The following is a 57,671-nucleotide window of genomic DNA, read 5'->3' on the forward strand; positions in this document are numbered from 1 at the left end:
AAAAAAGATGGAAGAACTACTACAGAAAACAAATAAATTTGGAGTTATAACCTGTAAACTTTTTTTAGGACGAGTCAGTTTGGAGGGGTAGAATCAAAGTCGATCATAAATTATAAGTTTCTTTTAAAATAATATGGCTTTTTGGACAGCCTATTTCTTATGGATTTTGGTTATCACCCTATTTCACAACAGGAAAACTACTTCCAGGCAACTCTGGTGTTCGAACAAGCGGCTTCGGAGTTCATCCAATCAATCCCGTTTATGTTCCAAGCGCTTCGGTAGTTAAATCTGCTATCTCTGCCTTACAAAAATCGAATCTTGATGATCATTCTGCAATCTACAGATTACAAACAATGAACTTCGGAGTAGAAAAATGAATCTTCCGTCATCAAAAATCAACCTTGCGTGATCGAAAATCAAACCCGCGCGTAAAAAAATGAAGTGTGCGTATGCGAAAACCAAATCTTGTTCTGCCCACAACCACAATTATCCTCCGTAAACCGGGCTCAGCCATTTTTCCCTGGGCTGGTATTTGCTTTCGGCCGCCCAAAGAATACCCCGCTGCATAATCTCCAGCGCTTCGGGAACTTCAAAGTCTTTCATTACATGTCCCAGCGAAGAATAAAAAACACGGCCATCACCGTAATATTTTTTCCACACTACAGGAATGACACTGCCCTCGATCCAGGCCGAATGTTCTCCCGAAAATTTCGTGGTGGCCAGTACTTTCACATTTGGATCAACGTGCATGTAATACTGCTCCGAGTGCATGGCAAAATCGTTCAACCCTTTTGTCACCGGGTCGGTTTGATCGCTAACGTGAACAGTATAATCAATCACTCCGCCGGGGTGAGCCACCCATTGCCCGCCCACCATAAACTGGTACTCCACGTTGTTTCTGAACGAATCACCAATTCCGCCGTGCCACCCGGCCAGTCCTGCACCTTTTTTAACCGCTGCCAGCAGGCCTTTTTCCTGTTCCCCGCTAATGGTTCCCATGGTCCAGATCTGAACGATCAAATCCACCGAATCCATCAATTCCTCATCCAGGTACGCATCCAGAGAATCGGAAACCTTTACATCGGCCCCCTGCGAACGCAACCACGGCACAAATAAATCTACCGACTGCTTGGGCTCATGGCCTTCCCAGCCACCGTAAACATACAGCACTTTCTTACCCGCCAAAGCAGATTCTGACCTGCTGCTTACACTTGCCGACACAATGTCCGGAACCAGAAGTACTCCGGCACCAGCCACCACACTGGTTTTTATGAAATTTCTTCTTGCCTGTGATTTCATTCTCTTGATGTTTTTGTTGATTTAGTGGTACTAAAAGTAGCGGAAAAAACGCATTAATAAAACCTCTGCTCTACGGTTTCACAACACATAATCGACTGATCTTCCTTACCGTTTATTAATTTTTAGAACAATACGTATCATATTTTCATAATCAATAATACAGGTGAATAGGACTGTAAAAGGGCACTATAAATCGCACCGGATGCGCTACTGCTATTAAATCAAGCTTTCAGACTAAACATAACGAACTGACTTACAGCAATTATTAAATAACATAAAAGTCATTTCGTTCCAACTTTTTTGTAACTTGAATATACCTGCCCATATAAGATTCCGGATAGAACCAGCAGCAATCGTATTTATTAATTAAAAATTACCACTATGAAGAATTTTGCGTTTTTACTGATTCTAACCCTCGCCTTTACCACCACCTTCGCCCAAAAGAAAAACGGAACGGTGTACAACGAACACCCTGACATTGAAAAAACCCGCGAATTATGGAAGGCTTTTTCAAACGGCGATGTAGACACTTACAAGAGCTTTTTTGCCGACAGTATCGGGCTGATGCGAAACGGGCAATACCGGAAAATTGCCAAAGCGAATTTTGGCAACAACATTACCTGGTGGAAGAATAACATTGAAAACCTGAGTGTAAAGGATGATACCCCGGCCTATCCGGATGCATTAGAATATGCCGACGGTGGAATATGGGTGCAGGATTGGTTACTGATTACGGGAACGCACAAAACCTCCGCAATAAACCTGGAGCTTCGCCTCCACAATCTATATGCGTTTAACAAGGAAGGCAAAATTGCCATGTTGATTCAGTATTTCGACGACAGTGTGTTTGAAGAAATCGACAACAGCAACCTGGAAAAAGAAAACGGGAAAGTATTTATCAGCCACCCGTACATTGTTACAGTACGCAAACTGATGAATGCCTATGCGGCCAAAGACATGGAAACACTGCTGAGCTTTTATACCGACAATGCCCGTTTTGGAAGTATTGAATACCAATGGAACAAAACCATCGATTTAGCCACCCGAAAAGAAGGGATAAAAACCACGTTCGAAAAGATAAAAGACATCCACTTTAAGCAAAACGGTTATCCGGATTGTATCTACTACGCCAAAAATAACCGCTACGAAGTTTATTCCTGGTGGGAATATTCTTTTACCTACGTTGAAAGCGGGAAAAAAGTGGTAATGCCTCTCATGCTGTCTCATTCGTTTAACGACGAAGGGAAAATTGTAGGCGAGCAGGCCTATTACAGCACCAACCATTTCGACAGGTAAACAAAAATTCAGGTATAAAAAAAGGAGTTCGAAAGTACCGGACTCCTTTTTGTGAGGCATACTGGATTCGAACCAGTGACCCCTACCCTGTCAAGGTAATGCTCTAAACCAACTGAGCTAATGCCTCTTTATTGGCAGCAAAAATAACAAAAAAAGAGACACTTTTAGATGTCTCTTTTTTTATCGTGAAAATATAATTGCTTATATAAAAAACTTGAGTATAAACAGTACTGAAAGCACCACCATCACCACAGAAATGTCTTTCACTTTTCCGGTGAGAACTTTCAACAGAACATATGACAACATACCAAACACAATACCTTCGGCAATACTATAAGTAAGCGGCATTACAATAATGGTAACAAATGCCGGAATAGATTCGGTAAAATTATCAAAATCGATTTTGAGGATTGGCGACATCATAAAGAAACCTACCAAAATAAGAGCAGGAGCAGTGGCTGCTGCAGGTACCATGGTAAACAATGGTGCAAAGAACAAAGCGATCAGAAACAGAGCCGCAGTAGCTAATGATGTTAACCCTGTTTTACCACCTTCGGCAACACCCGATGCACTTTCAACATAAGTTGTTACAGTACTTGTTCCGACAATAGCACCAAAGAAAGTACCGATTGAATCGGCGAACAGTGCTTGTTTTACACGTGGCACCCGGCCTTCTTTGTCAAGCATTCCCGCTTTCGACGAAACACCCACCAGTGTACCTACTGTATCGAACATATCCACAAAAAGGAAGGTAAACAATACAATCAACATGTCCCAGGTAAAGATGTTGTGAAACTCAAACTTCATAAAGATGGGCGACAACGACGGCGGAACATCCACCAGGTGACCTTCGGGCATATGAGTTACGCCAAAAGGAATACCAGCAACAGTGGCAACAAAAATACCAATCAGCAAGGCACCTTTAACTCTGCGTGCCAGCAAAACGGCGGTAAGAATAACTCCACCCAAAGCAATCAGTACGGCAGGAGAGCTCATATCGCCAAGTCCAACCAATACTGCATCGTTGTTCACAATAACACCGGCATTCTGAAGCCCGATAAATGCAATAAACAATCCAATACCTGCAGAAACAGCATGTTTTAGCGGCAGCGGAATTGCATTCACAATCAGTTCGCGAATGTTAAAAGCGGTAAGCAGGATAAAAATGATCCCTTCCAGAAAAACAGCCGTTAATGCAAATTGCCACGAGTGCCCCATTCCGAGCACAACCGTAAAGGCAAAAAAAGCATTTAACCCCATTCCGGGAGCCAGTGCAAAAGGCAAACGAGCTACCAACGCCATTACAGCAGTAGCAACAAATGCAGACAAAGCCGTTGCTGTAAACAAGGCATTTTTATCCATTCCGGTAGCACTCAGAATATCCGGGTTTACCGCCAGAATGTAGGCCATTGTCATAAAGGTCGTAATCCCCGCAAGAATTTCGGTCTTTACTGTTGTTTTGTTTTCGTCGAGTTTGAAAAACTTGTTTAGCATTTTTAGTTGGATTTAGTTTTAGAAAGTATATTTTACTGCCAGCGTAGGCTTAACAGTGAATTCATCACCAACAAAATTGTTACTCAGTTCAATTTCGGTACCAGCCGAAAAGTTTTTGCAGAAGTTATACCACAACTGTGGTTCAGACAGGAAGCGGAAATCAGTTCCCCAGAACATTTCTTCTTTCCAGAAGTCAGCAAAACCAAGGAATGACATTTTTCCATCCAGAAAGTTTACGGTCCAAACCGCTGTCACCTGGAACGATGCATCTTCTTTGTCTTTGATGTATTTATAGTTAGCCTGCAAGGTTAAAATTTTTGAAAAATCGGCTGATGCCCAAGTGCGCTCCAACCCTGCCAGGAAACAGTTTTCAATCGGAATAAAGGGTGTTTCGTCACCGTCCAGTTTCAATACACCGCCGTTGTATTCCACACGTGGCATAAATTTCTGTGTTTCGTTCCATTTAAAAGCACGGGCAATCTCCCAGTAAGCCAAAGAAACTCCGTTATCTACGTTGCGGGCATCTGAGCTGTAGTCCATGTCAATAAAAAAGAAAGTTGAACCGTACTTGTCAGGACGAAACATCTCAACGGTAGAAGTAAACAACTTCCGGTCCTTCCCCATGTCGTAATGAAGCTGGATGTTTTGGGCATAAGTTGATGCTGCGAAAGCAAACAATGAAAATAAAAGTAGAATTCTTTTCATAATTAGAATGATAATAAATGATACTAAATGATTAAACAGGCCCTAAAAATACTTATTTCTTTAACTCATCTTCAGTTCACTGAAACAATTTGTTAATAATATATAAACAGTAAAAATACGGGCGCATTCCAGGTCGGATTAACATACTTTTTCATCCTTAATTAGGGGCTAAAAAAACCACAAAAAAGAACCCCGGAAGGGAACTCCGGGGCATTTTGTTGAAATCGGGAAGATAAAAAATAAGGGTCTATATAATTATATTCTGTTTCAGCAGAAAAAGTAACCCTCATTATGATAACTAAAATCACAAACGTTCAAAAACATTTCATTGGGCAAGTGCCTCGTAAAGAAAGCGGTTTACAGGATACAATGTCTCAAAACCTTCCACCATCGTTTCCACATATTTTTCATTGCTTACAAGCGAAGGAGCCATATCTTTTGAGTAAATAAACGATTTGTATTTCAGTAGATCGATGTGCTGATGGTCTTTCGGGAATCCCTTGGGAGCCGTTTTTAGCTGATCGTCGTACAGTGCCGGAAACTCTTTTTTAAAATCAGGGGCTTCGGTAATCTCCAGGAATTCTTCGGCGTGATCAGCCAGGTAAGTCCGGATGATTCGGAGCGGCTCAGCCGGAGGCATGTATATACCGCCCGCCATAAAACAACCCGTTGGCTCAATGTGAAAATAGTACCCGGGATTCATGCTTTTACGCCCGCCTTTACAGATAAAACTTCCAAAATTTGTTTTGTAAGGCCGCTTATCATGCGAAAAACGAACATCACGAAAAATCCTGAACATACAATCTTTGGGCTGCAGTCCTTTCACTTCATGATCAAACTGCCCTATTTCGTTGATCAACACATCCGTCAGAAACAATACTTTTTCGCGACTCTCTTCGTACCATTTTTTATTTGCCTGAAACCACTCCCGGTTGTTATTGGCAGCCAGTTCTTTTAAAAATTGCAATACACTATCCATCTGGTAATATTTTCTGTTTAAAATTGTTTTCCTGTTAAAATCCGTCAGCTCACGAACGGAACCCGCACAATCATGCTCCCGTATATTGGAAAGACTTTTTTCTTATGCTTGTTTCCTCTATTTTTACTCACTGAAAATACGACAAAAAACAGAAACATGCCTAAGATGTTTGCATTAATAGTGGCTGGCGGAAGTGGTTCCAGAATGAACAACCAGGTTCCCAAACAGTTTCTCGAACTGGCCGGAAAGCCTGTGCTCATGCATACTTTCGAAGCATTTTATTCCTTCGATCCCCACATTTCGTTTGTACTGGTTTTACCCCAAAGCGAGTTTTCCCGCTGGAAAGAACTATGCGAAAAACACCGCTTTACCATTCCTCATCAACTGGCTGCCGGAGGCTCAAACCGTTTTGAATCGGTCAAGAACGGCCTCCACCTGATCCATGAAGACGGCATTGTGTTTATTCACGACGGGGTTCGACCGCTGGTCTCCGGGCAAACCATCCAAAATTGCTTGGATACGGCACAAGAAAAAGGCAACGCCTTACCCGTGGTTCCCGTTTCGGAATCGGTTCGGTATGTCGATGGCTCCCGCAATTCGTCGCTCGACCGCTCGAAATACTACTTGGTGCAAACGCCGCAAACGTTCCGGGTTTCGCTCATAAAAAAAGCTTACGAACAAGCTTATTCCGAATTATTTACCGACGATGCTTCGGTTTTGGAGAGTACAGACCAGGCCATCAACACGGTGGAAGGAAACCGCACAAATATTAAAATTACCTATCCCGAAGATATTCAGATCGCCACATTTCTGCTACCAACAAAAGGCTAAAGAAACACCTCCGTTTTTCAGTTCACAACATCAAAAAAACCATTCGTAGATTAAATTTCGCCATTCACCGATAATTTCACCGGAAACTCCGGAGAATGATTTAGTTTTACGCTGCTTTTTTAGCTAACTACATGAAACTTAGAAAACAATTAAACAGTGCCGGAGTAAAATAAACTCTTAACACCTCAACAGTTTCCTTCGTACATTATAGCTAATTTTACATTCATGGAAGAAAGAAAAGAATACATTATAGAGCATGTTGCCTATCGTTTTCTCAAACAAGGCATCAGAAATGTAACCATGGATGACGTTGCATCCGAGTTCGGCATCTCAAAAAAGACGCTGTATCAATACTTTTCCGACAAGGAAGCCCTGGTTACCGAGGTGGTGGAGTTTTTGATTGCTTCCCAGGATTTTAAATTCAACAATCCTGCTGTCGGAAATGCAATTGACATGACCATCGCGCTACGGAAACGCATTTCCCCGGTATTAAAAATGTACCATCACAACATGGAAGCCGAGTTGAAAAAAACCTATCCGGCACTTTACCACCGGGTGTACGATTTCAAGAGAAAAAGAATCTTTGACAATACCATGGAAAATCTGAAACTGGGCATTTCGCAGGATTTATATCGCCCTGATATTGACCCCTTTTTTATTTCAAAATTAATTGTTGGGAGGATTCTTTATACAATGAATCCGGAATACAAAATATTTGAAGAATACGAAGTACATTCGACCGCCCTTTATGATCATATTTTAGATTATCATATGCATGCCATTTGCACCCCCGAAGGGTTGCACTACTACAAACAACTAACAAACAACATTCAGAATGAAACGAGTTCGTAAAACGCCAACACTTAAAACTAACATTACAGGCGAGTTACATCGAATACCTTTGAAAACAAACAATTATAATGAGATGAAACAAGCAACTAGAAAATTCCCCTTGTTACTGGGCCTCCTCCTGCTGCTATCCGTCTTTACAAGAGCACAGGAGCAGCCGCAATCGTTTACGCTCGACCAGGCAATTGGCTTTGCCATGGAACACTCGTATGTGCTGCACAATACCAACCAGGATATAAGCATTGCACAAAAAAAAGTATGGGAGACCATATCTACCGGGCTGCCACAGGTGTCGGGAAGTGCCAACTACAACAAATTTTTAAACCTGCCCGTATCGCTTATTCCGGGTGAGTTTTTTGGTGAAGACGCAGGCACTTACATTCCCGTAAAGTTTGGACAGGATTACAATTCCGATTTTGGATTGAATATTTCACAGCAAATTTTCGACGGATCGTGGATTGTAGGCGTTAGCTCGGCCACGCTTTACGTAAACTTAGCCAGGCAAGCCCACGAAAAAGCTGAGATCGATATCCGCGATGCAGTTTCGCAGGCTTATTACATGGTACTAATCAGTGAACGCTACAAACAGGTAATGCTTGATAACCTTGAGAATACCCAGCGGCTTTACGAAGAGACCAAGGTATATTTCGACAACGGATTTCGTGAGTCGCAGGACGTTGATCAGCTAAAGATTTTAATGCGAAATGCAGAAAACGAAGTACTCCGTTCGGAACGTGAATTATCGGTTTCCAAAATTGTATTGAAATATGCCATGGGCTACGACCTGAATAAGAACATCGACTTATCAGATCAGCTTGATCGGTTTGTACTGCCCCTGACCAATGAGCAAGCCCCGGTTCCGCTTGATCTGAACAGACACATCGACTATCGACTGGCAATCGCCAACTTTCAGGTATCCGATAAACTGCTGAAACTTGAAAAAGCAGCTTATTTGCCCAGCCTCAGCGGCTTTTACAACTACAGCAAAACCGCTTACAGCAACAGCGCCAATGTTTTCAGGGAAGACTGGTTTCCGTCGTCGCTGGTTGGTTTACAGGCAAAAATACAGCTCTTTAACTCGGGACAAAAACGTTCAAAAGTACAACAGGCTCAACTCGAAAAAGACAAGGCAGCTACCGATCAGAAGTTGGCAGAAGTCACCCTTCAGAAAGACTATCTGACAGCCTCAGCAGATTTGCAGACTGCCCGCGAACGCTTCCTGAACGACCGGGAAACCCGGGACCTGGCCCAAAGCATTCTAGACAAGACCCATATTAAGTTCAACAATGGCATGATCAGCAGTGCGGAGCTTTCGCAACAGGAAACACAATACATTAACGCGTTCCAGGCATTGGTAACATCCACTCTTCAATTGTTGCAGGCCGACTTAAAACTTAAAAAAGCGGCAGGCGCACTATAAACAAAAAATTAAGAAACAGAAACACCTTGAAATGGGCATACGAAGGAAATTCAACCAAAACAGATTTAATTCCATCTGATTGTCCCGGAAAATAAACAATTACAATCACATGAAAAAGATTCTATTCATCCTGACTACCGCATTGTTCGTTTATGCTTGCGGAAGCTCTTCAGTAGAAGATGACAATACCAAAAGAACCAAGCTTCAGGAACTGAAACAACAGGTACACACACTCGAGCAGCAAATCGACCAGCTGGAAAAAGAACTCTCTGCCAATCAAACAGAGGAAACCATAAAAATAAAGGCAGAAACACTGACCAACAAAAGGTTTGAACACTTTATCGAAGTAACAGGCCAGGTGGAAGCCGAGCACGACGTGGACGTAAGTCCGGAAACCTCCGGAGTTATTAAGGAAGTGTTGGTGAAAGAAGGACAGCAGGTTTTGAAAGGACAGATTATGGCTCGCCTTAACACCGACGTACTGGAGCGTTCGATTGAAGAATTGCAGGTACAGCTTGATTTGGCCACTACTAATTACGAGCGCCAGAAAAACCTTTGGGACCAAAACATCGGTTCCGAGATGCAGTTTTTACAGGCCAAAAACAACAAGGAAAGCCTCGAAACCCGCATCCTGGGTCTGAAAACCCAGACTGAACTGGCAGAAATAAAAGCTCCGTCTGACGGTGTGGTGGATATTGTTTACCAAAAGAAAGGCAACATCGGAAGTCCGCAGACCCCGTTTGCCAAAGTGGTGGATGTTACGCACCTGAAAATTTACGGCGACATCTCAGAATCATACATCACCAAAATCCACAAGGGAGATTCGGTTAAAATCAACTTCCCGGCCCTGAGTTCCAACATGTTTGCCACCATCGACCAAATCGGGAATACGATTGATCCGGCGAGTCGTACTTTCAGGGTACGTATCAACATCAACAACCCCCGGAAACAGATAAAACCCAACCTGGTAGCAGTTTTGAAGTTCCGCGATTACCTGAACGACAATGCCATTGTAGTTCCGACCCTGTTTATTAAAGAAGATTTTACGGGCCACTACACCTACATTGTTGACTCGAAAGATGGGAAAACAGTAGCTAAAAAAGTTTATGTTGAACCGGGTGTAACCGACAACAACCTCACCGAAGTAGTAAGCGGATTAAGCGCCGGCATGCAGGTTGTTTCAGAAGGCTACAACCAGATCGTGGACGGCACAACAGTCGCCATCAACTAATTACTCCAAAAACTCTGATGAAATGGAGAAAGAAAAACATGCATTAAAAGACGAAATAACGCGGAAGTTCAGACCAACTTACCTCGCGTTAAAAAATAAAACCACCATCTACATCTTCACTTTCCTGTTGGTGTTCTTTGGTATATTCTCGTACCAGCAAATGCCGCGCGAAGCGATGCCCGAGATTGTGGTTCCGTACATTTTTATACAGACTCTGTACCCGGGAAACTCGCCCGTTGACATTGAAAACCTTTGTACGCGACCCATTGAAAAAGAACTCAAAGGCTTGAAAGGTGTAAAAAAAGTGTCGTCGGCCTCTTTCCAGGATGTCAGCACCATTATGGTGGAGTTCAACACCAATGTTACCATTAAACAGGCATTGCAGGATACCAAAGACCGTGTTGACAAAGCAAAATCTGAACTGCCCGACGATCTTCCAAGTGATCCGTATGTAACCGACTTCGACCTTTCGGAATTCCCGATCATGAACGTAAACATCTCGGGTGAATTCAGCATGCGCGAGCTAAAAAAATACGCCGAGCTGCTTCAGGACGAGTTTGAAAGCTACCGCGAGATTTCGGAAGCCAACATCCGGGGCGTGGAGGAAAGGGAAATTCAGATCGACATCGACCCTTATAAACTCGATGCCACCGGGCTTACTTTCGAAGATGTATCGCTGGCCATTCAGCTCGAAAACGTTACCATGGGCGCGGGCCAGTTTACGGCCGATAAAATCAGGCGTACCATTCGTACCGAAGCCAACTACACGGATATGAACCAGATCAGGAACACCATCATAAAAGTAAACGATGGAAAACCTGTTTACATTCGCGACATAGCAACCGTAACCGATGGATACAAGGAACAAAGCACCATTGCCCGTCTGGACAATAAACCGGTGGTAACGCTTTCGATTACCAAAAAATCGGGCGAAAACATTCTGTCGGCTTCTGAGAATATTTTTAAAGGAATTGAGACCCTGAAAGAAAGTGGCAGAATACCCAAAAATCTGGATGTAATTGTCACCGACGACATGACCACCTACATCGAGGACACCATTTCCAACCTCGAAAACAGCATTATCCTGGGGATGATCCTCGTTACTTTTGTACTCTTCCTGTTTTTAGGTTTCAGAAATGCACTTTTTGCAGGGCTCGCCATCCCGCTGTCAATGTTTCTTTCGTTTGTAATCCTTGAGCAATCGGGAGTCACACTGAATTCGATGGTGTTGTATGCACTTATCCTGGCTTTGGGAATGTTGGTGGACAATGCCATTGTGGTGGTGGAGAACGTGTACCGGCTTTACAGCCAGGGCTACTCGCTGATGAGCGCCACCAAACGGGGTGTGAGTGAGATCGCGTTCCCCATTATTTCCTCCACATTAACTACGCTGGCTGCCTTCTTCCCGCTACTTGCCTGGGAAGGAATGATAGGCGAATTTATGTCCATCCTCCCGCGTACACTTATTGTGGTGCTGGCCTCGTCTCTCTTTGTAGCGCTGATTCTTAATCCGCCGTTTATCGCCTCCTACATGAAGATTGACGATATTATGAAAAAGGCCAACAAAAAGAAGATCCTGAAAAATGCAGCCATTTTTGCTGCGGTCTCGGCTGTTTTCTATGTGCTGAAAGTCTACTTACTCGGTAATTTACTACTTACCGTAGCTTTGATAATGGTTCTTAACATTGTTGCACTGCGGCCATTGGCCCGCTGGTTCCAAACCCGGTTTCTGGTATGGCTCGAGGGGGTTTACACCCGCCGCTTACGCCATGCGCTTACCGGTCCCTGGCCATATGTCTACTTTGGAGGAACTGTGTTGCTGATGATTTTTTCGATGCAGTTTTATTTCGGAGGAAGCCCCAAAACGGTCTTCTTCCCGAATACCGATCCCGCAACCATTTATGTTACCATGGAGCTTCCACTCGGAACATCGATTGAAAAGACCGACGAAGTATCCCGGCAGGTTGAAACCATCATTAAAAAAACAATCGATCCGTTCAAACACATTGTAAAATCGGTTACCACCAACGTAGGGGTCGGAAAAGGCGGCATGTTTGAAAGCGAATCAAGTCCCAACAAATCACTCACTTTGGTGTCGTTTACTGAATACAAAAACAGGGAAGGCATTAATACCAGCAAGATCATGCAGGACATAAGTAAAAATCTCGATGGTTTTGTGGGGGCAAAAATTTATGTTGAAAAGAACGATGAAGGCCCGCCAACCGGAGCGCCTGTTAACATTGATATTGCTGGCGACGAATTCAACCAGCTGATAAAAATTACAGACGACTTTATCCGGCTGATCGAGGCAGATAATATTCCGGGGATTGACGAGTTAAAGCTCAACATCAATGTAAACCAGCCCGAAATGCTGATTGAAGTCGACCGTGAGAAAGCCCGTTTGTACGAACTTTCCACGCAGGAAATTGCACTGGCATTCAGAAACGCCCTATACGGCTACGAGGCCAGCAAGTTTAAAGACGGTGAAGATGAGTACGACATATTTGTTCGCTTGGCCGAAGAATACCGCAACGACGTTTCCACTTTAATGAACCAGAAAATTAAGGTAGAAGAACACAGTATTCCCATCTCTTCGGTGGCCAGCTTTAAATATGCCACTACCTACGACAAAATCAGCCGGATTGATTTTAAACGCGAAATCACTATTTCGTCCGAAGTAGTTGAGGGATACAATCCCAACGAGATCAATGCACGTATCGCCCAGATTCTGGAAGATTATCAAATGCCCGAAGGATACACCTACGCATTCACCGGCGAACAGCAGGAACAGGCTGAAAGCATGGAATTTTTGTTCTTTGCCCTGCTGATTGCCATTGCGCTGATCATGATTATCATGGTAACACAGTTTAACTCCTTTATCCGGCCGGCAATCATCATTGCCACCGTAATTTTCAGCACCATTGGTGTTTTCCTTGGACTGGGAATTTTCCAGATGGAATTTGTGGTGATCATGACCGGAATCGGAATTATCTCGCTGGCAGGGATTGTAGTAAACAACGGTATTGTACTGATCGACTATATCGACCTTACGCGGAAACGGAAAAGAGAAGAACTTGGCTTGCCCGAAGATGCATTCTTACCCAAGGATGTACAACGCGAGGCGCTGGTTGAAGCCGGCCGCACCCGTTTGAGACCCGTGTTGTTAACGGCAGTTACCACAGTGCTTGGATTGCTGCCTTTAGCCGTTGGACTCAACTTCGACTTCTTTTCGCTGTACACGCATTTCGATCCGCAAATTTCAATCGGCGGCGAAAGTGTAGCGTTCTGGGGGCCAATGTCGTGGACCGTAATTTTTGGGTTGACTTTTGCCACCGTTCTTACCCTGGTTATTTCTCCGGTAATGTACATGATCACTATTCGCATCAATTACACCATCCGGAAATGGACCGGCAATCTTCCTCACCAACAAGTTGTAAACCAACAACAGATACTTGAATAGCAAAAAAGCGGAGATTAACTCTCCGCTTTTTTTATTTCTTTTTCTCAGACATCACAAGTCACAATCCGGTCACACTACTCTAAAAACAGCGTATAGTTTTCATAGCGGGCAAACACTTCTTTTACGTAAGTATAAGGCTCCACGCCGCGAACATAACCGTATTTCACCACCGACTTATTGTAGTTCTCGGGATAACTCAACTTTAAAATCGACTCTTCCACATTTTTATCCCAGGCATCCGGATCCAGTTTGTCCAGTTTTGCCAGGTTTCGTGCATCTTCCACATGCCCATACCCGCAGTTATAAGCTGCCATGGTAAACTTTATGCGCTGCACGGAATCCGGAATCTCCTCAAAACGACCCCAGAGAAGTTCCAGAATTTTGGTAGCAGCATCCATGCTTTGAACCGGGTCGGTCCGGTCCTTCACGCCAAATCGCTCCGCGGTTCCGGGCATCAGCTGCATCAGCCCTTTAGCTCCGGCCCACGATTCCAGCTCCGGGTTAAACTTCGACTCCTGAAAAACCATGGCGGCCATTAAACGCCAGTCCCAGCCAAGCGTATCGGCACTGGCCTGTATCAATTCGTCGTAAGCACTCACCCGGTTGTTGTTCAGGCTGTAAAAGTCGCTGTTTTCGCGCCGTCTGAAATCACGCTCGTTTTTAAAATATTTGTTGTAAATCACATAGTACTCCACCCCATCCTTCATCTCATTGATCCATTCGTTCAATGCTTTTTCCAACTCTTTGCTTTGAGGGCGCAATGCCCAGGCCATCCGTTGCGAAAAACTGATCGGGACCCGAATATCCAGCTCCGGATAGTACGAAGCATTGATGCTTGCAATGTTGTTATCGGCTACGGTGTATTTTATTTCGCCGTTGGCCACCATTTCAATAATCTTATCAGTCGATAAATCGCCGGGCAAAGTATCGATATGAATCTCCCCGCCAATTTCTTCGCTCAGGTTTGCCAGCCTCGAAAAATAAGAGGTATTCGCGCTTACCGAAACGGTATCGCCAATTAACTCAATGGCATCGTGAACAAGCGAAGCCTGCACTTCGCTCCACTTCATTTTCCGGTAGTTTTCGGGTTTTCGCTGCACCAATACCTGGTGGGTGAGATACAGATAATCGGAGAAAGTCACTTTTTTCTTTCGCTCATTGGTTATTGTGAGACCGTGAGCGATCAAATCCACGTTTCCCTCTCCCAACTGATAAAACATGGTATCGAGGTTGTTCGAAACAATAATATTTAACTCAACACCAAGATGCCGGGCAAAGCGTTTCAGAAGGTCGTACTCATACCCCATTGGCTGTCCTTTGTAAAGAAAATAGCTGGTACCGCTGTAGGACGTGATCACTTTCAGCACACCGTCGTCAAGAATCTGAGGTAAATCGTGCTTTAACTTTAATTCTTTTTCCTTCCCTGCCTTTCTATCGCGAAATAATCCGCAAGAAGTCAGGGCAAGAAGTAGGATAAAAAATAGATAGCGAAGCTGTTTTCCCATAAATATTTATTACAGTTTGCAATCTTTCTCTGACTACAAGGTAAAAAAAGTTACGTTTTTTAAGAACATACTAAAAGGATAATGCCTTTTATTCCTCAACAATCCAAATGGTTCAAATGCTCAAATAAATTTTTCCCATTCAAAACGCAAAAATAACAATGTTATGTTTTGTCGGTCTGCTTTTCTTTTATCTGACAGCAAAATGAATATCGTTTTGCCGATTTTGCTATATTTGGTCGGAATTGCCGACTAAATGAAAGTTCAATTTAGACACATATCAACCTACCTTATATTTTGTTTTGGTTTGCTGTTTAGTTCTTCGCTGTTTGCCATGGATCAGAAGATAGATTCCTTGAAAACTGCATGCCTCACCGAAACGGATTCCATCAAATTGGTGGACAATTATAATGCATTATCGGTCTATTTTACTTACTCCAATTCCGACAGCTCGCTTTTTTATGCGCAAAAAGCTTTCGATCTGGCAAAAAAGGCGGGCTATCGCAAAGGAGAAGGCACCGCACTGTTTCGCATCAGCTATTGCTACGATCAATCCGGGCAATGGAACGATGCCATCAACAACCTCCAAAATGCCATCTCTATTTTTGCAGAAATCAAGGACACTTCCAATATTATTGCCTGCCAGCTAAACCTTGGTCTTATATACTCCTATGGTGCCGACCTTGTAAAAGGACTCGAGTATACCATCCGCGCTAAAAATCTGGCAGAAAAACTCAATGATGACCACTTTGGATTAACCGAAGCCTACACCAACATTGGCTGGTACTACGAATACCTGAAAGAATACCGCGGTGCTTACCGCTATTACATGAAAGCCCTCGAAATAGCCGAGCAGACTAAGGAAGTGGATTACATAGCAGTGATTTCCACGGGTTTGTGTTTTGTAAACATCAAACTCAAAAAGCTTGATGAGGCTCTGGACAACCTAAAAAAAGCACAGGAACTTCTGCCTCAAATCGAAGACCTTCATTTCGAAACCCAGGTAACCATTTTGTTTGTGTATTATTATCTCGAAATCGATGACCTGTTGGCGGCCGAAAAAAACGTCCGAAAAGCCGAGCAAATGATCAACGAGCAAAACTTTGAGCGGATGAGAGCCGACCTGGCTTACCTCGAAGGGAAGCTTTTCTTAAAACAGAAGAAATCGTCTGATGCTTTGGCCTGTTTTAATAGCGCGCTTACGTTGTGCGAAAAGATGGACCGACACGATCTCGTCAAAGACATTTATAGTGCAAAAACAGAAGCTCTGGCCGAATTGGGACAATACAAAAGGGCTTACGAGATTCAGCAACTTGCCAACAAGTCGAATGCAATGCTGCAGCCCAATAAAATTGCACAGGTCCTTGGAGAATTTGAACACCAGGAACAGGCGCAGCTCCAGGCGAAACTAACCGAAGAAAAAATCAGGAACGATAAATTCAAAAGCCGGATTAAATTACAAATAGCAGCATTTGCAGCGATTATGCTGGTTATTGTTGTAATTATTCTTGGGTACTTCTTGTGGATAAAAAGAAAACATGCCGGAGTTTTAAAAGAAAACTACGAAACCATACATGAGCAAAAGGTATTACTCGAAAGAAACCTCCGGCGAATGGAAGAAGACGAGCGGAAACTAAAGGAACTAAATGCAACCAAAGACAAGTTTTTTTCGATCATTGCACACGACCTTAAAAATCCATTCAACGTACTGATCGGAATCTCGGACCTGCTTCGCACCAACAGCGATATCAAAAATTCCAAAGACTTTGAAACGCTGATAGAAGGGATGTTTCAAACCGCTACTTCGGGTTATAATTTGCTGGAAAACCTGCTTGAATGGTCGCGCACACAAACCGGAAACCTTCAGTACAAACCACAACCCTTCCACTTCAACAAGGTTCTGTCTTCCAACGAAATACTATTCAAAGAAGCCGCCAAATCAAAAAGCATTACCATTAACTGGCCTTCCATCCACGAAATGGTGGTGGCTGATTTCAATATGGTCAATTTCATTTTCCGCAATCTTCTGAACAATGCCATCAAGTTCTCTTATGAAGGAGATACCATCGATGTTTCGGTTTCAGCCAACGGAAAAATGGTAGAATGCAATATCCGGGACAACGGTATTGGCATGGACGAAGAAACCCTTCAAAAGTTGTTCAAAATTGAACATTCTGTTCAGAAAGATGGCACAGCCAAAGAAAAAGGTACAGGACTTGGCTTGATACTCTGCAAGGAATTTGTCGAAAAAAATGGTGGCAAAATCTGGGTCGATAGCAAACCGGGAAAAGGCAGCATTTTTGGCTTCAGCTTACCTCTTAAACGAGCGTAAATTAGGTTAAAGTAAGCATTTAGTCGACCAAGAGTGCGCACACATGCCGCATGAAATACCGGAGAAACGAAGAATATTAAAGTAAAACTCCCATCTTTGCAGAGAACCAGGACCGCAGCAACACGTTTTGAAATGCCGGGTCAGATTGAAATTCTTTGACAAGAGATCCCTCTCATTTTATTGAAACGATAAAAGCTAAACTACAATACAACTATTAACGATTCGCGCCGAATGAAACCGATATTTTACTTCTTTTTCATTGCCTGTCTTTTTACGGCCTGCTCTTCCGAACAAGTGCCCCGTCACGTATACACCCTTGAAGAAGGTTGGAAATTTATTAATCAGGATATCGAAAACGGACAGAAACCAGGAATAAACACGGATACATGGGAAACGGTAACCATTCCCCATGACTGGGCCATTAAAGGTCCGTTTGACAAGGAGATTGACAAACAAACCGTACGAATCGAGCAAAACCAGGAAAACACTGCCACCGAGAAAACCGGCCGTACCGGTGCTCTACCATACATTGGAGTAGGTTGGTACCGAAAAAGCTTTGAAGTACCTGAATTTCAAAAAGGCAAGAAAGTGTTGCTTGTTTTTGATGGGGCCATGAGTGAACCGCAGGTCTTTATCAACGGAGAAAAAGTTGGTGAGTGGAAATACGGATATGCTTACTTTTATTTCGACATCACCAAATATCTCAAGCCCGAAAAAGAAAACCTGTTGGCCGTACGCCTTGAAAACCTCGGAGAATCATCGCGCTGGTACCCCGGTGCCGGTTTGTACCGGAAGGTTCAGCTCGTTGTAAAAGACAACACCAGTTTCAAACAGTGGGGCACTTTTATAACTACACCTCATGTTTCTGAAACAAGTGCACAGGTCAACATCAAATCGGAAATCGATGGCGAAAACATAAAAGTGGTAACCGAGATCAGGGACGAAAAAGGAAAGGTGGTGGCATCCGGAACTACAGAACAACTTTTTGGCAGCAAAACAGAGCAAAATCTGGCCGTTCCAAACCCCCAACTGTGGGATACCGAAACGCCTCATTTGTACTTCGCCACCATGAAACTTTACTCGGGGAACAAGTTAAAAGATGAGCAAACCATCCGTTTTGGCATACGCGATGTAAAATACGAACGCGGGAAAGGCCTTGTTTTAAACGGCAAGGTAACCAAGTTCAAGGGAGTTTGCCTGCACCACGACCTGGGGCCATTGGGAGCCGCGGTAAATGTCACTGCTCTGAAACGCCAGCTTACCATTTTGAAAGACATGGGCTGCAACGCCATTCGTTCCTCACACAACATGCCGTCGCACGAACAACTGGAGCTTTGCGACGAGATGGGCTTTCTCTTTCTGGCGGAGAGCTTTGATGAGTGGAAACGCCCCAAGGTAAAAAACGGCTACAATCGTTTTTTTGATGAATACGCCGAAAAAGACATCGTCAACCTGGTTCGTGCAACGCGTAATCACCCTTGTATTGTAATGTGGAGTGCCGGAAACGAAGTCCCCGACCAATGGGGCAACGAAGGCATAAAACGCGGCAAGTGGTTACAGGACATTTTTCACCGAGAAGACCCAACCCGCCCGGTTACTGTGGGGATGGATCAGGTGGCCAACACACTCAAAAACGGCTTTGGTGCTATTTGGGATATTCCGGGATTAAACTATCGCCTGCCACTTTACAACGAAGCCTATGAACGGTTTCCCCAAGGTTTTATTCTCGGTTCTGAAACAGCCTCCACGGTTAGTTCCAGAGGAGTGTACAAATTTCCGGTAGAACAATTCAAACAAAAAACCTACCCCGACGGGCAATGTTCGTCGTACGACCTGGAGGCTTGCTCCTGGTCAAATGTTCCGGACGAAGACTTCTACTGGCAGGACAATTTTGACTGGGTGATCGGCGAATTTGTATGGACAGGTTTCGACTACCTGGGCGAGCCCACACCTTACGACGAATACTGGCCCTCCAGAAGCTCCTACTTCGGCATATGTGATTTGGCGGGGCTTCCAAAAGATCGCTACTATTTATATCGTAGCAAATGGAACACCCGAAAAGAAACGCTTCACCTACTCCCCCACTGGAATTGGGAAGGCCGCGAAGGCGAGACAATCCCCGTTTTTGCATACACCAGTTACGACAGTGCCGAGTTGTTTGTGAATGACAAAAGCATGGGCATTCAAAAGAAAAACAACGACTCTCTTCTGAACCGGAACCGCCTGATGTGGACAAACGTAAAATACGAACCCGGATCTATAAAAATAGTAGCTCTGGATGATTCCGGGAATCCGGCAGCAGAAAAGGAAATTCGGACAGCCGGAACACCTCATCACCTGCTATTGGAAGCGGACCGAAAAAACATTAACGCCGACGGGAAGGACTTGAGCTATGTTACCGTTTCGGTAGTGGACAAAGACGGAAATCTGTGCCCAAATGCAGATAATCAACTTCGTTTTAACGTGGATGGTGCCGGAAAATTTAAGGCAACTTGCAACGGCGATGCCACCTCGCTCGAAATGTTTCATCTTACCACGATGAAAGCATTTAACGGCCAACTCGTAGTTACGGTTGAATCAATCAAGGAAGCCGGAACCATCACGCTCGAAGTTACAGGCGAAGGCCTCGAAACCGCAAAAATTGAATTAGAATCCATATAATTTCAACCATTAATAATCCTGATCAAAATGCAAAAGACGATCCTGTTTATTTTCCTCCTTTCAGTTCTGCTGAATTCATGTAGCTCCTCATCGAAACAAGAAACGGCTGAAACCCGAAAGCCCAACATTGTTTACATTCTGGCCGATGATCTTGGCTGGGGAGATTTGAGTTGTTACGGGCAAACACATTTTGCAACGCCAAATATCGACAATCTGGCCCAATCGGGGATGCAGTTTACCCAACATTATGCGGGATGTACAGTTTGTGCGCCTTCCCGCTCTTCGTTAATGACGGGGCAAACCACCGGGCACACCTTCATTAGGGGGAATAAGGAGTGGAATCCGGAAGGACAATATCCACTGGAAGCAGATGCGGTTACAATGGCCGAAGCCTTAAAAAAAGAAGGATATGCTACCGGTGCGTTTGGAAAATGGGGCCTTGGCTATCCCGGCTCGGAAGGAGACCCGAACATGCAGGGTTTTGATGAATTTTTCGGGTACAACTGCCAAAGAATGGGGCATAACTATTATCCCTATCACCTCTGGCACAACCAGGAAAAAGTGATGCTCGAAGGAAATGCAGGACAACAAACCGGCGAATATGCTCCCGAAGTAATTCACAAACAGGCTCTGAAGTTTTTAGAGGACAACAAAGACAAGCCTTTCTTTATGTACTATCCTTCAATTATTCCGCATGCCGAGCTTTTTGCCCCGGAAGAATACATCGCAAAGTTCCGCGGCAAATTTGATCCGGAGAAAGTTTACAAAGGCGTTGACGAAGGAAAGAACTTTCGGGAAGGCCCTTACGGATCGCAACCCGAATCACATGCTGCGTTTGCTGCTATGGTTGATTATCTGGATATGCAGGTAGGTGAAATTATTGCCAAACTTAAAGATTTGGGCGTTTATGACAATACCCTGATCATATTCACCTCCGACAACGGCCCACACATGGAAGGAGGCGCTGATCCCGATTATTTTGATTCCAACGGGCCATTTAAAGGCTACAAACGTGATTTATACGAAGGTGGCATTCGCGTTCCGATGATCGCTGTTTGGGGTAACAAAATCCAAGCCGGAAGCAAAAGCGATCACATTTCGGCTTTCTGGGATGTGTTTCCAACCGTGGGCGAATTAACCGGCGCACAGGTTCCTGAAAATACAGATGGGATTTCTTTCTTACCAACGTTGCTTGGAGAACAACAAAAAGCACACGAGTACCTGTATTGGGAATTTCATGAAATGGGAGGCCGGAAAGCCATCCGAAAAGGCAACTGGAAGCTTGTTCATTACAAGGTAAACAAACCCGAAGAAACCACAACTGAACTTTACAATCTGGAAACCGATCCGGGAGAAGAAAACAATGTAGCTACCGATCACCCGAATGTGGTTCAGGAACTGGAAGCGCTTATGGAAAATGCAAGAACTCCCTCCGAAATATTTCCTTTTCAAAAATAAGACACAATGATTCATCAAAAAACATATTGCAAAACGGGTGTCTGGGTACTGATCATGACGCTCTCGCTATTTTCCTGCACAAGCAAAGCACCGGAAAAAGTAAAGCCCAACGTATTATTCATCCTTGCGGATGATTACGGCTATCACGATTTAAGCATAACAGGAAGTAAGTTTTACGAAACGCCCAACATCGACCGGATTGCCCAGGAAGGCATGATTTTTACCGACGGGTACGCCGCTTGCCAGGTTTGCAGTCCTTCGAGAGCCAGCATTATGACAGGAAAATTCCCGGCCCGCCACGGAATTACGGACTGGATTGGAGCACCAACCGGCGAAAACTGGCGAAAAGCGGGCCGGTCGAATCAACTTCTTCCTCCTGAATATGTGCATGCCCTTCCACAGGAATGCACCACTCTTCCGGAGGCGATGAAAGAAGCCGGATACCTCACTTTTTTTGCCGGGAAATGGCATTTGGGCGACAAAGGATCGTGGCCGGAAGACCACGGTTTTGACATCAACAAAGGAGGCTGGGACAAAGGAAGCCCGATTGGCGGCTATTTTGCCCCATGGACCAATCCCAACCTCGAAAACGGCCCCGACGGAGAAAACCTGACCATGCGACTGGCAAAAGAAACCGCCGACTTCATCAAAAACAACCGCGATACTTCCTTTTTTGCCTTCCTCTCGTTTTATGCCGTTCACGGACCGATTCAAACCACACAGGAAAAATGGGCAAAATACCGCCAGAAAGCGGAAGATATGGGCATTGCAGAAAGTGGGTTTGAAATGGGACACTTTCTGCCCATCCGCCAGGTTCAGGACAATCCCGTGTACGCCGGTTTGGTTGAATCGATGGACGATGCGGTGGGTTATGTACTGAATTCGCTGGAGGAACTGGGCCTTGCCGAAAACACCATTGTGATTTTTACCTCCGACAACGGGGGCGTGGCAGCCGGCGATGCTTTCGCTACCTCCAACCTTCCGCTTCGTGCAGGTAAAGGCTACCAGTTTGAAGGTGGAATCCGCGAGCCTTATTTCATAAAAGTTCCGGGAATTGGCAACGGTCAAACCTGTAACACTCCGGTAAGCGGAACTGATTTCTATCCGACCCTTCTTGAACTCGCGGGCGCTGATCTTAAACCCGAAGAACATGTTGACGGTGTGAGTTTACTTCCGTTGCTAAGAGGTGAAAGTATTGCTGAGCGGCCACTCATCTGGCACTACCCGCATTACGGAAACCAGGGAGGAGAACCGTCGTCCATTATTCGCAAGGGCGACTGGAAGCTGATCCATTATTACGAAGACGGTCGGGAAGAACTTTACAACCTAAAAGATGACAAGGAAGAAACGAGCGATGTTTCCACTGACCATCCTGACCTGGTTAAACAACTGAGTGAAGATCTTTTTGCCCGTTTGGAAGAAATGGGTGCCAGATATCCGTCGCGCGACCCGGAGTGGACCGTAGAGAAGGAAGAAGAACACCTTCAGCAGGTTATCCAAAAGCGATGGCCACAACTCGAAAAACAACGACTGGAATTTTTATCTCCGGATTTCGATCCCAAAAACAACTGGTGGGGAAGTATGGTTACAAAAGATTGAGTTTTTTTCAGATATGGAAAGTCTTGTTTACTGAAAGTGTTTTACAACATCGTTGAAATTTATTGTAAAATAGTTTTGATACACTTCCGACAAATCCTTTTCAGAATTAAAACACTATTTTGGACCCTGATTTACCAGAAAGAAACTTGAATGAAATCTTTGGGTATACATATTTTTCAAGAGATAAAAAAGGGGAATAATGAGGCTTTTAGCCAGTTGTTCGACGAGTTTTATTCCCCTCTTTGTTTCTTTGCCAATAAATACCTGTCTGATCTGGATTTGTCGCGTTCGCTGGTTCAGGAAGTTTTTGTCGATTTGTGGGCCCGGCGCGAAAAACTAAATATTCAGTTTTCTCCGAGATCCTATTTATACCATTCGGTCAAGAACCGCTCTATCGATTACCTTCGGAAAGAAAAGAAAACAGTCCCGGTGAGCGAGTCGGTCGAAACAGCGGAATCAATCCCGTTTCGTGATTTGATGGAAGAGGCGGAGCTCAACAACCGCATAAACCTAGCCATCCAGCAGCTGCCCGAAAAGTGCCGCGAGGTATTTATTCTTTGTCGTTTTGAAGGTTTAAAATATTCCGAGATCGCCGAAGAATTAACAATATCAGTTAAAACGGTAGAGATGCAAATGGGAATTGCATTAAAAAAGCTAAGAGACAGTCTCTCTGATTATCAAATCGTTAACCTTCTCATTTTTATTCATTCAAAAAAAACTGAAACGCCTTTACAGGGTATCCTTCCTAATTTTCGTCTAAGAGGTGATTAAATCAATAGACGAGTGAACGAACTGCACAATCATACCGATATTCTTATCTGCAAATACCTTTCCGGTAATATTTCTTCAGAACAAAAAAAAGAGTTGGATTCATGGCTTGATTCTTCTCCTGAAAACAAGCAACTCTACTTAAAAAGCAAGAAAGCCTGGCAACTGAGCCACAACTACATCTCCCCTGAAAAAGCAGAGCAGGATAAAACAAACGTACTAATCGAGGTACAGCAACAGCAAACCATTTCCTTTAAACGCACCCGCCGGCAGTTGCTCATCTATAAAATTGCCGCCATGCTTGCTATTCCGCTTACTTTTGCACTTAGCTGGTATTTCCTTCAAAATAGCCAGCAGCCAATGCCGGAAGATTTCTTTTGTGAACTTACTGCCCCTAAAGGACATGTTGCGAAATGCATTCTTCCCGATGGTTCAGAGGTATGGATAAATACAGGCTCCACTCTTACTTACAACACCACCTCGTTTAATCAGCAATCGCGAGAAGTGCAATTATCAGGCGAGGCCTACTTTGAAGTGGCAAAGAATATAGAAAAGCCTTTTAAAGTAGTAACAGAAGAAGCCAATATACATGTAACCGGGACATCGTTTAACGTAAAGACCTATCCAGGAAGTGGCCTTTTCGAAACAGTTCTAGCCGAAGGAGGAATTGAGATGGAACTCAACAACCAAATCCATGAAAAGGTAAAACTGGTTCCCGGAGAAAAAGCTGTCTTCCGAAAAGAAAAAAGAGAAATCTACATTGAAAAGGTAGAAGCAGATTTTTACACCTCATGGCGAAATGGTGAAATATTGTTTAAAGATGCTACGCTCAACGATTTAGTTAAAGAACTAGAACGCATTTACGATATTCGTTTCCATCTTAAAGATCCTAAACTGGGCGAATTTCGCTTCCGGGGTATGTTCAGTTACAACAACAACCTGATTGAGGCCCTGGAAAAAGTAAAACGAACGGCCAACATCGATTACTACATTGAAAACAAGGAGGTGTGGCTATTTAAAAGATAGACAATGTAGAGCACCGAAATTAAACCAATAACTTAAACGTAAACAATATGATCCGAAAATTTTTCTCAGGTTAGTTAGATTTAAGAAAGCAGAATGAAGAAAGAAAAGAGGGACATGTTGGTCGCATTCCCTCTTTGCAAAACCTCATCAGCCTGCTCCAGACTAAATCAGTTTATTAATTTAAAACAACCAAATTTATGAAAAAAAAATCAGAAGCATTGGGAGGGTTCTATCCCGGTGCGAAAAAACTTCTGTTAATTATGAGATTAAGTACTTTTCTCGTATTAATATCGGTTCTTGCTTCCTCTGCCAGCGTTTATTCGCAGGCAACCAAGCTCACCGTAAAAATGAAAAACTGCAAGATTGCAGATGTGTTTGATGCCATTGAGCAACAAAGCGACTTTTATTTCTTTTACAGCCGCGACAATTTCGATGACAATCGATTAGTATCGGTCGACATCGAAGGCAAAACTGTTGAGAAAATACTGGATGAGATCTTTGAAGACCAAGCTATAAGCTATGAAATAGTCAATAAAAACATCCTGATCAAAACAACAAACAAGTTTCCTGCAACATCTGACTTGCAACAAAAGACCGTTTCAGGAACGGTTACAGACAAATCTGGCCAACCCTTACCCGGTGTTACCATTGTTGTTAAAGGCACTACAGACGGAACGATTACCGATGCAGATGGAAAATACTCTCTAACAAACCTTCCGGAAGATGCAATACTCGTATTTTCATTTGTGGGGATGCGGGCACACGAGGTTGGAGTTGAAAACCAAGTTTTAATAAACATTACCATGGAAGTGGATGCTATTGGTTTGGAGGAAGTTGTTGCCATCGGATATGGAACAATGAAGAAAAGTGATTTGACAGGTTCTGTGGTAAGAATCGAAATGGAACAAAAAGAAAACCAAGCAAACGTAAACCTTCTTCAAACACTGGCCGGAACCTCAGCAGGGGTGAATATTGAGGGAAGAGGTGGCGCCGGGAGCGAACCCTCCTTTTCCGTAAGAGGACAGACATCATTATCGGCAAGCAACCGCCCACTCATAGTTATTGACGGGATTATTTATAATGGGTCCATCGCTGATATCAATATCAATGACGTCGAATCAATCGATATCCTTAAGGATGCCAGTGCTGCCTCAGTCTATGGTTCCAGATCGGCCAACGGTGTGATGATTATTACCACTAAAAAAGGGACATCTGAAAGCCCTGTAGTTTCATTCAACATGTATTACGGTTTTCAGGACATGACCAACAACCCTATGCGCGTTATGAATGCGGAAGAATTTGCAGTCAGGCTAGTTGACTGGAGCCACCAAAATCTTGTCTACCAATGGTATACAACAAACCCGACAAGTGCAGTAGGAAGGCCTGTACGACCGGACATTACAAATCGCGAACTAGTGGCTACCTATTTAAAAACCCAGGAGGAACGAGATAATTATCTTGCTGGAAATGAAATTGATTGGGTTGATGAAGTTTTACATATTGCTCCTATGCAAAACTACAACCTAAGCCTATCGGGAAAAAGCGGAGATAGGGTTAATTACTTTGTATCAGGTTCCTATGCCGATGTGGAAGGAATTCAACTAAATGATAAATATAAAAGATTTACCCTACGAAGTAATCTTGTGAGTGAAGTCAATGACTGGCTTTCCCTATCAATTAATACATCCTATTCATATACGGACAACTCAGGACAACCTGCTTCCCTTGGCGATGCTAGAGTAGCAAGTCCTCTTGTAAATAATTTTATCGGAGAATCTTCGTACGATATTTACCTTGGCGGGGAATTATTTCAGCCCTATCCTATGGTTTATACCTACATAGACAATTCAAATACCAGAAATCAACTGCATCTCATTGGCAACGCCAAAATTAAGATTCCTTGGATCAAAGGATTGACAAATGAAATCAACTATTCTAACAGATACACTCAGACCGATAATAATTCTTATCATAATTACAATACACCTTCGGGAGTTTCAAACAGGGGACTTGCCATAAAACAACCTTCTAAAAGCAGAGACTGGATCCTCAATAATATTGTAACATATTCCAAGACTTTTGGCGACCATCAACTGAATTCAACGTTACTTTTCAGCCGTGAAGGAAGATTAGGAGATGCTTCATCTCTTAATGCTCAGGGCTTTGACAACCAGGCCCTGGGATATAACAATATGGGTTTGGGAGAGGTTTCAACCGTTTCTTCTTCGGCCTGGGAAGAAAACAGTCTTTCGTATATGGCCAGGTTAAATTATAGTTACAAATCCAGATATATGATTACAGGTACTATTCGAAAGGATGGTTTCTCAGGATTTGGAGCAGAAAAAAAATGGGCAACCTTTCCTTCTCTTTCACTTGCTTGGGTATTCTCCGATGAATCATTTTTCAGCGACATGGATTTTTATTCCAAGCTAAGAGTTTCATACGGTAAGAACGGAAACCAGGGAATTGGACGTTACTCCAGCTTATCGAGGATGGGAACCCGATATTATGTTTTTGGCCAGACAACAGCTATCGGCCTTTACCCTTCCACTTTAGGTAACGCTGATTTGGGCTGGGAAACAACTGAATCGTATAACCTTGGAGTAGATTTCGGATTTCTGAACAATAAGCTCACAGGATCTGTTGACGTGTATACTTCTGAAACGAAAGATGTTCTGGTTCAAAGACAGCTCCCTCGAGCTGCAGGATATACTAGTGTTTGGGCCAATATCGGAGGACTAAATAACAAGGGAATTGAATTCGAGGTAAGGTCTGTTAATATTGATAACAACAATTTTAAATGGGAAAGTAGTTTTATATTTTCGCTTAACAGAGACAAGATCACCAAGCTTTACGGAGAAAATGATGATGCGGATATCGGGAATCAATGGTTTGTTGGAGAGCCCATAAGCGCCATTTACGATTATAAAATGGCAGGAGGAGTATGGACTGAAGAAGAATTTTTTGCAGGAGACATCCCTTTAAAAGGTTGGTATCCGGGACAGTTCAGATATGTTGACCAGAATCTCGATAGCCTGATTACTCCTGACTACGACAGAACAATAATTGGCTATACAGCACCTAGCTATAGGTTTAGTATAAATAATACGCTATCGTACAAGAATTTCACTTTAAGCTTCCTCATCAATTCCATTCAGGGAGGCGATAAATACTATTTAGGAGATAATGCTTCGAATATAAGTCCTCGCTTTTATATGCAACATAGGATGAATAATTCAGCTATTAATCCCTATTGGAGACCTGATGCACCAACAACAAACACAACTGGAATTTACAACAATCCTCCTCAGGAAAGCGGAATTTACCAAAGCAGGAGTTTTGTTAGACTCCAGGATGTTACGCTCTCCTATAACCTTGGACGGAGTTTACTGGATATCTTAAAACTCCAGGAATGCCAGTTTTATATATCCAGTAAAAATCCATATGTCTGGACGAAGTGGCAAGGTTGGGATCCTGAAACAGGAACCAGCGATACACCACTTATGAGAAACATTATCGCCGGGATAAGACTTAGTCTATAATTTTTTATCCAAAATCAAGGAATTATGAAATCAAAAAATAATAAAGTGATGAAAGAATATTTTTATTCGTTCAGCAAAAAGTGTTTATTGACCGCTGCCATTCTGCTGTCAATGTTACCTTCTTGTAACGAAGATATACTTCAGGAAAAACCACTTGACTTTTTCTCTCCTGACAATGCCTTTCTGACAGAACAGGGAGTAATGCAGGGAATCGTTGCGCTCCACGACCGTGTGCGTATGGCCTACTATTCGTTTGGAGAGTTTGGCACGATGAGCTGGAGGGTTCACGGAAGTGATTTGGGCTATATGGGAGAGGCGCCTCAGCACAATACGTATTATATCAATAGCTATCAGGATGTAAACCCGATCAGAAGATATGTTGTAGACACCTGGAATACAGGCTTTCAGATTATCCAATGGACAAATGTACTTATTGAAAAAATAGAGGAATTGGATGCCGGGATATTTCAAGACGGAGAAGCAGGAAAAAATCTGTATTTGGGCGAGGCTAAATTCTTCAGGGCTTTCGCTTACCGATACCTTGTTTCAACTTATGGTGATATTCCTCTTTTGAAGGAACCAGTTAAATCGGCCAAAGCTGATTTTGTCAGGGACCCAGTATCTGAAATCCATAAACTGATGGAAGAAGACTTTAAATTTGCATCAGAGCATTTGCCCAATCCTGGAGAAGAGGCTGCCCCCGGTAGAATCACAAAAGGACCGGCATTGCATTATCTTGGTGAAACATATCTGGAAAAGGGAGAACCTCAATTAGCTGTTGACGTGCTCACTAAGGCAATTACCAATTTTAATTACGACCTAATGATCGAGCGTTTCGGTAATCACTTAGATAAAGACATATTCGGCTCAGGAGATGCTTACTATGATCTTTTTGGATACGAAAATCACAATCTGACTGAGAACAAAGAAGCCATGTGGGTTATTCAGGTTGAGCCGTTCATCCAGGGTGGAGGATTTGTTCAGGGTGCTTATATTTTTGGTCCCCGTTATTTTGATATAGGGCTGACTCCTGACGGGTACCAGGCTATTCTTGGAACAATATACGATGGCAGGTACACCGGATATTCTGATACACTAAGCAGGGGAACCGCTAACGTCCGTGGCACCAGTCTTGTTTACTATACAATTTGGAAAGATAATTGGAACAACGACACCCGAAATGCGGAGCACAATCTAAAAAGAAACATTTATTTCGACAACCCTGCCTCAGCGTATCATAAGCAAAAAATAGACTTCAGTCTTTACAATCCGCCACGCCCAAATCCTCTAGAGGACACAACAAAGTGTCTTTACCCAGTACACACCAAATTTCTGGATCCTCTAAATTATTTTGAACAACCGAATAGAGCTGGAGGAGGAAGAACCCATAAGGATTGGTACGCCCTTAGGTTTGCAGAAACGTTATTGCTTCGCGCAGAAGCATATCTTGGCACCAATCAGCCCGCCCTCGCTGCAGCTGATGTAAACAGAGTTAGAGCGAGAGCGAATGCAAATCCCGTATCGCCGGAAGCAATAGATATAGATTATATCCTAGATGAAAGGGCCAGAGAACTTTATGGAGAAGAGTGGAGACTCATTATTTTGCGAAGAACAAACAAACTCATAGAAAGAGTAAGAAAGTACAATGACAATCCAGTCATCCCGGGGGCTGATATAGAGCCACATAATGTACTATGGCCTATTCCGCAAAATCAAATCGACCTGAATGTGGATGCTGAATTTCCACAAAACCCTGGTTATGAATAGAACCTAAAACGTAAAAGCAATCGGTCAAACCAAATAAGCTCGGGTCGACTGTTTTAAAAGGGTATCAACTGTTTGGACTCATCCTGAATTCGGATAAATCCAAACAGTTGATTCTAACCCGGAAACGCATGAGTAGGTATACAAAAACGAATAATAGTTTACTTTTCTTAACGAAAAGAGAAATTTAAATTATCGGTCATGGATAAACACGACAACTTGTACATTAAATTCTCCACTGGTTTTCTTTTTCTATTTTTTTTGACGTTGCCCGGCCTGACTTTGGTTTTTCCTGTGTCCGGGAATGCCCAAACCGCTTCGTTAAAACTCTCCACATTCGACATTGACGTTACCCCGCCAGTTGGTCATGACCTGGCTTACGATCCAATGATCCAATCGTGGGACATGGGGTTGCGCGCGAAAGGCGTTATGTTGTTAGGAGCAGGGCAACCCATTGTATTGGTAGCGATTGACTGGATTGGCATTGATGATGCATGTTACGACGAATTTAAACGCGCCCTTGCCTCGGCAGCAGGTACAGTGCCCGAACGGGTGGCAGTCCATTCCCTGCACCAACACGATGCACCAAGAGGCGATATACAAGATGATTTTGTTCTTGCAGTAATTCACCGCCTGGAAATGGCTGTGGTTTATTCGCTGGAAAACACCCGAACGGTCACACACATTGGGCTGGGCGAAGCAGAAGTATATAAAGTGGCTTCCAACAGGCGTATCCTAGACGTGAAAACCGATACGGTGCGGGCACCCCGCTTCACTACCTGTCGTGATTCCGCTTTACGGGCAGAGCCGGAGGGAGTAATCGACCCGATAGTATCGGCTATAAGTTTCTGGGAGGATGAAGAGCCGATAGCCGTCATGAGCTTTTATGCCACACATCCGCAAAGCTATTACCGCACCGGGATACCCAATCCTGATTTTCCCGGCATTGCCCGATTTTTTCGTCAGCTTGCTGTACCCGATGCGTTACACATTCATTTTACCGGTGCCGGCGGTAATATTGGTGCGGGTAAATACAATGACGGCGCGAAGGAAAACAGGCTCATTCTGGCTGAGCGACTGGCTGATGGCATAAAACGGGCCTGGGAGTCTACTGAATTGCAGCCGGTTTCAGCAAATACAATCCACTGGGGAGTAAGGCCGGTTGTTTTACCTGCCGACACTACCAAAAACAATATCTATGTGGAACGATACAAATCCGGAAAGGCAAAGATTGATATCCAGTGTCTTTCGCTGAATAACAATGCATCTGTTCTGTTTATGCCGGGAGAACTGTTTGTGGAATACCAGTTGGCAGCAAAAAAAATGCGGCCGAACCTTTTTGTTACAATGGCCGCTTACGGTGATTATACCCCGGGATATATTCCAACTGTAGCTGCTTTTCCGCAACGGGGGTATGAAGTTGTTGTTTCCAAAGTGACACCCGAATCTGAAAGCATATTGATGGAGGCAATGCACCAACTTTTAAACACCCGGCGCTGATAATCAAAATCTAAAATCCTTCTGAAAAACAATTAAGCTGGAAACAGCCATGGCTAAGAATGTTTGTTTAACAGTGACTTAAAAAAATAACTATTCAAAATAAAAAAGATGAACTCAAAAAATTTCACCAGAAGAAAATTTGTAGGGACTGTCTCTGCCAGTACCCTTGGAGCAGTAGCAATAGGTAGCATCCCTGCATTTGGGGCAACAAAAACAAGTAATAAGCTGGCCATCCTGGGGGGTAACCCCGTGCGTCAAAACAAAAGCTGGCCCGATTGGCCTTATGTCGATAAAAATGTAATGGACTCCATTGAAAAAACAACACAAAGCGGTATTTGGTGCCGGATTCAGGATCGAAAGAACGGTACCGTCGTGAAATTTGAAAGGCAGTATGCAGAGATGATGGGGGTCAACCGCTGTGTGGCAGTGGGTTCAGGAACCCAGGCACTCCACACAGCTGTGGAAGCCCTCGGTCTGGGGCCCGGCGACGAGGTAATCACCTCTCCCTATACCGACCCCGGTACCATTGCCGCCATCCTTTCGGCCAGGGCGCTGCCCGTGCTTGCTGACATTGACCGCTATTCATTTCAGGTAGACCCCGACGATGTGGAACGCAAGATTACCAAAAACACCAAGGCCATTATGCCGGTACACATGATGGGGCAACCCGCCGACTTGGACCGCTTCCTGCAAATGGCCCGCAAGTACAACCTCTTTCTCATTGAAGATGCCTGCCAGGCGCATTTTGCAAAGTTCCGTGGTAAAATGCTCGGTTCGGTTGGCGACATCGGATGTTTCAGCCACCAGTCCTCCAAAGTAATCTCGTGTGGTGAAGGGGGCAGTATCATAAGCAACAATGCGGAGTTAATGGAGCAATGTTACACGGTACAAAACCACGGAACATCCAAGCTTGGTCGCACCGAAACCATCGGCCCAAAATACCGGATGAACGAATTTGAAGGGGCCATTTTACTGGGACAACTTCCCACGGCCATGGAACGCCATGCTGTGCGGAACAAAAATGCGCAGTACCTCACTTCCAAAATCAAAAACATTCCGGGAATCACCCCGCAAAAGCTCTATGACGGAACAGAGGAAGGCTCTTTCTACCTGTACACCATGAACTATAACAAGGAAGAATACAACGGGGTACCCCGGGAAAAATACCTGAAAGCGCTGGCTGCCGAAGGAGTTGGATTAAGTCCTTACATTAAAAACGGTCTGCACAGAGAGCCGTGGGTTGACAATATCATGGGCAGGAAAGAGTATCAGCAAATGTACGGGAAAAGCAGGCTGGAGGAATTTAAACAAGATATGGCCTGTCCTGTGTGCGACCTGGTTTGTGACGAAGAGATGGTTATGTTGTGGGCTTCCGGGCCACTGCTTGGCACAACGGCTGACATGGACGATGTGATCAACGCCCTGGCTAAAGTATATGAAAACCGCGACCAGCTCAAATCCATTTAATTTTTTTTACGATGAAAAATGTCCTTCGCATTATCTTGCTGTACTTCTTTTTTGCAGGACTGTCTTTTTCTTTTCTTTCGAATAGTACAACAGTGGCTGCCCAAAACGGGCAGCCACCTGTTCTATTGTCAACTTTTGATGTGGACGCCACACCTCCTGTAGGGAGCCAGCTCACTTACGACACCATGATAAATTCGGGCGATTTAAGTCTTCGCGCGCGGGGAATAATATTGCAGGGGGCTGGCAAGCCCATTGTATTGTGTGCGATTGACTGGATAGGCATCTCTAATGAGTCGCAGGAGGCTTTTAAAGAAGCATTGGCCCAAGCGGCCGGCACCACACCCGACAGGATTGCAGTACACACCATTCATCAGCACGATGCCCCGATTTGCGATTTTACGGCCGAAAAATTACTAAAGGAAAATAATATTCCGGCAGGCTGTTTCGATGGAACTTTTGCAAGGCAACTAATAAAAAACATTCAGCAATCGATACTTCAGGGAATGGAGAATGCCCGGCCGGTAACAGAAATAGGCACAGGCAAGGCGAATGTATATAAAGTGGCATCAAACCGAAGGGTCAATAAAAAAGATGGGAAAATCGTTTCGATGCGGGGGTCTTCCTGTAAAGATTCCCTTCTGCGTGCTATGCCCGAAGGTGTAATTGATCCGGAAATATCGTTAATCAGTTTCTGGAATAAAGACAAACCCCTGGCAGTACTCAGCTTTTATGCCACCCATCCGCAGAGTTATTACTTAACGAAAATTGCAAATCCTGATTTTCCCGGGATTGCACGTTTTTTTAGCCAATTAGCTGTACCCGATGCTTTGCACATTCATTTTAATGGAGCAGGAGGAAATATTGCCGCGGGAAAATACAATGACGGGAGCCATGAAACCAGGTTACTTCTGGCTCAAAGAATGGCTGAAGGTATGGAACGTGCCTGGAAAAATACTGAAAAACATACCATTGATGCAGCACATATAAAATGGGAAACAGAACCTCTGTTCCTCCCAATAAATCCCAAAGTGGAGGAGATAGAAAACAAGATGCATGAAATGAGCCCGCGCCTTCTGGCCAACAACATGGGCAGGTTAGGCTGGTACAAGAGAAGGATGGAAGGTAAATTTATTGAAACGGCCTGTTTGGCAATAAATAATACCAGAATGTTATTTATGCCAGGAGAACTGTTTGTGGAATACCAGTTGGCCGCAAAAGATATGGCGCCGAATAACTTTGTAGCAATGGCTGCTTACGGAGATTACGGACCATTTTATATTGGAACCCGGCAAGCCTATGCCGAAGGAGGCTATGAAATAGAATCAAGTCCTGTCACAGAAGAATCAGAAGAAATTATTATGAATAATATGAGGAATCTTCTGGCAAATACTCAAAATAATAATTGCAACACTCTGCTAACTTACCGTGACCAAAATGGAAATTGTAAAAGAATAACAACTGAAAAAGAGTGGCAGAAAAACAGAAAAAGAATATTGGAAAATTTCCAGGAAGCAGCGGGGAAGCTTCCGGCAAATAAAATTCAGGATACTGACCTTCAATATACGGATTCTTTACAGCAGAATAATTACATACGCTATTCCATAAACTTTCTGGTGGCACCTTCAGAAAGAGTTTATGCATATTTATATAAACCACTAATCCTCAACGGAGAAACGCCTGCGGTATTGGCTTTGCACAGCACAGGTGCAGGAGGAAAGCGCATTATCGACGATGACACACCGAAGAAAGACAGAGGTTATGCTAAGGAGCTGGCAGAAAAAGGGTATGTTGTTATTGCCCCTGACTATCCGGGATTTGGGGAACTACGCGATTATGATTTTGAAAATGATAGCTACGTGTCAGGGACAATGAAGGGTATTTACAACCATATTTCCTGCGTTGACTTACTGCAAACCCTTGATTACGTGAACAAAGATAAAATTGGAGTGATTGGGCATTCCCTCGGAGGCCATAATGCGATTTTTGTGGCAGCATTTGACCCGCGTATAAAAGTAGTGGTAACAAGCTGTGGATGGACATTGATGGACTACTATAATGCAGGAGAAAGGACAACAAAGTTGTATGGCGGGCGTTTGGGGCCCTGGGCCCAGGACAAATACATGCCATTTATAAAAACAAAATATAATCTGGACTCACAACAGATTCCTTTTGATTTTGATGAATTAATTGCGGCTATTGCCCCCCGTGCGTTTTTATCTGTGTCCCCGGTCAATGATCTCAATTTTTCGGTAGAAGGTGTCAGACAGGGAGAAGCAAACATTCAAAAAGTATATGATTTTTTGCATGCATCGGACAAAATGAAGGTGCTTTACCCCGGATGCGAACACGATTTTCCCAAGGATATGCGACAGGAGTCTTATTATTTTATCGATAAAATTCTTAAGTAACGGAATTATAGCAGATATGAAAAACTACATTGTACTTGCTGTTTCCTTTCTATTTATCCAGAATATATTGTTTGCACAAGTTCCTTCGGCCCAATGGGTGCTGGAGCAAGAAAACGCAGCATGGAAGCCAAGAGATTCCCAGGGTGAGGTTGTATACGACGGTTACATTTGGATATTGGGAGGATGGCACGATTCATACTCTCCTCCTCCCCGGGATGTATGGAAATCAAAAGATGGAAAAAACTGGGAACTGGTTTCAGAACAGGCTCCCTGGGAACACAGTGATTTGCCCATGTCTTTGGTTTTTAAGGACAAAATGTGGATGATGGGAGGTTGGTATAATGGCCGGTTGGAAGGTAGATCTGCCAGCAACAGGGTCTGGTCTTCAGAAAATGGCAAAGAGTGGAGCCTGATCACAGAAAAGGCCGGGTGGTCTGCCAGATGTGCAGCAGCAACAGTTTCTTTCAAAGGAAAAATGTGGATAATGGGAGGCACCTCTGCCTACTATTACGGAGGAAAAGACAGCCTGCTAAACGATGTCTGGTATTCGGAAGACGGAAAAAACTGGACATTAGCAACAGCCAAAGCATCCTGGTCTCCCAGGGCTTTCCACCAGGCAGTTGTTTTTAACGATCGAATTTATGTGATAGGCGGAGGAAATTACGACCCGGAATATTTTGGGTTCAATGATGTTTGGAGCAGTTCTGATGGTATTCACTGGAGAGAAGAAGTGAATAATGCAAGCTGGAATGAACGTATTTGGTTCTCCTCCGTAGTTTTCAAGGATTGTATCTGGGTGATCGGCGGATGGTCTGGCAATCCGTATAAAAACTGGGGAGATATCTGGTACTCCCAAAATGGCAAAGAGTGGAGAGAGTTAAAAACCAATGGCCCCACATGGAAAGAGAGGCATGAGCATTCTGCTTTCGTGTTTCAGGATGAATTATGGATCTCGGGAGGCATGACCCCTCCGCTTGTCAATGATATTTGGTCATTGATACTTTCTGAAAACTGGCAATAATAAAGAAGAGACCTTCGAATTCTAATGAAAATTCCAAGGTCTCGTAAACCAATTCTCAATGTTTTTAACTTTCTGTCTTTCGATTATAAGATAGCTCTCCCCCAAGAACAATTCATTATAAGGAAGAGTAAAGTCATTATCTGACGACAGATGACTTTCCTATTTTTATCCTGACTCTTTGGATTTTGCTTGGGATTTCGTTACCAATGCAAAATTACTTTTTGCGCAGCTGGCGCCATTTATCACCTGAAAAACGCCTGAAAGCATCAATATATGTAAAATAGTCAATCCTTAACAACTCAATTTCGCGATAAAAAATCTCAGACTCGCGCATTGTCCGATTCGTGCCAATAGTTTTTGCATCCACAAGTCAAGGGCAAAAATAATTTCCTGTTTGATTTTTCGGAGTAATCTTTTAAAGTTGAAGGCAGCAGCGGCCATTAAAAGATTCATTTCATCGCCCATTGTACCTTTCAGGTAATTTCGGATCATCCGGTGATCGTATTTCAAGTGACTGATCACCGGCTCCACACCTGCCCTTATCCTGCATTTCTTTCGCATCCACCGTTTCCGGTATTCTGTTTTTGCCTTAGGTGACCCCGGCCTTATAATTTGAGTTTCTCCTACCTTGTTCTTGCCTGGATAGCCGCGGTCAACAATGGCGTATTTGTATGTTCTCCCGGTTGATTCCTGCACATTCTCAAGGGTCGGCTCCAGCGTTTGTGTATCGTTGGGGTTGCCCTGAAAGCTTTTCACCCCAACAATGATACACTTGCCCGGGATAAAGGCAACCGAGGCTTTCGCCCCAAACTCATACGGCTTGTGCGACTTGCCTTTGGCAATACAGGCTACCGATGGTTCATGCAATGAATAAATTTTGTTTTTGTCGTGTTTCTTCTGGCTGATTACCCGGTAAAACAAGGTCAACTGCTCCCGGTATTGTTCCCTTAACTCTTCACTCATTTTTCGTTCAAGGTCACGGGTGATCCGGCCTGCGATGGTACGCAGTTTCTTTTGTGCCCGGATAGCGAGTCGCTTGCGTTTGGGATGATGGGCAAACCGAAGATCAAGCAGCAAGGCTTTTACCGTGCGCTTGTAGCTCTGCCTGAGCTGGATTTCTTCCCGTTGGGCAATGCCATTGCACTTGTCGATGATTTTACGGTATTGTTTCGAATCAACCGGGTACGTGATATTTCTCTCATGTGCCGTGGTATCGACTACAACATCGCTGGACTTTAGATCGTTGCCCTGCATTTGTACTGACAGCTTAAAAATGCTCGCCGCCCCATTTTCCCCAATGCGCTTGCGAAAGTGTACAAGGTCGCTCGGATCGCACGGGGGCTTCCACTGAAACTCACCTTCCCCACAGAAGTATTGGAAGTACGGATCGCGTACCCATTCTTCCATCAGGGGTTCATCTCCCAGGTTGTAAACCTGCTTGAGGATCAGCAGCCCAACCATCAAGCGGATAGGCTTGGACGGTGTTCCGGTGTGGGAATACAAACCTGTAAAATTCCGTTCAAGATCTTTCCAGGGAATTCTGTTTGCAAGTATTACAAGCGGATGCTCCGGGTTGATAAACTCAACCAAAAGTGGCCGGAACAAGTTTTTCTGATTTTGCAGTGGTGATTTACCTAACATTTTCTACCGGATTTTCTATCAATTTCGGCATTTCCCTGCAATAAATGTCATTGAAAATCAACTAGTTTTAAATACATATCTGTTGATTGTCAACAGCTTGAAGGGATGTTAAGGATTGACTAAAATAGTCTACCATAAGGTAAGCACCGAATGAAGCCAATCTGCAACCTCCGTTAATAATGAACAAAGTAGATACAGGTCATTGCTCTGTTCTGTGTTTTGCAACATCTGAATGGGATTTGAATGCGATTTTACTATTTTCGTATCCAACGTGATTTCTTTTCATAAACAAGAAGTCACTTCTGCGATGGTTGATTCTAATAATAACTCAGAAATAACACTTATCAAAGGGTTGAATGAAGGAAAGCATTCAAGTTTCAAAGGACTATATGTTAAATATAGCCCCCAGTTGTATTCCTTTTCATACGATCTTTTAAAATCAAAAGATGCCGCAGAAGACATTGTTCAGGAAACTTTTATTAAAATTTGGGATAGACGGTCGGTTATAAAAACTACAGGTTCATTCAGATCTTTGCTAAAAACCATTGCTTTAAACCTGATTCGTCATTCCTATAATAATTTGTCGAAAGAAAAAGATTTAAAAGACGAATTACTTGTTCAGTTAGTCCGGGATTCAGAAAAGTTTTCTCTGAACGATTCTTATGAAGACCTGCTTAAAAAGCTGGAAGAATTGATTGAGAAGATGCCCGAAGAAAGAAAATTGGTATTTCGGAAGAAGAAACTGGAGGGAGAAAAAGCCAAAGACATTGCCCGGGATTTAAATATTTCTGTTAAAATGATAGAGTATCACATTACTAAGGCGATGAAATATTTAAGAGAGGAATTTAAAGCCTTGGGAATATCCAGCATCGTACTGCATTTCATATTATCAAACATGGGCAAAAGACGCCGCCCCAGAACCGCTAAATAGCAACCACCTAGATACTCCTCATTACAGTATCATAAAAAAAAGCAAAAAAAACCTTAGGGATTTTCTGCATTTTCTGATGTAGTAATTAGAAGCACAAATTGAATCTGTATCTCATATAGATTAGTTTAGTTAGAAAGTAAAGAGGAGGATATCGGATTCTTCCTCTTTTAATGCAGAGAAAATGATTGATACCAGTAAAAATAAAGTACTAAAGAGATACCTAAAGGGGAACTACTCAGTAAACGACCATTTACTGATGAAGAAATGGTTTACAGATAATTCCGAATACAAAGAAATAGAACCCTTGCTCGATGATTCATGGGAGACTTATGGCAGGCAAGAATCAGAACAACCGGAGCAACATGTTTTCAACAAGATCATCAGCCAAATATGGCTTCAAGAAGAGAATAAGAAAAGCCGGAATAATCTGAGGAACATATTTATAAGAGTTGCTGCTGCTCTGATTATCGGTTTGGTTACAGGATATTTTGTCTCGAATTTAAGACAAGCCTCCTATGAGCCTGTCTACTTTACAGCGCATGCTCCCAAAGGTTCCATTTCTGAAACGCTACTGCCTGATGGGAGTCTTGTTGTTTTGAATGCAGGCTCCAGGCTGGAGTACGCATTGGGGAAAAATAACCAGGTAAACGAAGTTCGCTTAGACGGGGAGGCATGGTTCGATATTCATCCTAATCCGGAGCGGAAATTTATTGTAAAGACATCACATTACAATGTAAATGTGACAGGGACGCAATTTAATGTAAAAGCTTACGAAGAAGACGATGAAATTACAACAACACTGGAGAAAGGAAGCGTATCCATTGAATCGGGTGAAAAAACAGCACTTGCTTATTCTCCTGAATTAAAACCCGGCGAACAATTTTCATTGAATAAAGAAACCCAGAAAGCCATTCTGAGCAAGGTAAATACAAAAATATATACAACTTGGAAAGACAATAAGTTGATTTTCATAAACATGGATTTAGATGAGCTTTTTGTACTTCTGGAACGCAAGTTTGGAGTAGATATTGAGATCTCAAATACTGAGATTCTCGACCTGCATTATACCGGCACAATCAAAAACGAAACCATCCTGGAAATACTCGATTTAATTTCGCACACACTTCCACTTAACTATGAAATTATCGGACAAAAAATAATAATAACAAAAATCAAATAAAGTGCTTATGACAAAAACCTAACTGGCCAATGAAAAAAGCCGGCGATGCTCCAACATCAACCGGCATTTGAGTTTAACTACGGTGCTCCAACACCATAATTAATCACTAAAACAATCAAATTTATGAAAATTTTTATGAATCGGCCCATTCCTCATTTCAGGATGGTACGAAAACTTATGATTATTATGAAACTAACCTGGATATTACTACTCGCTGGGATGCTTCAGGTTTCTGCCTCAGTTTATTCTCAGTCAGTCAAATTTTCATTCAACATGAAAAATCAAAAAGTTATCGATGTTTTGAATGAAATTGAAACCAATAGTGAATTTCGTTTCTTCTACCAGAACGAACAAATTGACTTGAATCGTCGAGTAACGGTCCAAACCCAGAATGCAACCGTAGAAGAAATTTTGAAAGAGATGTTTGAAGGAACTGATATTTCCTATTCATTAAAAGAGGAAAAATTGGTTCTGTTAATGAAAGGAAATAGTCTTAACTCGAATACAACGAAAAGCCAACAGGATAAAAAGATTTCTGGAAAAGTTACCGAACAATCTGGCCAAGCCCTGCCCGGGGTAACCGTTATGATTAAAGGGACCACTCAGGGGACGGTTACCGATGCTGATGGAGAATATTCATTAAGCAACATCCCCGAGAGAGCCACGCTCGTGTTCTCATTTGTGGGGATGAGAGCGCAGGAGGTGGTTGTTGGTAGTCAAACAATCATAAATCTAAGCATGCAAGAAGAAGCCATTGGATTGGAAGAGGTTGTAGCTGTTGGATATGGAACTATAAAGAAAAGTGACTTAACGGGCTCTGTTACTCAGGTTGATGCAGACATATATAAAAGACAGCCTCTTACACAGGTAACAGAGATGCTCGCAGGAACAGTCGCAGGATTCCGTTCAACTCAAAGCACTTCCGCTGCAGGTGGCAGTTCCATGATGGTAAGAGGTCCAAACTCTATTAATGCCAGCAACTCACCGTTGGTTGTTCTCGATGGTGTTATCTACAACGGAGACATAAGTGACATTAATCCAGCAGATATTGAGACCATTGATGTTCTTAAAGATGCAAGTTCTGCTGCAGTTTTCGGAGCAAAAGCAGCAGCAGGAGTAATAATTATTACTACATCTAAAGGATATAAAGGAAGTCCTTCAATTAATGTTTCCATGAAATTTGGAATTAGTGAAGCTAGAAACAAGGGTTTTTTAGTTCGGGATGAAGACAATTTTATGGAGTACAGAAAAAACTTTTTCAGGACACTATACGGAAGTCAGCCAGACTATTATTGGTTTAATCCTAACGATTTACCGAAAGGGGTTACCTTAGAACAATGGAGAATGGCTAGTTCAAATCCTAATCCTGATGATACCCGGGAATGGCTTTCTCGTATGAATTTTTTCCCTGATGAGGTCAAAAATTATTTGGAAGGTAATTCAGTAAATTGGGCAAAAGAGACAATGCCTAAAGGGTTCAGAAAAGATTTCGATATTAGCGTTAGCGGAGGAACAGATAATCTCACTTATTACTGGTCTATTGGATACCTTGATAATGAAGGAATTATAAAAGGAGATAAATTTTCTGCACTAAGATCCAGGCTAAATAACGAATATAAGATCAATGATTGGCTTAAAGTTGGAGTAAATTTACAATACGCATTTCGTGATGAAAGCACAGTTACCGCGAATATTGGAGAGGCGGGTGTTCAAAGTCCGTATTCCAAAGTATTTAATGATGATGGAACAATAAATTGGTATCCATATGGATATGAAGTAAGTAGAAATCCTTTATTAAACACTTTTGGACAAGACAGGTTAAGAAAGGTACAAGGATTATTTGCCGTTCTATATTCTGAAATAACTCTTCCCTATGGCTTTTCGTATCGTTTTTCCTTTCAACCCCATATTCAAAATATTAAAGATTATAACTATTGGTCGCCTGATACCTATGTTGGCTCTGTATCTTATGCAAATGGACGTATTGAGAGAACAGATTATTCAAATTATGAATGGATGATTGACAACTTGATAAAATGGAATAGAACAATCGATAAACATAGTTTTGATTTAACCTTATTGTTTAATGCTGAGACAAATTCTGATTGGAATAGTTATATGACAAATTCGAATATTCAACCTGAACCAGTTCTTGGCTACCATGGTATGCAGTTTGGAATATATCCGGCAGTATTCAGTGATGATACTAAAGTAACGGGAGATGCATTAATGGCTCGTATTAATTATACATTAAACGAGAAATATTTGTTTACTGCCTCTGTCAGAAGAGATGGCTATTCAGCATTTGGACAAAAATATCCAAGAGCCACTTTTCCTGCAGCTGCCTTTGCATGGCAAATTTCCAGAGAAAACTTCTATAATGAAGATTGGTTTATTAACAGAGCTAAGTTACGAATATCATGGGGAAGAAACGGGAATAGATCCATCGGAGCATATTCGGCATTGTCTGCTCTTTCATTAAATCAATATTATGATGGTTCTCAGGTTCAAATGGGAGTTAATACTTCCAGGCTGGCAAATAATAATTTAAGATGGGAAGAGACTGAATCATTGAACATAGGTATCGACATGGGCTTTCTTGATAATCGTTTCGACCTTTCTCTGGATGTATACAGTATGTCCACCACTGATTTGTTGGTAAAACGTTCTTTGCCAAAGATCACAGGGTTTGACAATATTACAACCAACATAGGACAGCTTCATAACAAAGGGTTTGAATTGACATTGATATCGAAAAATATCAATACTCCAAACTTCTTATGGAAATCAATTTTCACATATGCAATGAACCGAAATAAAATTGTAGAACTTTTTGGGGACAAGGGAGAATATGTTTTAGAAGGGAAAACACAGGAAGGAGAAATTCCGGATATTACCAATCAATGGTTTCCGGGAAAAGCTCTTGACGTTATTTGGGATTATGATATCGCGGGAATATGGCAATTGGGAGAAGAAGAAGAAGCAAGCAAATACAATCTTAAACCAGGTGATTTTAAGGCAAGAAATTTAGATGATATTGAAAAATATGAGGCTTTGCAGGATAAAACCTTTATTGGATTTAAAGAACCACGCCATAGCCTGGGGTTAATGAACGAATTTACTATTTTAAAAAACATCAGTGCATCAGTCTTTCTTCGAGCTGATCTGGGCCATTTAAGGGCATTTCCATATTCTGTGAGAGGATGGAGTATGTTTGACAGACAAAATTCAAATAACTACCCGTACTGGACTTTTGAAAACAAATCAAATGAATACCCTAGATTAAATAATAATCTAGCCTCATTTGGCGGAGGTATCATGCCTTATAAGCCTACATCATTCCTTAGGCTCCAGGACGTAACAGTTTCTTATAATCTGGCTAATGCTATCGGTGAGATCAAATACCTTAAGGGATGCGATATCTTCTTGTCTGCACGGAACTTATTTACCATAACCAATTGGCCGGGGTGGGACCCGGAATCAGGGAATAGTCCTATGCCTAAAATTTATTCAGCCGGAATAAATTTTACTTTATAAAATGAGTTTAATACACAATAAAATTAATCACATGAAAAACATAGTATATTCTTTACTGTTACTTTTGGTAAGTATATCTTGCTCTGAGGAATTCTTGAAACCAGAGCCATTGTCTTTCTATTCTCCCGAAAATATCTTTATTAACAGGGAGGGTTTTGAGTCGCTGCTAATTACCTTAAGAAAAGATCTTCGTCAGGAAAATACCGAACAAAAAAATTTTCTGGCTCACCAATATGCCGCCTCTGAAATAGGAGTACCCTGGTTACAAATGGATTTTCGGCAACTCACACCGACAACAGATCAGTACCAGCAATTCGTTAACCAGATTAATACCATTTTCTCAATAGTCAAAAATTCCAATACAATAATCTCAAGAATTGACAATATAACTTGGGAAGATGAATCAGATAGGAATGAAATACTTGCTGAAGCCCTATGGCACAGATCATATTGGTATTACAGACTGATTGGCAATTATGGTGATTTACCATTTGTTGCAGAAGAAGTTACAAATGCAAAGCTCGACTATAAAACCCATTCTAGATGGACTATTTTAAAAAAGCTACAGGAAGATATGGAATGGGCAATACAGTGGTTACCCCAAAGTGCAGTTAAAGGAGCGCCAACAAAAGGGGCCGGGAATCATCTATTAACAAAGATATACCTGGCTAATTTAGAATTTGATAAGGCTATTGATTCTGCTACTGATGTAATCGATGGTCCGTATTCATTAATGATGAACAGATTTGGGCAGGACAAAGACGAACAATTGAAAAATGTAATTTGGGATCTTCATCGACCAAAGAACAGAAACCTCGAAGAGAACACAGAAACAATTCTGGCATTTATTGATCGCTATGAAGCACCTGACGGAGCCCGGTCGGGGGGAACTTATACCATGAGGGTTTATAACTGTTCATGGTGGCACACCAACAACGGAAAAGACTCAGAAGGCAACAGAGGATTTATTGACAATGGAGCTTTGTACGATTCTCTTGGAAGGGGAAACCCTGATGTTGCACTAAGTGACTATCATAGTTATGAGATATGGAAAGAATATGGGAACGATTATAAAAATACACCGGATTTAAGGCGTGCTAATATAAACTGGTATGATGTAGAAGAATTGCGGTACAACAATCCCAATTCTGTTGACTATGGTAAGATCTGGGACAAAAATAACATGGATTTTCCAGGAGAATATTGGGCCAGATTCTATGCTATGCCATTTTATAAAACATATGTTCCAAACCATCCAGACCAAGAAGGAAGACCAATGGGGAGTAATGGAGATTGGTATATCTATAGATTGGCTGAAACATATCTATTAAGAGCAGAAGCTTACTATTGGAAAGGCGAATTAGCTTTAGCAGCTGATGATATTAATGAAGTTAGAAAAAGAGCCGAAGCCATTCCTATTTCACCAGAGGTGGTTACAATTGATTATATATTTGATGAGAGGGCCAGAGAATTATTTCTGGAAGAACCTCGTCAGAATGAATTAAACAGAGTATCCTATATTCTCGCCAAACTAAATCGCGATGGTTATAGCTTGGATAATATTCACGAAAAGAATTGGTTTTTTGACAGGGTAATTTCGTTGAACACTTTTTATCTGAGAGCTGACGAAGTAAGTATTTTGGGTTGGCATCCTTATATTGAACCTCACAATTTCCAATGGCCTATTGATGATAACCTGATAAATGCTAATACGTTGGGACGCATTAATCAAAACAAAGGCTATGTTGGCTCTGAAAGAAATGAACCTCCTCTTGAGGTGATTGAGTAAAGACAATCCATTGGAGGAGCAATATAAGAACGTTGTTGGCAAACTTTATTTCCACTGCTAGAATTAGCAGTAGAAATACTATCAAACAATAGCTAACCAACATGTTATTGTCTCCTCCAATGTACTGACCATAAATACAACACACTCTCATACTAATCATCTGACTCATACTCTTTTGGTTGAGTAATCAATGTTGTTGACAATAAAATATACGAACAAAAATTGTTGCTCATTTATGAACCGGCAGAACAAAATCTCAGAAATCATAATAGCATTTATATCTCCTTTGTTGATGTTTGTTGCAATAACAACTTTCGGAGAATCAAAAAAATCCAATACTGGTTGGAACGCTGGTATAGCAAGGGTTGCTATTACTCCTGAACAATCGATGTGGATGGCAGGATATGCTTCCAGGACAAAACCTGCCGAGAGCAAATTGCATGATTTGTGGGCAAAAGCACTGTTTTTGGAAGATTCAAAAGGAAATAAGTCTTTATTTATTACCTCCGACCTGATTGGTTTTTCCAAAGTCCTTTCAGATAGCATACACGATGAATTAAAAGAAAAAATAGGATTGTCCCCTTCTCAAATAATTTTAAATAGTTCGCATACTCACTCCGGACCTGTCTTGGTTGATGATTTAAAGAATTATTATCCACTTGATGCTGTTCAAATAAAAAAAAGAGATGATTATTCTGCCTGGTTGGTTGAAAAAATAGTAAAAATAGCGTTGGAAGCAAAGCGTAATTTACAACCAGCGAATCTTTTTGCTCAAAATGGTGTTGTGCGTTTTCAGGTAAACCGAAGAAACAACCAGGAGGCTAAAATCACAGAAATAACTGACCTTAAGGGGCCCAATGATTTTGCTGTTCCAGTGTTAAAAATTGAAGACAAAAGGGGGAGAATAAAAGCAATTGTTTTCGGTTATGCCTGTCATCCCACTGTCCTTAATGGATATCAGTGGTCGGGTGACTATCCCGGGTTTGCCCAGCTCGAACTCGAAAAAAAATACAAAGGAGCTACAGCTATGTTTTTCCAGGGAGCTGGGGCCGATCAAAATCCATTGCCCCGCCGTTCAATACCTCTTGCCAAACAGTACGGTAAAGAGTTGGCTGCCGCGGTTGAACGGGTCTTAGATGAAGAAATGCTTTCGCTTACACCTTGCCTGGAGACTGCTTGCTCCGAAGTAGACATTCAGTTTGTCAATGCTCCACCAACTAGAAAAGAGCTAGAACAAATAATCCAAAATAATTCCGGTTATCCAGACTATTTAAAACTCAATGCTCAATTTTTTCTTGAAAAATTAAAAAGAGGAGAAAAGTTGATGACTTCTTATCCTTACCCTATACACGTATGGAAATTGGGAGAACAACTCATTATTGCTTTGGGAGGAGAGTTGTTAACCGGCTATGCTATAAAGCTTAAAAATGTTTATGGTAATAACATTTTTGTTTTAGGTTACAGCAATGATGTAATGGCTTATATTCCAACATCAGACGTACTAGCTGAAGGCGGTTATGAAGGGACACGATCTGCCTTATTTTCAACTCCGTGGTCATCAGACATTGAAGACGTTATCATAAATGAAATTTCACAATTGATTGATAAAATAAAAGAGAGATGAAAAGTTCTAACAATAAACAAACGAGGCGTGAATTCATTAAAAAGAATTCTGTAATGGGCACGGGTGCATTGCTCGGATTGGGTGCAATAAAGAGCTTGGAAGCTAAAACTACGGCAACAACGATCCCGGCATTACTGGGTGGTCACCCGGTTTTTCCTAGCTCCTCCTGGCCCTCTTGGCCTGTCTGGAACCCTCAGACTGACGAAAAGCAACTGCTAGAGGTTATGCGCAGCGGGGTATGGTCTCGTTCACATGTTGTTGATGAGTTTGAAAAGCAATGGGCAAAGACCATCGGAGCAAAACGTTGTCTGACAGTTGTAAATGGGACAAACGCTTTGAATACTTCCCTGGCTCAGCTTGAAATTGGATGGGGTGATGAGGTACTGGTTACACCTTATACATTTATTGCATCTGTATCAAGTATCTTGTTTAACGGGGCTATTCCGATTTTTGTTGATGTTGATCCTGAAACATTCCAGATGGATCCAGCCAAGATAGAAGAAAAAATAACTCCTCATACCAAAGCCATTATTCCGGTTCATATTTTGGGACTTCCATGCGACATGGAGGAGATTATGCAAATTGCAAAAAAACATAACTTATTGGTAGTTGAGGATGCCTGTCAGGGATGGCTGGCAGAGATAAACCACCAAAAAGTGGGCACTTTCGGTACTGCCGGGTGTTTTAGTTTTCAAAATTCAAAAAACATGGCTATTGGTGAAGGTGGGGCCATTGTCAGTAACGATGATACCTTTATGGACCGCTGTTATTCTTATCACAATTACGGAAACCCCTACGGTTCGGTTGCCGGAGAGATAGGCGCCGGCACTGTGATGGTTGGAACAAAGCTACGTCTTACAGAATATCAGGCAGCTATCGGCCTCGCCCAACTGAAACGCTTGGAAGAAGAAACTCAGACCCGTAATGTAAATGCAAGTTATTTAAAAGAAAACATAAAGGATATACCAGGCATAGAACCATACCGCTTGTACGATAACGTGACGCGTGCTGCGTTCCATCTTTTCCCTTTCCGCTATCAAAAAGATATGTTTAAAGGCCTATCTCGTGAAAAATTTTTGGAAGCATTGCGGGCAGAAGGAGTCCCCTGTTCCGGGGGATACAAGGAGTTAAACAAGATGCCTTTCCTCGAAAATGCCTTCAACAGCCGTTTTTTCAAGAAATTTTATCAGAAAGAACGATTAGATTATAATCGGTATACAGAGGAGAACATGTGTCCGCTAAACGAAAAACTCTGTAACGAACAGGCTGTATGGATTTCTCAAAATGTTTTGCTCAGTTCAAAAAACGATATGGAAAACATCGCTTACGCCATTGAGAAAATAAGGAAAAACGCCGACCACATAAAGCAGAAAAATTAACCATCATGAAACGGACTATTCTTTTTATTGTTTACTCTTTATTGTTTACTCCATTTCTTCCACCGGCTTTAAGTCAGACCTCCAATTCAGGCTGGAAAGCGGGAGTAGCCAAAGTTAAAATTACACCGAAACAGGATATGTGGCTGGCAGGTTATGCTTCAAGAACCCATGCCTCAGAAGGGAAGCTGCATGAATTATGGGCAAAAGCATTGTTTCTGGAAGATGCCAGAGGCAACAACTCGTTACTGATCACAACCGACCTGCTTGGCTTTTCCAGAACAGTATCGAATCAAATACGCAATCGCCTGGAAAAGCAATGGGGTTTAACCCGTTCCCAAATAATACTGAATAGCTCGCATACTCATTCAGGACCTGTTATCACAAATGCCTTGAGTGCTATCTATCCAATGGATGCAAAACAGGAAGAAAAAGTTGAAAACTACTCCTGGTGGTTGGTAGAACAGATAGCTGAATTAGTTGGAAAGGCTAAGCGCTCAAGGCAACCTGTAAATGTTTATGCCGGAAATGGTGTCGTAAGGTTTCAAGTAAATCGGAGGAACAATCAGGAGTCAGAAATAGCGAATCTAACTGATTTAACAGGCCCCAATGATTATGCCGTACCTGTTTTAAAGATTGAAAATAAAAAGGGTAATCTGGAAGCAATTGTATTCGGATATGCCTGCCATCCAACAGTATTAAACGGTTATAGATGGTCGGGGGATTATCCCGGTTTTGCCCAGCTAGAGCTCGAGAAACAATACAAAGGCACAACAGCTATGTTTTTCCAGGGAGCAGGTGCTGACCAGAATCCAATGCCACGCCGCACGGTTCCCCTGGCCAAGCAGTACGGACAGGAACTTGCTGCTGCGGTGGAGCGTGTGCTGCATGAAGACATGCGTGTGCTCAGTCCGGCCATTAAAACAGCATACAACGAGATCGAGCTGGAATTCGACACTCCCCCCTCCAGGGAATACCTGCTTGCTTTCCGAGATAAAAACCAAGGATTCCTGAAAGTGTGGGCCGAAGATATGTTAGGGTTGATAAATACAGGAACTCCCTTCCCAACATCATACCCCTACCCTGTTCAGGTTTGGAAGCTGGGCGAGCAAACCATTGTTGCTCTGGGAGGTGAGTTGCTGGTCAACTACTCAGTTGGCCTGAAAAAAGTACTAGGTAATGAGCTGTTTGTAATGGGTTACTCAAACGATGTGATGGCTTATATTCCTGGAGAGAAAGTTCTTTCGGAAGGGGGGTATGAAGGCGAATCATCCCAAATGGTTTACGGGATGCCATCTACCTGGGCCCCTGGTATTGAGAAAAAAGTAATTAATGAAGTATTAAAATTGGAACAACAAGTCAATAGCTCACAATAAATAGCTTACTCTAATCCCGAATGAAAAATACACAAGCATTCATAACTGCCTGGTATAGACCGCTACTAACCATTAACTAACAATGAAATTTTCATCTACTAATAAATAAAATATGAGACCTGTACTTTTACCTGCCCTATTGCTAGTAGTGCTTGGAGCAGGATGTATTAATTCAAATAAAAAAGAAAACATGAAACCAATCCAAAAAACAAAAGCGCCGCTGATCGCCAAACATTACTATTCAGGATTTCCGTTGGCCCACGATACTTATAACACCATTACGGCCGCCAGTGACGGAAGGATATACTACTGCCTTTCCTCACAGTCTATAGATATCGGCGGACAGTATTACGTTTACGATCCAACTACTGATAAAATCGACCATTTGGGGGATATCACCGAACTTTGTGGTGAAGCCGGTTTGAAAACCATCTCGCAGGGAAAATCACATTGCAACTTCTACGAAAGTAAGGGAAAATTGTACATATCTACCCATGCCGGTTACTACCAAATGATCGATGGTATGGAGATGATGGTACAGGATCCGCCAGAAGGTTACAAACTCTACCCGGGAGGACACATACTTTCGTACGACCTGGCATCGGGCAAATGGGAAGACCTGGCCACAGCCCCCGATGGCGAAGCCTTCGTGACCATGACCATGGACACTGAGCGTGGTCATATTTACGGCATTTCTTGGCCCTTCGGGTACTTCCTGCATTACGATGTGGCCAAGGACCAACTTAACAACCTGGGTAAATTTTCGGCCAATGGAGAAGCAGGCAAACCAGGAGAAGACTACCGTGTATTGTGCCGTTCTATGGTAGTTGATCCGCGCGATGGAACTGTTTATTTTTCCACTTCGGAAGGAGACATCCTCTACTACAACCCCGGGGGTGAGCAGCAAATCAAGAAACTGGAAGGCATCGACCTGAAGCTGGATTACTTTGGCAAGTACGATGCCACCCGTCCGGGCAGCATGCAATACAACTGGAGACGTATCGTATGGTACCCGCAGGAAAATGTAGCCTACGGGGTACATGGCAACTCGGGATACCTGTTCCGCTTCGATCCCAAAGTGCCCAAAATAGAGATTGTAGATCGTATCACCTCTGAACCATCGCGCAAGAGCGGTATGTTCGACCAGTTCAGCTATGGTTACCTGGGCTTCGACCTGGGACCCGACGGGCAAACCATCTACTACCTGACCGGCGGACCAATCTACATCGACGGCAAGCGTGTAAAAGGAGTTGACGAGATTGCCATGGGAGCAGCCAAAGGTCTGGAAAACCTTCACCTTATCACCTATCACATCCCAACAGCCACTTATACCGACCACGGCCCCATCTTTTATGAAGACGGGAACCTGCCAACCTATGTGAATTCCATTACCGTTGGACAGGATGGCAAAGTGTATACTCTGGCCCGTTTCATGCACGAGGGAAAAGAAATCGAAGACCTGGTAGTTATCCCCAATCCATTTCAACAAGAATGAAAGATATTAATTACAGCAGACAGGCACAAAAAACACCTACACCAATAAGTTATCTGATTAAAAGGAACATTGTATCTAAGGACATTTAAACAGTACAATAATAATTAAGTAACCAATAGACTATTCCCGTCTTAAATACTCTGAGCTAGAATAAATTAAAGGTAATGTTTCTTCTCTCCTTATCAGGTATGCTCAACAAAAACAAGACCTATTGATTACCAAATCAGTAGGTCTTATTTTTATATTTCAGAGAAAGATCTGGATCGATAAGAATCTCTGTTATTTCCAAAATCCGCCATCTTGGAAGTACAAAGAACTAATGAAATGTCACTAAACCAAATTTAATATACCATCCATTCCTCTTACGAAACACTCCGAAACAAGCTGCTATCCATAATCCGCATGGCGCCCGAGAAAAGAGCCAGAACACCGGTTAGGATGCCGATTACTTTCTCGATGGAGGTTCCCTGCGAGATAAAGACAAAAGCGGCAAGCGGAATCAAAAGCAAGAGTATTAGGTAACGCGTATTTCTCCATTTGCCTTCTTTGCTTAACTTCTGTTCCAGCAGGGTCGTTTCGTCCGGGTCGACCGAGTATTTCAGAAAATACTGAAAGCCGGGAGTAAAGATGCTTGGGTATGGCTCCAATTCGATCAATCCTTTTGATTTCAGCCGGTTGATCAGAAAGCGGTTTTTGAAGTTCAACATTCCATCGTCGGCCAGGTCAAACAAAATCAGTTTTTCCATGCGACTCAGGTTGTTCCAGATATAGCCGTAGTATAGCTTCATAATGTGCGCATCGGCCAAAATACGCGACTCTTCGTCGGCTTTCTCCTCTTCCGGGTGTAGTTTATCTAATTGACGCTCGATGGCAGTTTTGTCTACTGCCCCCGTAAACCGATAAAACCCGCTAAACAGCAGAGTTAGTTCATTCAGGTAGGTATCAATATGCAACTCTTCCTCTTCCGGAGGATTAAATTCCGAAATTTGTTCCATCAACTTTTCGCGGATCAGGTCCATATCGTAGGGCAACTCAAAAATAATCCGGCAATTTTCGAGCGTCGCCAGCAATTTCAGTTTCGAAATGATCTGATCGGCTTTGTCCACCCTCAGTAAATATTCACCCAGGCCTTTCACCCAAACTGTTTTCCTTTTTTTGTCCGGGGTTCGGTCAATCGAATTTTTCTCGTCAAACACATCGTGCGCATCCACGTCAACTACCTTTCCGGGAACTGCTTCCCGGTAGTTTTCTCCTTTAAAAGCGATCAATAAAATCCGGTCAAAAGCATCGTTCTCAATCAACTGTTGCCAGGTTGGAGTATTGGGCAATTTCCACTTCCCAACAATCGTTCCGAGTACCAGTTCAGCAATATACTTGTAAGCATACCACAAAAGAACGCCCAGCAGCAGCGCCGGAATCAGTAACAGAACCACCCTTTTCAGAGCCTCCTGCACTAAACTGAAAAAACGGGTGGTTGATTTAACAACAACTGTTCCGTTGGCCGATGGCGCGGTATAAACAAGCGAATCATTTTTGATCCAGTCGTTGCCCAGATTGTGCTCTTGCAGAAGTGTCATCAAGTAATCGTCTTTGGTTAAAGGACTGCGCAATGCCCGGTAAAGGATATCAAAATTCTGGTTGCTGCAATAGTTTTCGGTCCCCATAAAGCCGTTTGCTAACCACGATTGGCCTCCATCCTTCTCCGGCTTCTCTGCCTTTTCTTGATGGTTTCGCGTCTCCAAACGAACCACCAGGTTGTCGATTCCACTTCCGTTAACCGGCTCCTGAAAGGCATCTTCCCGGGATTCAGAATGACTGTTATGCAACTGCAAATTGGCTTTGGCCACATGAATCATTTCCGCCTTTTCGGCCAATGTATTTTCCTGAAACTTTACTGAATAGTAGTAGCAAACAACCGGCACTACCGACAAATTCAACAACCACAGAAACATATAAACCAAGTAGGCATTCCGTGCCCCCGTCATTTCAAGGTCCGATTTGTTTTCGGGGTTATGATTCTCCTTTGCCACAAAGCTATGCAGCATAAACAGCAAGGGGATAAAAACGCCAATCGTAATCAGGCTAAACAATAAACTTCCGGCTCCCAGCAAACTTAAAATCAGTATGGGCAGAAAGCTTAGACCAAGCAGTAAAACCAATGCGGCTTTTCGCTTTTCCTTCTTCAATACCAAATACGAACAAAGGGCTGCCAGACCAATAAAAACGATTTGACACAATAAAATGGCCACAGGTTTCTTCAGAAAGAACGATCCGGTAATTTGAAACACGATCAGCAACAGTAAAACCCACATTAGTTTTTGGTAAAGCCGTCCTTTTTGTTTGTTAAAAATCAGCCATTCGAACGACCAGTTTTTTGTTCTCATGAAACGCGAGTTGGTGCCCAGGCGTTGTATAACCTGCATCCCCATAACAATACAGAGAAATGTGAAAAGCAGGAAATAAAAAGTAAACAGATAAATGCGGGTATTTTTATTGTCTGTCATCTGAAGATCGATCAGGGTAACATGGTACAGCGGAACTCCTTTTAACGGAACAATAAGTGCCAGCCACTGTCTTTCGTTGTAGGTTATCCGCGCACGTTCCACCGTTCGGTAGTCGATTCCCCCCGCCAAACGAGGCTGATAATTACTCTCCACCAGGAAATTCTCGTGCAGATTTTTTGCCTGGTTGGAATGAAACAACACCTCCCCTTTCCGGTCGATCACCATAAATGCCATGTCTTTCGGAAGCACCTGGTCGTAAAACGACGGCACATGCGAGGTAACGGCGAAATAATGCGCTTTGCCCTTCCCGGTCGAAACCGTTTTTTTCAACCGGAAAGAAAGAGCAGTTTCCTTAAAACCGGTATTGTACGATTTAATGGACTCAATAAAAAAGGCGTCGATATTCTCGTTTCTTTTATCCTTCCACGGCCAGCTCAGTCCAGAATCCTTCTTTAGGTTGGTGAAGTAATTCCGGTTGCTCAGATCGAGTTGCACCAGGTTCGAAAAAGCTGTGCGCGTAACTGCCTTTACCGCCATCCCATCCTCATTCATAAAAATGATCTCGTTGAACGGGATGAAGTCGGCATAAATGCTGGTGTCTACTACGTAATAAAAGTCCGGATCTTCCAAGTAGCAATGCAAACTGTCGGAAGAAATATCTTTGTCCTGAATAATTTGTCCGGCCAGCGAAAACAAGTGCTGAAGATCGTTCTCGATGTTAGACGTGAGGCGCTTGGAAACATGCTCAATTCGTTTGTTTGCCTGGCTTCGGTCGATAAAATAGTATTTCATGGTACCGATAAAGAGCAGCACCAGAATGCTGGTTCCCAAAATCACCGAAATCGTGGTATTGTGGGCATCGCGAACATTCATCCGCTCTTTTTTATTGATAAACACAATCTTCAAAACCGGCATGCAAACCAGTAACAAAAGCAATATCCCCGACAAAATGGTAAATAACTGATTGTTGATGGCCCGCGTTTTCTTCCGAAAATCCTTATCCGAAATAAAGCCTGCCAGGTAAAAATCCCGGTTCAGAAAGCGAATGGGCAGAATCAAAACATGAGTTTCCATTCCCTGTATTTCCAGCTCCTGGAAAACTCCTCCCTGGTTTCGCACCACCGTATCTTTTAGCAGCGCCTCAAAATTAGTGATATCGTTCACCACATTTCCGTTCGAATTGTCGATCACCCCTTTTCTGTCTAAAAAGGCAATGTTCTCAAAAAGCTTGTCAAACTTCAGGTTCTCCATTAAAGTGGCAACAGGCACCAGCGCGCAATTTTGCCCGTGGCAAACCTCGTCGCAAATCGCCATACTTTTTATCTGCGATGGATCTTCATTCACCGGAAATGCAATGTATTTTTCCTCCTTTTCCCCTAAATAAGAAATGACATCAACCGAACAGGTATCCAAACGAATCTTCTTCTCCAGGCTCGTAATAACATCTGCAATCTGAAGCGAATCAAAATTAGTGTCAGTTTGCGTAAATGCTTTTGATAACGAATCCAGCCAGGGACGCAATGCATAGTAAGGGCCATAATTCTGAATATGGGTTTGGTAGTAGTCTTTTTTCTTGTGAATGTTTTCAGCATACTCCTCCAATATCCTGAACCCACGTTCCTTCACCAACATCTCCTGCTTTGGAATGTACAAAAGGAAGTAAGAAGAATACAGTAAAATCAGCAGGGTAACAATTAGGATCCAGCTGAAATTAAATCCTGCTTTCGATCTCCTCGATTTCATAAAGCGTCCTTCGGACGGATGATTTAATGGTACTAACCAAACAAAGTTAACACTTAATACAATCTAAGTCAATAGCTTACAAAATCAGCACAAAATAATGCCAGCTTATAAGGATCATCACCGGCCCTGATCAATTCCCGAAATCCATAGGAGCAAACTTGAATTTTTAACTAAAGTGAAGCGCCTAAATGAGGCACCAACCAGAATATTCTTTACTTTTAAAGCTCGACCAGAAAATTATTTTAAACCATCATTATAAATGAAACGAAGAAACTTTATCAGGAATACTGCGGCCAGTGGTATCGCATTGAGCGGTTTGGGAACCATACTCGGAACTTCTGCCTCGGCTGCCGAAAGCTCCAATGCGGCAAAATTTAAACTGAAATATGCGCCGCATCTTGGCATGTTTAGCAACCATGTGGGCAACGACCCCATCGAAAACATTAAGTTTATTGCCGACCAGGGCTTCCGGGCAGTTTTTGACAACGGCCTGGCAGGCAGAACACCCGAAATGCAGGAAAAAATCGGGAACGAACTCGCCCGGCTTGGAATGGATCTGGGGCCGTTTATCGTTTATGCCGACCACGGCGCCAAATACATGGTAACCAACGACCCGGAAGTTAGGAAGCTACTGCAAACAAAAACAGCCGAAGCGCTTGAAGTGCAAAAGCGGACCGGGGCAAAAACCGGGCTGATTACTCCGGGTATTTACGACGAAAAAATGGATTGGGATTACCAAACCATTAACGTTATTGAAAACATGCGTGCCTGCTGCGAAGTGGCCGGAAAAACAGGTTTGGAGCTGGTTTTGGAGCCTCTCAATCACCAGGTGGATCACCCAAGACTGTTTCTTACTAAAATGCCACAGGCTAAAATGATCTGTGTGGCGGTAAATCATCCGAGCTGTAAAATTGTGAACGATATGTATCACCAGCAGATTACCGAAGGCAACCTGATCATGAACATGGATCTGTGCTGGGATTACATCGGGGCTTTTCACATTGGCGACAACCCGGGCAGAAAAGAACCGACCACCGGCGAGATCAACTACAAAAATATTTTCAAACACATTTACAACAAAGGCTACGACGGAGTACTTTGTTGCGAGCATGGGAAAAGCATCGGGGGAAAAGAAGGTGAGCTGGCGCTTATCGAAGCTTACCGAAAGGTGGATTCATTTGAAGTTTAAAAGCTATTCTACCATAAAGCAAAAAGGTGGCTCTTTTTCAGAGACCACCTTTTTTTGGGCATTTAGTTTCATTCCTTGGGGTCGGAATCAGTCGTACTCAACGTACCATTCCGGATATTTTTAAGAATGTTATATGACTTTTTGGGTTAAAAAACCCCACCGCAAATGTGATCTTTTTCCCCTCAAACCAACCTTTAAATCGTAAATTGATGCTGCAAATAGTAAAAAAATGGAACAAAAAAGGACGCCCAAAAGAGCGTCCCCGGTTTTAACACAACTTATATAGGACTATATAATTTCCAGTTTTTTACCCACTTTTATGAAGGCGTCAACAGCCTTGTCGATTTGCTCAAACGAATGGGCAGCAGACAATTGAACCCGAATCCTGGCCTTGCCACGAGGTACCACCGGGAAACAGAATCCGATCACATAAACACCTTCTTTTAGCAGTTCGTCGGCAAATTTGATCGCCAAAGGCTCGTCGTAAACCATTACCGGCACAATGGCAGTATCTCCTTTCACCAGGTCAAAACCTGCAGCTTCCATTTTCGAGCGGAAACGCTTGGCGTTGGCCATTGTTTTCGCCGGAAGATCAGAAGAACCCGAAAGCATTTCAATAACTTTTAAAGTAGCACCCACCGTTGCCGGCGCAAGCGTATTGGAGAACAAATACG

35 protein-coding genes and 1 tRNA gene (1 of these 36 running past the window's edge) are annotated in these 57,671 nt (G+C 42.8%); 27 read left to right on the forward strand and 9 right to left on the reverse strand.

Annotated features, from left to right (window positions below):
• Positions 1 to 486: 486 nt before the first annotated feature.
• A complete protein-coding gene (locus D1614_RS08250) occupies positions 487 to 1,299 on the reverse strand; it encodes a ThuA domain-containing protein (RefSeq protein ID WP_119437449.1) in 813 nt (270 codons plus the stop codon).
• Positions 1,300 to 1,680: 381 nt separating this feature from the next.
• Here D1614_RS08250 and D1614_RS08255 point away from each other — a divergent pair, with 381 nt between their 5' ends.
• Positions 1,681 to 2,595, forward strand: a complete 915-nt coding sequence (locus tag D1614_RS08255; protein WP_119437450.1) for a nuclear transport factor 2 family protein — start codon at positions 1,681 to 1,683, stop codon at positions 2,593 to 2,595.
• A 52-nt stretch (positions 2,596 to 2,647) separates the two neighbouring features.
• On the opposite strand, the gene D1614_RS08260 is transcribed toward D1614_RS08255, so the two are convergent.
• From D1614_RS08260 to D1614_RS08275, 4 genes are all read right to left on the reverse strand, one after another.
• Positions 2,648 to 2,722 (reverse strand) — tRNA-Val (locus D1614_RS08260).
• A gap of 74 nt (positions 2,723 to 2,796) precedes the next feature.
• On the reverse strand, positions 2,797 to 4,089 hold the full coding sequence (locus D1614_RS08265) for an NCS2 family permease (protein ID WP_119437451.1): 1,293 nt from the start codon (positions 4,087 to 4,089) through the stop codon (positions 2,797 to 2,799).
• 18 nt (positions 4,090 to 4,107) lie between these two features.
• Positions 4,108 to 4,794: a DUF5020 family protein gene (locus tag D1614_RS08270; RefSeq protein ID WP_119437452.1), complete on the reverse strand. Its 687-nt coding sequence runs from the start codon at positions 4,792 to 4,794 to the stop codon at positions 4,108 to 4,110.
• Positions 4,795 to 5,119: 325 nt separating this feature from the next.
• Positions 5,120 to 5,773 carry a DUF2461 domain-containing protein gene (locus D1614_RS08275; protein WP_119437453.1) on the reverse strand — a complete coding sequence of 218 codons (654 nt, stop codon included), beginning with the start codon at positions 5,771 to 5,773 and terminating at the stop codon, positions 5,120 to 5,122.
• Positions 5,774 to 5,938: 165 nt separating this feature from the next.
• Between D1614_RS08275 and D1614_RS08280 the strand changes: the two genes are divergently transcribed.
• The 5 genes from D1614_RS08280 (at position 5,939) to D1614_RS08300 (ending at position 13,564) form a co-directional block, all read left to right on the forward strand.
• Positions 5,939 to 6,604: a 2-C-methyl-D-erythritol 4-phosphate cytidylyltransferase gene (locus D1614_RS08280; protein WP_119437832.1), complete on the forward strand. Its 666-nt coding sequence runs from the start codon at positions 5,939 to 5,941 to the stop codon at positions 6,602 to 6,604.
• A gap of 225 nt (positions 6,605 to 6,829) precedes the next feature.
• Entirely contained in the window at positions 6,830 to 7,456 is a 627-nt protein-coding gene (locus D1614_RS08285; protein ID WP_119437454.1) for a TetR/AcrR family transcriptional regulator, read from the forward strand.
• Positions 7,457 to 7,529: 73 nt separating this feature from the next.
• Complete coding sequence (locus D1614_RS08290; RefSeq protein WP_162304449.1) at positions 7,530 to 8,873, forward strand: TolC family protein; 1,344 nt, start codon at positions 7,530 to 7,532, stop codon at positions 8,871 to 8,873.
• Between the two features lie 109 nt (positions 8,874 to 8,982).
• The gene (locus tag D1614_RS08295; protein WP_119437456.1) at positions 8,983 to 10,104 is read left to right on the forward strand and encodes an efflux RND transporter periplasmic adaptor subunit; all 1,122 of its coding nucleotides are present in this window, start codon (positions 8,983 to 8,985) and stop codon (positions 10,102 to 10,104) included.
• A 22-nt stretch (positions 10,105 to 10,126) separates the two neighbouring features.
• A complete protein-coding gene (locus D1614_RS08300) occupies positions 10,127 to 13,564 on the forward strand; it encodes an efflux RND transporter permease subunit (protein WP_119437457.1) in 3,438 nt (1,145 codons plus the stop codon).
• A gap of 74 nt (positions 13,565 to 13,638) precedes the next feature.
• Here D1614_RS08300 and D1614_RS08305 read toward each other — a convergent pair whose 3' ends face one another.
• A complete protein-coding gene (locus D1614_RS08305) occupies positions 13,639 to 15,069 on the reverse strand; it encodes an MltF family protein (RefSeq protein WP_119437458.1) in 1,431 nt (476 codons plus the stop codon).
• Between the two features lie 253 nt (positions 15,070 to 15,322).
• Between D1614_RS08305 and D1614_RS08310 the strand changes: the two genes are divergently transcribed.
• The 12 genes from D1614_RS08310 to D1614_RS08365 all read left to right on the forward strand — a co-directional run bounded on the left by D1614_RS08310 (position 15,323) and on the right by D1614_RS08365 (position 36,612).
• Positions 15,323 to 17,398, forward strand: a complete 2,076-nt coding sequence (locus tag D1614_RS08310) for an ATP-binding protein (RefSeq protein ID WP_119437459.1) — start codon at positions 15,323 to 15,325, stop codon at positions 17,396 to 17,398.
• Positions 17,399 to 17,629: 231 nt separating this feature from the next.
• Positions 17,630 to 20,059 carry a glycoside hydrolase family 2 TIM barrel-domain containing protein gene (locus D1614_RS08315; RefSeq protein ID WP_119437460.1) on the forward strand — a complete coding sequence of 810 codons (2,430 nt, stop codon included), beginning with the start codon at positions 17,630 to 17,632 and terminating at the stop codon, positions 20,057 to 20,059.
• Between the two features lie 27 nt (positions 20,060 to 20,086).
• Complete coding sequence (locus tag D1614_RS08320) at positions 20,087 to 21,517, forward strand: arylsulfatase (RefSeq protein ID WP_119437461.1); 1,431 nt, start codon at positions 20,087 to 20,089, stop codon at positions 21,515 to 21,517.
• Positions 21,518 to 21,523: 6 nt separating this feature from the next.
• Positions 21,524 to 23,116 (forward strand): sulfatase, encoded by a 1,593-nt coding sequence (locus D1614_RS08325; protein ID WP_206609956.1) that lies wholly within the window; start codon positions 21,524 to 21,526, stop codon positions 23,114 to 23,116.
• Positions 23,117 to 23,266: 150 nt separating this feature from the next.
• Positions 23,267 to 23,887: an RNA polymerase sigma-70 factor gene (locus D1614_RS08330; protein WP_119437462.1), complete on the forward strand. Its 621-nt coding sequence runs from the start codon at positions 23,267 to 23,269 to the stop codon at positions 23,885 to 23,887.
• A 12-nt stretch (positions 23,888 to 23,899) separates the two neighbouring features.
• Positions 23,900 to 24,910, forward strand: a complete 1,011-nt coding sequence (locus D1614_RS08335) for a FecR family protein (protein ID WP_119437463.1) — start codon at positions 23,900 to 23,902, stop codon at positions 24,908 to 24,910.
• Positions 24,911 to 25,107: 197 nt separating this feature from the next.
• Positions 25,108 to 28,452 carry a TonB-dependent receptor gene (locus tag D1614_RS08340; RefSeq protein WP_119437464.1) on the forward strand — a complete coding sequence of 1,115 codons (3,345 nt, stop codon included), beginning with the start codon at positions 25,108 to 25,110 and terminating at the stop codon, positions 28,450 to 28,452.
• A gap of 24 nt (positions 28,453 to 28,476) precedes the next feature.
• Complete coding sequence (locus D1614_RS08345; RefSeq protein WP_119437465.1) at positions 28,477 to 30,219, forward strand: RagB/SusD family nutrient uptake outer membrane protein; 1,743 nt, start codon at positions 28,477 to 28,479, stop codon at positions 30,217 to 30,219.
• Positions 30,220 to 30,417: 198 nt separating this feature from the next.
• Positions 30,418 to 31,716, forward strand: a complete 1,299-nt coding sequence (locus tag D1614_RS08350) for a hypothetical protein (protein ID WP_206609957.1) — start codon at positions 30,418 to 30,420, stop codon at positions 31,714 to 31,716.
• Between the two features lie 108 nt (positions 31,717 to 31,824).
• Positions 31,825 to 33,183: a DegT/DnrJ/EryC1/StrS family aminotransferase gene (locus D1614_RS08355; protein WP_119437466.1), complete on the forward strand. Its 1,359-nt coding sequence runs from the start codon at positions 31,825 to 31,827 to the stop codon at positions 33,181 to 33,183.
• A gap of 11 nt (positions 33,184 to 33,194) precedes the next feature.
• A complete protein-coding gene (locus tag D1614_RS08360) occupies positions 33,195 to 35,591 on the forward strand; it encodes an alpha/beta hydrolase family protein (protein ID WP_206609958.1) in 2,397 nt (798 codons plus the stop codon).
• Between the two features lie 16 nt (positions 35,592 to 35,607).
• On the forward strand, positions 35,608 to 36,612 hold the full coding sequence (locus tag D1614_RS08365; protein ID WP_119437467.1) for a Kelch repeat-containing protein: 1,005 nt from the start codon (positions 35,608 to 35,610) through the stop codon (positions 36,610 to 36,612).
• A gap of 291 nt (positions 36,613 to 36,903) precedes the next feature.
• Here D1614_RS08365 and D1614_RS08370 read toward each other — a convergent pair whose 3' ends face one another.
• Positions 36,904 to 38,253: an IS5 family transposase gene (locus D1614_RS08370; RefSeq protein ID WP_119437468.1), complete on the reverse strand. Its 1,350-nt coding sequence runs from the start codon at positions 38,251 to 38,253 to the stop codon at positions 36,904 to 36,906.
• A gap of 271 nt (positions 38,254 to 38,524) precedes the next feature.
• Between D1614_RS08370 and D1614_RS08375 the strand changes: the two genes are divergently transcribed.
• From D1614_RS08375 to D1614_RS08410, 8 genes are all read left to right on the forward strand, one after another.
• On the forward strand, positions 38,525 to 39,184 hold the full coding sequence (locus tag D1614_RS08375) for a sigma-70 family RNA polymerase sigma factor (RefSeq protein ID WP_162304450.1): 660 nt from the start codon (positions 38,525 to 38,527) through the stop codon (positions 39,182 to 39,184).
• Between the two features lie 181 nt (positions 39,185 to 39,365).
• A complete protein-coding gene (locus tag D1614_RS08380; protein WP_119437470.1) occupies positions 39,366 to 40,364 on the forward strand; it encodes a FecR family protein in 999 nt (332 codons plus the stop codon).
• A 273-nt stretch (positions 40,365 to 40,637) separates the two neighbouring features.
• Positions 40,638 to 43,901 (forward strand): SusC/RagA family TonB-linked outer membrane protein, encoded by a 3,264-nt coding sequence (locus D1614_RS08385; protein ID WP_194086705.1) that lies wholly within the window; start codon positions 40,638 to 40,640, stop codon positions 43,899 to 43,901.
• A gap of 31 nt (positions 43,902 to 43,932) precedes the next feature.
• Positions 43,933 to 45,690, forward strand: a complete 1,758-nt coding sequence (locus D1614_RS08390; protein WP_119437836.1) for a RagB/SusD family nutrient uptake outer membrane protein — start codon at positions 43,933 to 43,935, stop codon at positions 45,688 to 45,690.
• 235 nt (positions 45,691 to 45,925) lie between these two features.
• A complete protein-coding gene (locus tag D1614_RS08395) occupies positions 45,926 to 47,314 on the forward strand; it encodes a neutral/alkaline non-lysosomal ceramidase N-terminal domain-containing protein (RefSeq protein ID WP_206609959.1) in 1,389 nt (462 codons plus the stop codon).
• The gene (locus tag D1614_RS08400; protein WP_119437472.1) at positions 47,311 to 48,693 is read left to right on the forward strand and encodes a DegT/DnrJ/EryC1/StrS family aminotransferase; all 1,383 of its coding nucleotides are present in this window, start codon (positions 47,311 to 47,313) and stop codon (positions 48,691 to 48,693) included. The genes D1614_RS08395 and D1614_RS08400 overlap by 4 nt, the downstream gene beginning before the upstream one ends.
• Positions 48,694 to 48,698: 5 nt before the next feature.
• Positions 48,699 to 50,066 (forward strand): neutral/alkaline non-lysosomal ceramidase N-terminal domain-containing protein, encoded by a 1,368-nt coding sequence (locus D1614_RS08405; protein ID WP_119437473.1) that lies wholly within the window; start codon positions 48,699 to 48,701, stop codon positions 50,064 to 50,066.
• Between the two features lie 190 nt (positions 50,067 to 50,256).
• Positions 50,257 to 51,561, forward strand: coding sequence for a hypothetical protein (locus D1614_RS08410; RefSeq protein ID WP_119437838.1), 1,305 nt, complete (start codon positions 50,257 to 50,259; stop codon positions 51,559 to 51,561).
• A gap of 362 nt (positions 51,562 to 51,923) precedes the next feature.
• Here the strand turns inward: D1614_RS08410 and D1614_RS08415 are convergent, their stop codons facing one another.
• On the reverse strand, positions 51,924 to 55,808 hold the full coding sequence (locus tag D1614_RS08415; protein ID WP_119437474.1) for a cache domain-containing protein: 3,885 nt from the start codon (positions 55,806 to 55,808) through the stop codon (positions 51,924 to 51,926).
• Positions 55,809 to 56,067: 259 nt separating this feature from the next.
• On the opposite strand from D1614_RS08415, the gene D1614_RS08420 reads away from it, so the two are divergent.
• Positions 56,068 to 56,997 carry a hydroxypyruvate isomerase family protein gene (locus D1614_RS08420; protein ID WP_119437475.1) on the forward strand — a complete coding sequence of 310 codons (930 nt, stop codon included), beginning with the start codon at positions 56,068 to 56,070 and terminating at the stop codon, positions 56,995 to 56,997.
• A gap of 288 nt (positions 56,998 to 57,285) precedes the next feature.
• Here D1614_RS08420 and kbl read toward each other — a convergent pair whose 3' ends face one another.
• Positions 57,286 to 57,671, reverse strand: the 3' end of a protein-coding gene (gene kbl, locus D1614_RS08425; RefSeq protein WP_119437476.1) for a glycine C-acetyltransferase. Its footprint extends 802 nt past the window's final position; only the last 386 of its 1,188 coding nucleotides appear in the window; its start codon lies beyond the right edge, outside the window — the gene reads right to left on this strand; it ends in the stop codon at positions 57,286 to 57,288.

The sequence above is a fragment of the Maribellus luteus genome, from assembly GCF_003576475.1.
Lineage (GTDB): Bacteria > Bacteroidota > Bacteroidia > Bacteroidales > Prolixibacteraceae > Draconibacterium > Draconibacterium luteum.

Bases quoted from the DNA above. Each gene is read 5' to 3' on its own strand.
- D1614_RS08300 (WP_119437457.1), top strand. From the start codon at position 10,127: ATGGAGAAAGAAAAACATGCATTAAAAGACGAAATAACGCGGAAGTTC.
- D1614_RS08315 (WP_119437460.1), top strand. From the start codon at position 17,630: ATGAAACCGATATTTTACTTCTTTTTCATTGCCTGTCTTTTTACGGCC.
- D1614_RS08365 (WP_119437467.1), top strand. From the start codon at position 35,608: ATGAAAAACTACATTGTACTTGCTGTTTCCTTTCTATTTATCCAGAAT.
- D1614_RS08310 (WP_119437459.1), top strand. From the start codon at position 15,323: ATGAAAGTTCAATTTAGACACATATCAACCTACCTTATATTTTGTTTT.
- D1614_RS08345 (WP_119437465.1), top strand. From the start codon at position 28,477: ATGAAATCAAAAAATAATAAAGTGATGAAAGAATATTTTTATTCGTTC.
- D1614_RS08380 (WP_119437470.1), top strand. From the start codon at position 39,366: ATGATTGATACCAGTAAAAATAAAGTACTAAAGAGATACCTAAAGGGG.
- D1614_RS08400 (WP_119437472.1), top strand. From the start codon at position 47,311: ATGAAAAGTTCTAACAATAAACAAACGAGGCGTGAATTCATTAAAAAG.
- D1614_RS08355 (WP_119437466.1), top strand. From the start codon at position 31,825: ATGAACTCAAAAAATTTCACCAGAAGAAAATTTGTAGGGACTGTCTCT.
- D1614_RS08360 (WP_206609958.1), top strand. From the start codon at position 33,195: ATGAAAAATGTCCTTCGCATTATCTTGCTGTACTTCTTTTTTGCAGGA.
- D1614_RS08395 (WP_206609959.1), top strand. From the start codon at position 45,926: ATGAACCGGCAGAACAAAATCTCAGAAATCATAATAGCATTTATATCT.
- D1614_RS08250 (WP_119437449.1), bottom strand. From the start codon at position 1,299: ATGAAATCACAGGCAAGAAGAAATTTCATAAAAACCAGTGTGGTGGCT.
- D1614_RS08415 (WP_119437474.1), bottom strand. From the start codon at position 55,808: ATGAAATCGAGGAGATCGAAAGCAGGATTTAATTTCAGCTGGATCCTA.
- D1614_RS08370 (WP_119437468.1), bottom strand. From the start codon at position 38,253: ATGTTAGGTAAATCACCACTGCAAAATCAGAAAAACTTGTTCCGGCCA.
- D1614_RS08265 (WP_119437451.1), bottom strand. From the start codon at position 4,089: ATGCTAAACAAGTTTTTCAAACTCGACGAAAACAAAACAACAGTAAAG.
- D1614_RS08295 (WP_119437456.1), top strand. From the start codon at position 8,983: ATGAAAAAGATTCTATTCATCCTGACTACCGCATTGTTCGTTTATGCT.
- D1614_RS08340 (WP_119437464.1), top strand. From the start codon at position 25,108: ATGAAAAAAAAATCAGAAGCATTGGGAGGGTTCTATCCCGGTGCGAAA.
- D1614_RS08255 (WP_119437450.1), top strand. From the start codon at position 1,681: ATGAAGAATTTTGCGTTTTTACTGATTCTAACCCTCGCCTTTACCACC.
- D1614_RS08270 (WP_119437452.1), bottom strand. From the start codon at position 4,794: ATGAAAAGAATTCTACTTTTATTTTCATTGTTTGCTTTCGCAGCATCA.
- D1614_RS08420 (WP_119437475.1), top strand. From the start codon at position 56,068: ATGAAACGAAGAAACTTTATCAGGAATACTGCGGCCAGTGGTATCGCA.
- D1614_RS08405 (WP_119437473.1), top strand. From the start codon at position 48,699: ATGAAACGGACTATTCTTTTTATTGTTTACTCTTTATTGTTTACTCCA.
- D1614_RS08385 (WP_194086705.1), top strand. From the start codon at position 40,638: ATGAAAAATCAAAAAGTTATCGATGTTTTGAATGAAATTGAAACCAAT.
- D1614_RS08390 (WP_119437836.1), top strand. From the start codon at position 43,933: ATGAAAAACATAGTATATTCTTTACTGTTACTTTTGGTAAGTATATCT.
- D1614_RS08275 (WP_119437453.1), bottom strand. From the start codon at position 5,773: ATGGATAGTGTATTGCAATTTTTAAAAGAACTGGCTGCCAATAACAAC.
- D1614_RS08330 (WP_119437462.1), top strand. From the start codon at position 23,267: ATGAAATCTTTGGGTATACATATTTTTCAAGAGATAAAAAAGGGGAAT.
- D1614_RS08410 (WP_119437838.1), top strand. From the start codon at position 50,257: ATGAAACCAATCCAAAAAACAAAAGCGCCGCTGATCGCCAAACATTAC.
- D1614_RS08280 (WP_119437832.1), top strand. From the start codon at position 5,939: ATGTTTGCATTAATAGTGGCTGGCGGAAGTGGTTCCAGAATGAACAAC.
- D1614_RS08285 (WP_119437454.1), top strand. From the start codon at position 6,830: ATGGAAGAAAGAAAAGAATACATTATAGAGCATGTTGCCTATCGTTTT.
- D1614_RS08305 (WP_119437458.1), bottom strand. From the start codon at position 15,069: ATGGGAAAACAGCTTCGCTATCTATTTTTTATCCTACTTCTTGCCCTG.
- D1614_RS08350 (WP_206609957.1), top strand. From the start codon at position 30,418: ATGGATAAACACGACAACTTGTACATTAAATTCTCCACTGGTTTTCTT.
- D1614_RS08325 (WP_206609956.1), top strand. From the start codon at position 21,524: ATGATTCATCAAAAAACATATTGCAAAACGGGTGTCTGGGTACTGATC.
- D1614_RS08290 (WP_162304449.1), top strand. From the start codon at position 7,530: ATGAAACAAGCAACTAGAAAATTCCCCTTGTTACTGGGCCTCCTCCTG.
- D1614_RS08320 (WP_119437461.1), top strand. From the start codon at position 20,087: ATGCAAAAGACGATCCTGTTTATTTTCCTCCTTTCAGTTCTGCTGAAT.